We start from the raw sequence: 57,671 nt of genomic DNA, 5'->3' as shown, positions 1-57,671 counted from the left end.
GTGTCACAACTGGGGGTACATACGGTTGTTCTGAGCAGTATTGTCTTTACATTCATGGCATTTTTAAGCATTTATATTAAAAATAAGGTCGATAATAGCGATGAAGAAATTACCGAAGGACAGGTATGATTTAAGGACCAGCTTACTGACAAAGTTCTAGTTTTTTATTTGTCACTTTGTTTTAATCAAGCTTCGTTCACCAAACGAAGCTTGCTGCTATGTGAGAACACCACTTCCCCTAAACTTTTCCGCCAGAAAAGAGCTTTTCTTGACGAACTTGTCCCCAATAATCATGGATCCATAAGGTTTATACTGCTGTAAGAGCCTAATTAACCCTACATATTCATACCAGTAAAGCTCTGTCACAATTCTTCAGAAATAGGGAGGAGTGATGACTCAAACTCATAAGTAACAATTCTAGACTGACATCGAGAGCATAAAATCTATGGTCACCCTCGTTTTTGCAATACTCATTTTGATGAATTTTTGGCTTGCGTAAATCTATCCGGCGTCAATATAGGTAAAAATGCCCGCGCCCCAATGAGTTCCGCACCTGATGCGCCTAAAAAAGTGTTCGGCTTCAACGAGCCATTTTTATGCTTAGGTTCGTTATCAGGCCGTTCATATCACCAATAATCAGTCTTCGCAAAACCAGATGGGTAAACTGTTTAAGCGTTTAACTTAACGATGCGGTGTTGTTCATGATGATGGCCCCTTCAATAAAAAATCTCACACTGTCAACTTACTCCTATTGAGTGAGGGTGACCATAGATTTTATGCTCTCCTATAGGTAAATGAAATGGCAGGTGTTTTAAGATGGCAATACGCTCTACTGGATTGAAAACGGGAATGGAAGAACCTTCCCGCTTTCAACCTGCGGTTTATGACTGTTTTATCTCGCCGATAGGCAGAATAGTGCGGCCATACTGTTCATTCAGTACTTCCGCCATTGCCAGATAAAATGCGGTGGCGCCACAAATTATTCCTTCATAACCGGCAATCGTCAGAAGCGTTGTATTTCCGGTAAAGTTGCCAATGGCTAACAACGCGAATAACAGTGTCAGGCCACCAAAGATAAACTGGAGTACGCGGTTAGTTTTGAAGGTGCCAAAGAACATAAATAGCGTAAAAATGCCCCACAAACCAAGGTATACCGCCAAATACTGACTGCTGGTGGCTTCTGCCAGTCCCATTTTGGGCAGAAACAATAACCCGACCAGACTGAGCCAAAATAGCCCATAAGAGGTGAAAGCCGTTGCGGCAAAAGTATTGCCTTTCTTATATTCAAAAAGCCCCGCCAGTATTTGGGCCAGACCGCCATAAAAAATGCCCATGCTCAGGATAACTGATGCCTGTGGAAAGAAACCTGCGTTGTGCAGGTTAAGCAGAATGGTTGTCATGCCGAAACCCATCAAACCTAAAGGGCCAGGATTTGCCAACTGATTAGTGCTCATAAGTCCTCTGAAAAAAATCGTGTAGAAAGTAATAAATAGCGAAGGGGGCGAATCATAATGATCTGTCAGCAAGGAAACAATAACATGTGAAATAATAAAAAGGTTTTTTTTTCACTTCCCCCCTTGATGATGGTTTTAACGGCCCCATCTTATAATCAACCGCAGTTGCTAATCGCTGTCCTATACAGCTGATGTATATAAGCAAAGGTGAGGAATCGCATAGAGGCAATAAAAATAGGTGCCGTTGAAAAGCAGATAACCATCCTCATATTGATTAGCAACTTGACTGATTACGAATTTCTTGTGGAGGCGTTTAGATGGGTAAAATTATTGGTATCGACTTGGGAACTACCAACTCTTGTGTAGCTATTATGGATGGCACGACAGCTCGTGTACTGGAAAACAGCGAAGGTGATCGTACAACTCCTTCCATTATTGCATATACCCAGGATGGTGAAACTCTGGTTGGTCAACCGGCTAAACGTCAGGCTGTTACTAACCCGCAAAATACGCTGTTTGCTATTAAGCGTCTGATTGGTCGTCGTTTCCAGGACGAAGAAGCACAACGTGATGTGGCTATCATGCCATACAAAATCATTGCGGCAGATAACGGTGACGCATGGCTGGAAGTGAAAGACCAGAAAATGGCTCCTCCTCAGGTTTCTGCTGAAGTTCTGAAGAAAATGAAGAAAACAGCTGAAGACTACCTGGGTGAGCCGGTAACTGAAGCAGTCATCACTGTACCTGCCTATTTCAACGATGCTCAACGTCAGGCAACAAAAGACGCAGGCCGTATCGCAGGTTTGGAAGTAAAACGTATTATCAACGAACCAACTGCGGCTGCACTGGCTTACGGCCTGGACAGAGAAGTGGGTAACCGTACTATCGCGGTTTATGACCTTGGTGGTGGTACTTTCGATATTTCTATTATCGAAATTGATGAAGTTGATGGCGAAAAAACCTATGAAGTTCTTGCAACCAACGGTGATACTCACTTGGGTGGCGAAGACTTCGACAGCCGTATGATCAACTATCTGGTTGACGAATTTAAGAAAGATCAGGGTATTGATCTGCGTAATGATCCGCTGGCAATGCAACGTCTGAAAGAAGCGGCGGAAAAAGCAAAAATTGAGCTTTCTTCTGCGCAGCAGACCGATGTTAACCTGCCGTACATCACTGCGGATGCAACGGGTCCTAAGCACATGAACATCAAAGTGACCCGTGCGAAACTGGAATCACTGGTAGAAGACTTGGTTAAACGTTCTATGGAGCCTGTACGGGTTGCATTGCAAGATGCTGGTCTGTCTGTTTCTGATGTGCAAGATGTGATTCTGGTGGGTGGTCAGACCCGTATGCCAATGGTGCAGAAAGTGGTTGCTGACTTCTTCGGTAAAGAACCACGTAAAGACGTGAACCCTGACGAAGCGGTAGCGATGGGTGCTGCGGTACAGGGCGGTGTTCTGGCTGGTGATGTGAAAGACGTATTGCTTCTGGACGTAACGCCTCTGTCTCTGGGTATCGAAACGATGGGCGGCGTGATGACTTCCCTCATTACGAAAAACACCACTATTCCAACTAAACACAGCCAGGTGTTCTCTACGGCAGAAGATAACCAGTCTGCGGTAACTATCCATGTGTTGCAGGGTGAGCGTAAACGTTCCGGTGATAACAAATCTCTGGGTCAGTTCAATCTGGATGGTATTCAGCCGGCACCTCGTGGTATGCCTCAGATCGAAGTCACTTTTGACATTGATGCCGATGGTATTCTGCACGTATCGGCTAAAGATAAAAACAGCGGCCGCGAACAGCAAATCACCATCAAGGCTTCTTCTGGTCTGAACGAGGAAGAGATCCAACAGATGGTTCGTGATGCAGAAGCTAATGCTGAATCTGATCGTAAGTTTGAAGAGTTGGTACAGACGCGTAACCAGGCAGATCAACTTGTTCACGGTACTCGTAAACAAGTAGAGGAAGCGGGCGACAAACTGCCGGCAGAAGATAAAACAGCGATTGAAAGCGCGGTAACTGCATTGGAAACTGCGGCTAAAGGCGAAGACAAAGCGGATATCGAAGCGAAAATTCAGGCTTTGGTTCAGGCTTCCGCTAAATTGCTGGAAATTGCTCAACAGCAGGCTCAGGCTGGCGCAACAGACGCGGGTGACAGCGCGAAAAAAGATGACAACGTTGTAGACGCTGAATTCGAAGAAGTTAAAGACAAAAAATAATTGCCCTTAGCGGGCGCGGTGACAGTGATGACAACTGTTGCTGATTAACCGGCACGGGCGTTGAGGGAACTCTGCGCCCGTGCGCGCATGTTAAGGGTAAAATAAGAGATGGCAAAGAGAGATTGTTACGAAGTTTTGGGGGTTTCCAAAACAGCGGACGAAAAAGAGATTAAAAAAGCCTATAAGCGGCTGGCAATGAAATATCATCCTGATCGTAATCAAGGTGATAAAGATGCAGAAGGCAAATTCAAAGAAGTTAAAGAAGCCTATGAAATTCTGACTGATGACCAGAAACGGGCTGCTTATGACCAATATGGCCATGCTGCTTTTGAGCAAGGTGGTATGGGCGGTGGCGGCGGTGCTGATTTCAGTGATATCTTTGGTGACGTTTTCGGTGATATCTTCGGTGGTGGTCGTCGTCAGCAGCGTCCAAGCCGTGGCGCTGATTTACGTTACAGTATGGAACTGACACTGGAAGAAGCGGTTCGTGGTGTGACCAAAGAGATCCGCATCCCGACACTGGAAACCTGTGATACCTGTCATGGCAGCGGTGCTAAAGCAGGTACCAGCCCTGTCACCTGTTCAACCTGTCAAGGGGCTGGTCAGGTTCATATGCGTCAAGGTTTCTTCACCGTTCAGCAACCTTGTCCACATTGTCATGGTCGCGGTCAGATCATTAAAGATTCTTGTAACAAGTGTCATGGACATGGTCGTGTCGAAAAATATAAAACACTGTCTGTTAAGATCCCGGCTGGTGTGGACACCGGTGACCGCATTCGCCTGAGTGGTGAAGGTGAAGCAGGTGGTAAGGGCGCGCCGGCAGGTGATTTGTATGTTCAGGTACAGGTGAAAAAGCACCATATTTTCGAGCGTGAAGAAAATAATCTCTATTGTGAAGTGCCGGTTAACTTTGCAATGGCGGCATTGGGTGGCGAAATCGAAGTCCCAACCCTTGATGGCCGTGTGAAACTGAAAATACCTGCTGAAACCCAGACAGGTAAAATGTTCCGCATGAAAGGCAAAGGTGTTAAATCTGTCCGTGGCGGCGCTCAGGGTGATTTACTGTGCCGGGTGGTAGTAGAAACTCCGGTTAAATTGGACGAAAGACAGAAAGAATTACTGCGTGAATTGGGAGAGTCTTTAGGTGGTACTGGTGGCGAAACCAACAGCCCACGTTCTAAAAGTTTCTTCGATGGCGTAAAGAAATTTTTTGATGATTTGACCAAGTAACCGCGCCTATCTTCATAATCGAGCTGTATTTATAAACAAAGCTCAGATTACTGATAAAGTCCTCGTTTTCACGCGAGGACTTTTTGTTTTGGCTGAGAATTATAAGCTAAAGGTAATTTGTGTGAGTAAATTATAAGCATCGTCCTCTTTCGGTGTTACTGAGGGATGATGAGTATAAGATAAGCTGTTGGTCCAATAGATCCCGTTGTAAACACGGTACGAATATGACGCGGAAGCGGTTGTACTATAACTTTCAGCAAATTGACCATTGCGGGCGAAGTAATCTTTTGCGTCATCACTAAACTTATTATATGACAAACCAAAAGTAAGCATATCGGTCGGACGTGAATCGAATGGACCAATGCTGAACAACGATAACGAAATATCAGTATTAAACAGGTTACGATCCTTTGGCGCATAGTTAGCTTTACCATCAATATACCAGCCACGGAAAGGCATTGACGCATCCGGTTTGGTTATCTGGCGGGTAACCGCGATATAATGAGAGTAGGTATGATCTTCATATTCTGAGTTGTTATAGTTAAAATAAGGTGTTTTATTAAACACCGAGCCGCCTCGAATCCAGATCATGTTTTCCATTTCATTGGCATTAACACGATAGCCTAATTCATTGATGACTAACGTACCCGCATTGGGAAGTTTCCAGCGCAAACCATAAGTATTGTATTTTGAGTCCGCTCTTAAACCTTCGGAGCTTTGACTTCTGGCAACGCCAATATGGTCATACCAACGTTTATTTTCCGATAAAAACCGAATATCTATCGATGGGCTCGGTTTTGTACTAGGCAGACCCGCCTGAGACAACATCACACTGGTTGGCCCCAGGGCAGATGACGCTGTACTGCTACCGAAAAACAATCCATAGAAATGAGAGAGCAGTGTTGTGTAGCCGTAATTCAATATCACCCGATCATTAAATAAAGGTTGGTTAATAGAAAAAGCGGAGATAAAAGGATGCCCATCTTGACCATTATTTTTAAAGTTATTGTAGGCATAGTTTAGACCTACACGTAATTGTGCCTTATCAGTGAAACCAATCCGCGATAAATCATAGGTCAGTTCTGTAATAAACATATTACCGGTGGTTAAGCGTTGGCCTACATAGTTAGGATTAGACGTATTTTTCCAGTTTCTTGAAACATCATAGGTTAGATTTGTTAACATTAGGATATTTGCATAAAAACCATGATCTGCCATCTCTTTTCTGAGACCACCCCATTCAGGAAATACGGTATCGCAGGCGGATGAAACCGAAGGTGTTTCCGGACCTCTTGGTAAAAGGGCATCATATGAACTACAGTCACTTTTTGTCGCTGCAACTGTATTGCTATGAAGAAGAATAAGCGACAGCGTTAATAAAAGAAATTTATTGGCTATTTTCATTTTTTACCTCCGGGGCTTTGAGAATATTGCCGTGACTGCTTATAACATCTTTATACCAGCTAAAACTTTTTTTACGCCGCCGCTCCAGTGTGCCATTGCCTTGGTCGTCACGATCGACATAAATAAACCCGTATCGTTTTGACATTTCTGCTGTAGAGGCGCTGACCAAATCTATTGGCCCCCATGAGGTATATCCTAATAACTGAACACCATCTTCAATGGCTTCCCGTACCTGGAATAAATGATCGTTGAGATATTGAATACGATAATCATCAATAATAGTGCCATCGTCTTGAATAATATCTCTGGCACCCAAACCGTTTTCTACAATAAATAGTGGCTTCTGGTAACGGTCATATAGCATATTAAGCAGATAGCGAAGGCCCTGAGGATCTATTTGCCATCCCCATTCTGAGCTGGATAAATAAGGATTTTTCACCGGATTAATCAGATTTCCTGCATTTTTGGTTATTTCCGGATCTGTCGTTGCACAACAGCTCATGTAATAACTGAAAGAAAGGAAATCGACGGTTTCTTTGAGTATTTGTGTATCTTCATCTGTTATATCAAGCGTAATATTCTGCTCTTTAAACAGGCGTGTCATATAGGATGGATAATACCCACGAGCCTGTACATCAAAAAAGAACAACCATTCTCTATTCTTTTTCAATGATTCTAATATATCATCAGGATGACAAGTTAACGGGTAGTGAGATATTGCCGCTACCATATTACCAATTTTTGCATCGGGAATAATTTCATGGCAGGCTTTAACCGCTTTGGCACTGGCAACGAGTTGATGGTGTAGCGCCTGATAAATATCCTGAATCTTGCTGTTTTCCGATAAGCCTGCGCCAGTAAGGCAAGAAAATAAGGACATGTTAATTTCATTGAATGTCAGCCAATATTTTACTTTATGTTTGTAACGCTCGAAGACAGTTCTGGCATAACGGTCAAAAAATTCAATTATCTTACGATTTCCCCAACCGCCGTATTTTTTTACTAAACCATAAGGCATTTCAAAATGAGAAAGCGTAATTAATGGCTGAATATGATATTTTCTCATTTCGTCAAAAAGGCGATCGTAAAAGGCCAGGCCATTTTCGTTCGGTGTTTCCTCATCTCCTTCGGGAAATATACGTGTCCAGGCGATAGAAGTTCTCAGGCATTTAAATCCCATTTCAGCAAACAGCGCAATATCGTCAGGATAACGATGGTAAAAATCAATACCAATATCCTTGATATGGAAATCACCCAAATTGCGTTCTATACTGGGGCAAATAACGCCGTGGGGTTGCATATCTGAGGTTGATAACCCTTTTCCACCTGTTTGATAAGCGCCTTCGGCCTGATTTGCAGCTAATGCGCCTCCCCAAAGGAAGTCTACTGGGAATTGTTTTTTCATGGTTTTCCTCTCTTTTATTACCTGTTAAATTTGGAAGATATCGTCTTAATACGACACGTTTTATCTGCGTTTAAATTAATTTGTTGTGCGGGATATGCTTTAGCTTCTGACGGTACACCGAATAAATAAGTTGCAACACAGGAGAAAATGAATGAACCCAGTGAACCTAAAATTACACTCCAGAAAGCATTGTCTATTCCAGCTGGGGAAATAAATGAGGTAAACGCAAAGACACCCATACCGCCGAAGTTATGTGCTGTCCCAGAATAGAAGCCGACAACAGCACCACCAAGCGCACCACCAATACAACCAATAATAAATGGACGTTTCAGTGGCAGTGTCACACCATAAATAGACGGCTCAGTAATGCCAAACAGACTGGATATCAGTGCAGTTCCTGATAACGTTTTCATATTTTTATCGCGTGTACGTAAAAATACGCCCAGTGTTGCACCTGCCTGACCAAATATTGCCGGCTGGAGCAGTGGGGAGAGCATATCTTTTCCCTGTGTCATCATATTATTGATTATTATTGGGATGAGTCCCCAGTGCAGACCGAAAATGACACAAACTTGCCATATTGCTCCCATCAGGATCCCTGCAATGACTGGGTTTAATTGATAGAAAAAGAGATATCCTGCCGCCAGACCATTACTGAGTTCTGTTGCTACAGGGCCAATGACCAGAAAAGTCAAAGGAACGGTAATCAACAGGCACAGGAAAGGCGTAATAAATACTTTGAAAGAGGAATGAAACCAATTATTGAGTTTCTTCTCCAGAAAGCAGCTAAACCATGCTGATAAAATGATAGGGACAACTGTCGAGCTGTAATTAATGAAAGTAATGGGAATACCCAAGAAATTTAAGTGAATGTCTGGCGTTGCTTGCGAAAGTTTAAATGCTTCGGTCATGGTTGGATAAGTCAATACCGCCCCAATAACCATAGTAATAAAAGGGTTTCCGCCAAACCGCTTACCGGCGGTATACCCTAATAAAATAGGCATAAAATAAAGCATTGCATCGCCGGTAGCGAATAAAATTTTATAGGTACCACTGTCTATACTCATCCAATTAAACACGTTGGATAAAGCGATTATTCCTTTAATCAATCCGGCTGCAACCAGCACACCTAATAGTGGTGTAAAAATACTGGAAATAATATCAATTGCTCCATCGAAAATACGTTTTAAACCTTTTGCATGCTCTTTTTTTACCCCTTGCTGTGAGGTTACACTTTGTTTATTCTCGTTTTTTTCCTCATTATCCTGTAAGTATTTATTATTAATATCATCGTAGACATCGCTTACATGGCTACCAATAACCACTTGATATTGCCCACCACTCTCTACTACGGTGATAATTCCTGCCGTTTGCTTGAGTAATTCGCTATTAGCTAAACTTCTATCTTTAAGTTTAAATCGTAAACGTGTAGCACAATGGACAAGGCTGGATATATTCTCTTTCCCTCCGATTGTGCTAACTATCTGATCAGCCAGACTTTCGTACCTCATTAGACTTCCCCTTCTTTGAATTAAGTTGAAAACAGCGAAAAGCCGAATTTAAGTCAAAAAAAAACCTAACCCACCATCTAATAGCCCTGGAATAGGGGCATTGCAGATAATGGATTAGGTTTTGCCCGACATCAGTCGCAACTAAGTCGGTAACAAGCCTAGATCAATATTTAGAAATTAGTTATTCCTTATGATACTTGCAAGTCATTAAGCGTAATTTTGGCAAAAATGTGATACTTATCATAAATGTTTCAGGTAAACTGCGCCTGTTGTTGTGTTATTGACTTTATAAAAATTATACCTTAGCCTGAAAGATGGAATATCTATATGAATTAGTGAACAAGAGTGTCAATGACTAGGACTAACTAGATCAGGCACAACCAGGTTACAGATATATTTTACCTATTCTATAGGTTAGGGCTGATAATAGTTTATCCTTAAGGTATACCTTTTGTTAACGATAATAAAACTCATAAATAATAATGTCGTTCTTGCTATTGATGAGAATAATAATGAAATGATTCTCATGGATAAGGGCATAGGATTTAATCGGAAGAAAGGGGACAGGCTGCATATTCAAGATGTTGCAAAGGTTTTTACTGTCGAAAAACACTGTAAAATAAATCAGATCCTTTCTACTATCCCTGTTTCAGTTATAGAGCTAACTGAGAAAATTATCACATTAGGTAAAGATTTTCTTGCCAAGCCTCTTAACGATTCATTACTCATTACTTTGTCAGAACATTTAAACTTCGCATTTGAGCGTGTGCGCAAAGGGTATCAGATTGGTAATGTCTTGCAGTGGGAGATTCCCCATCTTTATCCGTTAGAATATGAAATCGGTAAACAGGCGATTTTTCATATTAATAACCAGATTGAAACGCCATTGCCGCCGATAGAAGCCTCATTAATTGCCTTGCATTTCGTTAATGCTCAATATGAAGGGCAAACGATGGGTGATACATTAAAATTAACGAATCTAATTAATAAAACCGTTAAGCTCATTCACTACTATTTTCATGTTAACCTTGATTCAACGTCAGTAAATTATTCTCGTTTTATTACTCATCTGCGCTATTTCTTAATCAGACAAAATAAAAATGAGCACTCGTCTGCTATTGAAATGGATTTTTCATTGCAAGAATTGATAGAGGAAAAGTATTTCAAAAGTTACAACTGTGCAGTGAAATTAATAAAGTATCTACGAGAAAAATATCAGTGGAAAGTTCCCGATGATGAACTGATTTATTTGGTGATTCATATAGAAAGGGTGGTCAATGATAGTTATAAGGCCAGAGATTTATAGCAAGTGTATCGTTAAACAAGTTTGTAGACAGGTATTAATTTAAATAATATAAGATAAATAGATTTATGTGGTTTTGATTTTTTTGACAATAGATTAGATGTGGGTGGTATAAATGTATTATAAAGAATTCGCGAAAGATATTATTATATTTCTTGGGGGAGCGGAAAATATAAATAAAAGTTGGCATTGTGTTACCCGATTACGTTTTAATGTTATAGATGATAGTAAAATAGATATTGCCTCGATAAAGAAAATGCAGGGAGTTATGGGGGCGCGTTTCCATAGTGGACAGTTGCAAATAATTATTGGTAATAGAGTTATTGAAATATTTAGTGAAATAATTAAGCAACTAAAAGAAAGTGAAGGCGGCTATGAAGACCAGAATAAAAGCCGGATAAGTCATGTTTTTGATATAATTTCAGGTATATTTGTTCCCATATTGCCGGTAATAGTCGGCGCTGGATTACTGAAAGGCGGGTTGATTTTTTTCTATATGATGAGCTGGGTTTCAGCGGAGAGTAATGAGTATAAATTATTATATATTCTTTCTGATGCACCTCTGTATTTTTTGCCTGTTCTTCTTGCCTTTTCGGCGGCCAGAAAATTTAAAACTAACGAATTTATTGCAGCAACATTAGCATGTATTTTAATTTATCCAACATTATCTGAGCTTATAAGCGCCTCTGGCGGTGGATATCTCGATGTGTTTGGTATCTCTGTTCCAGCTATTCATTATAGCTATACTGTCATTCCAATTATCTTAGGTGTTTGGTTGCTTAGTTATATCCATAGATGGGTAGACAAATTTATTCCAACGGTATTAAAAATAATATTTACGCCATTGTTAGTCTTATTAATTTCCGTGCCAACTTTATTAATTATTGTCGCGCCGTTAGGAAATGAAATTGGCCTGTATCTTGAGGAGGCGCTTTTAGAATTATTTTCTGTAGTTGGACCATTTGCCGGATTATTACTGGGAGGGCTGATACCTATTTTGGTCATTACTGGAATGCATTATGCTTTTTTACCGAGTGTTTTTGCTAACTTTAAATCTCTCGGATATGATTTTATGTTGTTACCAATCAGCTTCGTCAGTAATATTGCACAAGCCGGCGCTACATTGGCGGTTGCAATTAAAATTAAAGATAAGCAAATGAAATCATTAGCTTATTCAGCCTCATTTTCTGCTTTTTTGGGGATCACTGAGCCTGCAATGTATGGTATTACTCTTAAATTTAGAAAATCTTTTTATGCTTCGTTAATTGGTGGAGCAATTGGTGGGGCTATTGTGGGTATTTTTTCTATAAAAATATTTGCTTTTAGTATTCCAGGATTGGTATCACTCCCTTTTTATATGCAAAAAGATAGCAATAATTTTCTTTTTATTTTGTTTGGGATTTGCAGTAGTTTCTTGGTTGCGTTTATACTCACGTTATTAATGAAATTAGAATCTAATCCTGATTCTATGGTATTAAAAAAACCATATTCTTCTAAAACTAAAAAACTCACATTACTTTCTCCTATGACGGGTGAAATTAAACCTCTTTCAAGCGTACCTGACGACACTTTTTCTGAAAAAATTATTGGTGATGGTGTTGCTATTATTCCTACCGAAGGTGTGGTGAAAGCGCCTTTTAATGGTAAAGTTTCAATGATTACTCCAACTGGACATGCTATTGGTTTGATTTCCGAACAAGGGGTTGAATTATTAATTCATATTGGTATTGAAACTGTAGATTTACAAGGAAAGGGATTTAATTTGCAAGTTATAGAAGGCCAGACTGTAGTTGTCGGTGAAATATTAGTTAATTTTGATATCTCTTTTCTTCAAGAAAATCAGATTAAATTAATATCGCCAATTATTATCACTAATAACGAAGAGTATTTTGAAATAATTCCTGCTGAGAAAAAATCGGTTATAGCAGTTAAAGATTACTTGCTAATTATTAATGATTTTTAGTTTTTGGTGATTTGTATATATTAATAATTTTCTTAATATGTTTTACATAATATGAGTTCATGTCGAATACAAATAATTTGCGATGAAAAATCAAACAATTTATATTAACAACTAGCCTTAAAGTGGCTAGTTTTTATTATGTAATATATAAGGTAGTGGAATGGTCGCAGCTTGGCATCCCTAAATTGACTAAAATGCGGAAAATTGGGGCTAATGTAAGGTAATCGAGCCGTCATTCAACGACCCTCCTCTGGTTGATAATCTACTTTTATTGAGATGTAGATCATCAATAGATCGGTTATAGCGAATTATTCTGGCTATAAAATCGATTTTTTTCGAAATTACAGTTGGAGTACTATTTATAACCCGATCAATTTCAGAGGTTAATCATCGTGACTGCAATTATTCGTCAATTCCTGAAATTAGAAGCGGCTGGCGGGCTTCTTCTTATCATTGCGGCCATTATTGCGCTGATAATGGCGAATTCGCCATTACAGGGTATTTATCAGCAATTTCTTAACATTCCGATAGCAGTACAATTTTCTGCACTGGAGATAAATAAGCCTTTATTATTGTGGATTAATGACGGCTTGATGGCTGTCTTCTTTTTGATTGTTGGCTTGGAAGTTAAGCGTGAGCTGCTGGAAGGTTCTTTAGCTGGACGTGATAAAGCGGTATTTCCAGTGATAGCGGCTATTGGTGGTATGGTCGCACCGGCATTGATCTATTTGCTATTTAATGGCAATGATGAATTTACCCGTCAGGGATGGGCTATTCCTGCGGCAACAGATATCGCATTTGCCTTGGGTGTGATGGCGCTATTGGCTAAACGGGTACCAACAGAACTTAAGGTTTTTCTGCTGGCATTAGCGATTATTGATGATCTGGGCGTTATTGTGATCATCGCTCTGTTTTATACCAAAACAGTTTCCCTTGTTGCGCTTGGATTATCGGCAGCAATGATTGCTGCGTTGACTTGGATGAATTGGCGTAGTGTCGAAAAAACATCGGCTTATGTGGCTATTGGCGCAATTCTTTGGGTCTGTATTCTGAAATCGGGCGTTCATGCAACGTTGGCCGGCGTCATCGTTGGTTTCCTTATTCCTTTGCGTTGCCGGAGTGGTCACTCTCCCTCTGAATCACTTGAACATGGATTACATCCTTGGGTGGCGTATCTTATTTTGCCGTTATTTGCATTTGCCAATGCAGGTGTGATCCTGAGTGGAGTTACATTGAATGGTTTGACTGATATGTTAACGTTGGGCATTGCGGCGGCTCTGTTTCTTGGTAAGCCATTGGGAGTTTTCCTGTTCAGCTATATTTCCATCAAGATAGGATTTGCTAAATTGCCACAACAGATTAGTCTTAAACAGATATTTGCTGTTTCGGTTCTTTGTGGGATTGGCTTTACCATGTCCATCTTTATTTCAGGATTGGCTTTTGAAGGGGCAGGTGAATTTTTCAGTACCTATTCCCGCCTGGGAATTCTGATTGGTTCAACAACTGCCGCGTTAATTGGTTATGGCTTGTTACGAATGGTCTTACCAAAGAAAAAGTGATGGCAGAGCCGTGATAAATTAATTAATTTAGCCTGATAGTTTCAGAAAGAATTTCCGAACTGACTCTCATTTTTGTACTCGCAGTACAACAAAAAATTGTATCGCGGATATTTTATGTAGCGAAAAAACAGGAAATCGCCGTATAACGGTAAATTAGGAATGTATGGCTGGCGTTGGCTATCAGACGAAAGCGATACACAAGGAAAAACATATGCGGGTGTCACATCTGAATTTTAATCATCTCTATTATTTCTGGCATGTTTGCAAGGAAGGGTCTGTGGTTGGGGCGGCAGAAGCGCTTTATCTGACGCCGCAGACGATTACAGGGCAAATAAAAGCACTGGAGGAACGTTTAGGCGGAAAGCTGTTCAAACGCAAAGGACGGGGTCTGGTGCCATCAGAACTGGGACAGCTTATCTTCCGCTATGCGGATAGGATGTTTATGCTGAGTCAGGAGATGCTGGATATTGTTAACTACAGCCGTGAATCCAACCTGTTGTTTGATGTTGGTGTTGCTGATGCATTATCCAAACGTCTGGTTAGCCAGGTATTGGAAACCGCGGTGGTGGAACATGAGCAGATCCATCTGCGCTGTTTTGAATCGACCCATGAATTGCTGCTTGAGCAACTGAGTCAGCATAAACTCGATATGATACTGTCTGATTGTCCGGTGGATTCTTCCCAGCAGGAAGGGTTGTTCTCGGTAAAACTGGGTGAATGCAATGTCAGTTTCTTCTGCCGACAACCCGTTCCGGAAAAGCCTTTCCCAGAATGTTTAGAAGAACGTCGCCTGTTGGTTCCAGGACGTCGCTCTATGTTAGGGCGTAAACTGTTAACTTGGATCCGTAATAAAAATCTTCAGGTTGAAGTTCTGGGTGAATTTGATGATGCCGCATTAATGAAAGCGTTTGGTATGTATCATAATGCGATTTTCGTTGCACCGTCTTTGTATACCAATGATATTTTTGCTGACAATAATATTGCTGAAATTGGTCGGCTGGATGCAGTGCAGGAAGAGTATTATGTGATTTTTGCTGAACGAATGATTCAGCATCCGGCGGTTCAGCGCGTGTGTAATAAAGATTTTTCCGCGTTGTTTAATGTGCCATCCAAGAAGCGGACTTAAAAAATAATTGATAATAATTGCAAACAACAAAAAAACCGGCGGAAGCCGGTTTTTCAGTAATCTAAACGCAAATCATTACATTGCGTTGATTTGAGCTGCCAGATTAGATTTATGACGTGCTGCTTTATTTTTGTGGATCAGACCTTTACAGGCGTGACGATCGACAATAGGTTGCATGTCATTAAATGCTTTCTGTGCAGATTCTTTATCGCCAGCGGCGATAGCAGCATAGACCTTCTTGATGAAGGTACGCACCATAGAACGACGGCTAGCGTTGTGCTGACGACGTTTTTCAGACTGAATGGCGCGTTTCTTAGCTGATTTGATATTAGCCAAGGTCCAACTCCCAAATATATTCTATCGAGGACAATTCAAAGGCCGAGGAATATGCCTGTTCAGCCTTCTTTTGTCAATGGATTTGTGCAAATAAGCGCCGTTGTACCGCGGCACTTGTTACGTTGTGATGGCGCAGGATTTTATCAGCTTAGTTAGCTGGAATACAGTCTTTCACAATAAAAATCTCATTGAATAGTCCTGATGAGAAATAAAATAAATATTTTTCGGGATTCCTGCCCGTTTTTGTTGTATGAATCAGGGTTATTAATTTTAGCCATCTTATGATGGTGGGTTAACCTTGCGCTTTGTACAAGGTATAATTTGGCAATTTCCAGGGTATTGAGCCAGCTATGGAGCTAATTCGCGGTATACGTAATATCCGGGCGCGTCACCATGGTTGCGTGCTGACGATTGGTAATTTTGATGGCGTCCACAGAGGCCATCAGGCACTACTGAAGCACTTAAAACGCGAAGGGCGGCGTCTGGGTTTACCGGTAACGGTTATGATTTTTGAACCACAACCCTTGGAAGTTTTTACCAGGGATAATGCTCCAGCCCGTCTGACGAGATTGAGGGATAAAGTTAAATATCTCGCCCAGTATGGAGTGGATTATTTATTATGTGTGAAATTTGACAGGAATTTTGCGGCAAATACGCCAGAAGCCTTTGTTTCGCGGTTGCTCGTGGAAAAATTGGGTGTTAAGTTTCTGGCGGTAGGAGATGACTTTCGTTTTGGCAAATCCCGCTGTGGTGACTTTGCCTTTCTACAGCAAGCCGGTGAAACATACGGTTTTGACGTGACCAACAGCGAAAGTTTTTGTGACAGTGGTTTGCGGATCAGCAGCACCGTTATCCGTCAGGCACTGCAAGATGATGATTTGGTATTAGCTGAAACATTATTGGGACATCCATATAGTATTTTTGGCCGGGTCGTTCATGGTAGACGACTGGGGAGTACTATTGGCTTTCCAACAGCTAACTTGCCATTAAAACGTTTAGTCGCTCCTGTACAAGGCGTTTATGTCGTTGAAGTCTATGGCCTGAAAGATAAGCCTTTACCGGGTGTTGCCAATATTGGCACACGTCCAACCGTCTCTGGCCAGGGCCAACAACTTGAAGTACATCTGATTGATACCCAAATGGATCTGTATGGGCGTCATATTGATGTGGTGTTACGCAAAAAACTGCGTAATGAGCAGCGGTTTGCTTCCCTTGATGCACTCAAGCAGCAAATTGCTAACGATTTGGTCGCTGCGAAGGAATTTTTTAAACAGCAGCCAGTGTCATGTATCTAGCGGAAAATTGGAATTGAGAATCGAATGAGTGACTATAAAAATACCCTGAACTTACCAGAAACAGGGTTTCCAATGCGCGGAGACTTAGCAAAGCGCGAACCAGACATGCTAAAACGTTGGTACAACGATGAGTTGTATCAGGTAATTCGTAAAGCAAAAGCCGGTAAAAAAACATTTATTCTGCATGACGGCCCTCCTTATGCGAACGGCAGCATTCATATTGGTCACTCAGTCAATAAGATTCTCAAAGATATTATTATTAAATCCAAAGGGATGGCGGGATATGATTCGCCATATGTACCCGGTTGGGATTGCCATGGTTTACCCATTGAGCTTAAGGTTGAGCAGATTATTGGTAAGCCGGGAGAAAAATTTTCCGCTGCTGAATTCCGTGCCGAGTGCCGCAAATATGCCAAAGAGCAGATAGAAGGTCAGAAGGAAGACTTTATCCGTCTGGGCGTATTAGGTGACTGGGATCGCCCATACCTGACGATGGACTTTAAGACTGAAGCCAACGTTATTCGTGCACTGAGCCGTATTATTGCCAATGGACATTTGTTGAAAGGCGCTAAACCTGTTCACTGGTGTACTGATTGTGGTTCATCATTGGCTGAAGCGGAAGTTGAGTATTACGACAAAACATCTCCATCTATTGACGTGCGTTTTGATGCTGTTGATACGGCAGCTGTTTACGAGAAATTTGGCGTGCAGGCATCAAATAAACCCGTTTCTCTGGTGATCTGGACAACCACGCCGTGGACGTTGCCGGCTAACCGCGCGATCGCTTTGCATGCTGAATTTGACTATCAATTAGTACAGATTGATGGTGAATGTCTGATCCTGGCTGCTGATTTGGTCGAAAGTGTAATGCAGCGCGCGGGTGTGACGTCGTGGGCCGTGCTGGGGCATTGTGCGGGTTCCTCGTTGGAACTGTTGCGCTTCAAACATCCATTTATGGGTTTCGATTCACCGGTTGTACTGGGCGAACACGTTACATTGGATGCGGGTACCGGTGCTGTCCATACTGCGCCAGGTCATGGCCCGGATGATTTTGTTATTGGTCAGAAATATGGTTTGGAAGTGGCAAACCCGGTTGGTCCGAATGGCTGCTATTTGCCGGGTACTTATCCTTCTCTGGATGGCGTGTTTGTCTTTAAGGCGAACGATATTATTCTGAAGATACTGAGTGAAAACAATGCACTGTTGCACCTGGAAAAATTACAGCACAGCTATCCTTGTTGCTGGCGTCACAAGGCGCCAATCATTTTCCGCGCCACGCCGCAGTGGTTTGTTAGTATGGAGCAAAATGGTCTGCGCAAGCAATCTCTGAAAGAGATCAAAGGTGTTCAGTGGATCCCTGGCTGGGGGCAGGCCCGTATTGAGGCAATGGTTGAGAACCGTCCTGACTGGTGTATTTCACGTCAACGTACCTGGGGCACCCCTATGTCCCTGTTTGTCCATAAAGATACGGAAGAGCTTCATCCACGCACTGTCGAACTGATGGAAGAAGTTGCCAAACGTGTTGAAGTTGATGGTATTCAGGCGTGGTGGGATCTGGATCCAGCTGAATTGCTGGGCGATGATGCGGCTAACTATGTCAAAATCTTTGATACTCTGGATGTATGGTTCGATTCCGGCTCAACCCATTCATCGGTTGTTGATGCCCGTCCTGAATTCCAAGGCAACGCAGCGGATATGTATCTGGAAGGTTCAGATCAGCATCGTGGCTGGTTTATGTCTTCCCTGATGATCTCAACCGCAATGAAAGGCAAAGCGCCTTACCGTCAGGTACTGACACACGGTTTCACGGTGGATGGTCAGGGCCGTAAGATGTCTAAGTCTATCGGCAACACCATCAGTCCGCAGGATGTGATCAATAAATTAGGGGCGGATATTCTGCGTCTGTGGGTTGCTTCTACTGATTACACCGGCGAAATTGCGGTATCGGATGAGATCCTGAAACGTTCTGCTGATGCATATCGTCGTATCCGTAACACAGCGCGTTTCCTGCTGGCAAACCTGAATGGTTTTGATCCTGAACAACATAGGGTTAAGCCAGAAGAGATGGCGGTGTTGGATCGCTGGGCCGTGGGTCGTGCTCAGGCTGCTCAGGCTGACATTACAAAATGTTACGATGAGTATGATTTCCACTCTGTTGTTCAGCGTTTAATGCAGTTCTGTTCTGTGGAAATGGGTTCGTTCTATCTCGATATCATTAAAGACCGTCAATATACCGCGAAGGGCGATAGTCTGGCTCGCCGCAGTTGTCAGACTGCGCTGTATCATATTGCAGAAGCATTGGTTCGCTGGATGGCGCCTATTCTCTCCTTCACCGCGGATGAAGTCTGGAATGAATTGCCTGGTAAACGTGCTCAGTATGTATTTACCGAAGAGTGGTATGATGGTTTGTTTGGACTGGCCGCAGGCGAACAAATGAATGATGCTTTCTGGGCTGATTTACTGGCTGTTCGTGGTGAAGTCAACAAAGTGCTGGAGCAGGCACGTGCAGATAAACATATTCGCAGCTCTTTGGAAGCCGCCGTTATTCTGTATGCAAATAATGAATTGGCTGATAAATTGAACAGCCTGGGCGATGAATTGCGTTTTGTTCTGCTGACATCTCAGGTTTCTGTTGCGGCTTATGAACAGGCGGGTGACGATGCGCAGCAAAGCGAAATCGACAGCCTGAAAATTGCTTTCCGTAAAGCGGATGGTGAAAAATGTCCTCGTTGCTGGCATTACGCTAAAGATGTGGGATTGGTGGCGGAGCACGCAGAACTTTGTGGCCGCTGTGTAACTAATGTTGCCGGTAACGGCGAAGAGCGTAAGTTTGCCTGATGAATAGACCCATTTGCTCCACTGGCCTTCGCTGGCTTTGGTTAGTTGCCATGGTATTGATTCTGGATCTGGGTAGTAAACAGTTAGTGCTGAAACACTTTTATCTGTATGAATCCGTTCCATTAATACCTTATTTCAACCTGACTTATGCCCAGAATCTGGGGGCGGCTTTCAGTTTCCTTGCGGATAAAGACGGCTGGCAGCGTTGGTTATTTGCATTAATTGCCATTACTATTTCAGTTGTATTGGTGGTGATGATGTACCGTTCCAGTGCAAAGAAGAAACTGAGTAATATCGCTTATGCCCTGATTATTGGTGGAGCATTGGGTAATCTGTTTGACCGGTTGGTTCATGGTTTTGTCATCGATTTTATTGATTTTTATGTCGGTGACTGGCACTTTCCAACCTTTAATATCGCCGATATGGCGATATGCATCGGGGCTGCATTGGTTATCATTGATAGCTTTTTAAGCCCGGATGAAAAGACAATTAAAGCAGGCTAAAAGCCTATTTTAGTAGGCGTTATTGTTCAGGCGGTTCTTGTGAATGAATAGTGAACTTGGGCAGTGTCCAGGTTCGCTTTTTACGACAAAAAGCCGCAAATAAAATAGGTTCTGAGTAATATGTCAAAGCAGGTACATGCAGATAGTGCGGTTTTACTGCATTTCACGTTAAAACTGCAAGATGGTTCTACAGCTGATTCCACCCACCATCAGGGCAAACCTGCATTATTCCGTTTAGGTGATGGAACCCTTTCTTCACCTTTGGAGCAGCAGCTTACCGGCCTGAAAGAGAGAGAGAAACACACATTTACTCTGGCTGGTGAGGCTGTATTTGGTAAACCGAATCCTGATCTGATTCAATATTTTACGCCGCGTGATTTTGCCGAAACGGGTATTCCTGAAATTGGAACTATAATGTTATTTACGGCAATGAATGGCAGTGAAATGCCAGGCATTGTAAAAGAAGTAGCAGAGGAGTCCGTCATTGTTGATTTCAATCACCCGTTAGCCGATCAGAACATCACATTTGAGATTGAAGTGTTGGAAATTGATCCACAGTTGGAGGAAAACCATGCAGATATTGCTGGCTAACCCTCGTGGTTTTTGTGCCGGTGTTGACCGGGCCATCAGTATTGTAGAACGTGCTCTGGAATTATATGGCGCACCGATCTATGTTCGCCATGAAGTTGTACATAATCGCTATGTTGTGGATAACCTGCGCAAGCGTGGGGCTATCTTTATTGAAGACATCGCAGAAGTACCCGATGATGCGATTCTGATTTTTTCTGCCCACGGCGTTTCACAAGCGATCCGCGCGGAGGCCCGTTCCCGCAATCTGACGATGCTGTTCGATGCGACTTGTCCCTTGGTGACCAAAGTTCATATGGAAGTGGCCAGAGCCAGTCGCAAAGGCAAAGAAGCTATTTTGATCGGTCACGCTGGGCATCCGGAAGTTGAAGGGACAATGGGTCAGTACAATAATGCTGATGGTGGAATGTATCTGGTTGAATCTCCTGAAGATGTGTGGAATCTGAAAGTCAAAGATGAAGATAACTTGTGTTTTATGACTCAAACTACGTTATCCGTTGATGACACTTCAGAAGTAATTGATGCACTTAATGAGCGATTCCCCAACATTGTCGGTCCCCGTAAAGATGATATCTGCTATGCGACGACTAACCGCCAGGAAGCGGTACGGGATCTGGCATCTGATGCTGATGTTGTACTGGTTGTTGGTTCGAAAAATTCATCTAACTCTAACCGCCTAGCGGAGTTAGCTCAACGTGTTGGTAAACCTGCTTACCTGATAGATTCTGCTGATGATATTAAAAAAGAATGGATAACTGGCGTTTCTCTGGTTGGCGTGACTGCGGGAGCTTCAGCGCCAGATATCTTAGTTCAGCAAGTCATTGAACGGCTGAAAAATCTTGGTGCTGATTCTGTCGAGGAATTACATGGCAGGGAAGAGAATATTGTTTTCGAAGTGCCGAAAGAATTACGTGTTGAAGTTAAACAAATTAGTTAAAAAGTACTGCGCTTGATTAAGAGTGGGATTGCTCATAATCTATTGATTTAAAATATTTATTTAACTGAACGCCTGTGTTAAATCAGGAAAGGGATTAATTCACAGTGAGGGCTTATGGCTGATACAGAAATTCGTGTTGCTATTGTTGGTGCTGGTGGGCGTATGGGGCGTCAGTTAATACAGGCTATCCATCAATTGAGTGGCGTCGCTCTTGGCGCAGCTTTAGAACGCTCAGGCTCTTCTCTGATTGGCGCAGATGCCGGAGAATTGGCAGGTATTGGTAATACAGGCGTTACTGTTTGTGATGACCTGAAAAATGTTGTTGATAATTTTGATGTTCTTATCGATTTTACCCGCCCGGAAGGAACGCTTGCCCATCTTAAAATTTGCCGTCAGAACGGTAAAGCGATGGTTATCGGCACCACAGGTTTTGATGATGAAGGTAAGCAGGTGATTAAAGATGCTTCCGTGGATATCCCGATAGTATTTGCTGCAAATTTCAGTGTTGGTGTGAATCTGGTGCTTAAATTACTGGAAAAAGCGGCGAAAGTGATGGGTGAATATACTGATATCGAGATTATCGAGGCACATCACCGCCATAAAGTGGATGCACCATCAGGAACAGCATTAGCGATGGGAGAATCTATTGCCCATGCTTTAGGGCGGGATCTTAAAGAGTGTGCTGTCTATGCCCGTGAAGGTTATACCGGTGAACGTGATCCGAAAAGTATTGGTTTTGCCACCATCCGTGCCGGGGATATCGTAGGTGAACATACCGCTATGTTTGCAGATATTGGCGAGAGAGTTGAGATAACCCATAAGGCTTCCAGCCGAATGACATTTGCAAATGGGGCGGTGAAGGCAGCATTATGGTTAAGTGGTAAAAATAGTGGTCTTTTTGATATGAAAGATGTATTGGAGCTCGACTTTCTTTAAAAAATATTTTTATAACTATCTGATATCGCATAATTAATTTATGTATTATGCGATTTTTAGTTGCTTTGTTTTATTTTGTTAAATTGTCATTGATTTTTATTATTTTTGTCTTATTTTTTACCTTTATTGTCTTATTTTTTCTCCTTTTTATGACTCTTTTCAGTTTTTCGTCTGAAAATTAAATCTTCTAGGCTGGCAACCGTTTTCTAAGTTAACTTTATTTCTATTTTTGGTCTTCTTTTGTTGGTTTTTTCGGTGAAGTGTGCAAAAAAATAATAAAAGTAACATTTTTTGTAGACAACTATCCCTCTCATCATTAGAATGCGCGCAATTTGCCAAAATTTTGCCTAAAAAGCAGCTTTGGCATTGATTTTGACCAACAAATCTGAATTAATATGCACTAATTGTGATTTATTATTCTCTGGAGGGTGTTTTGATTAAGTCAGCTATATTGGTTCTGGAAGACGGAACCCAATTCCACGGTCGCGCCATAGGTGCTGAAGGGGCGGCAGTTGGGGAAGTGGTTTTCAATACCTCAATGACCGGATATCAAGAAATTCTTACAGACCCTTCCTATTCCCGCCAAATTGTCACTCTTACTTATCCCCATATTGGTAATATCGGTGTTAACTCAGTCGATAAAGAATCACTAAAAATTCAGGCTCAGGGGCTGGTAATTCGTGATCTGCCGCTATTGACCAGTAACTTCCGCAGCGAAGAAACGCTTTCTGATTACCTTAAACGCCATAATATTGTTGCAATAGCGGATATCGATACCCGTAAACTGACCCGCTTGTTAAGGGAAAAAGGTTCACAGAATGGTTGTATTATAGCAGGTAAACAGATTAACGCTCAGGTTGCACTGGAAAAAGCACAAGCGTTCCCAGGGCTGGAAGGGATGGATTTGGCAAAAGAGGTGACAACGGAGCAAGTTTATCCGTGGTTACAGGGGAGCTGGACTCTGGAGGATGGGTTACCGGAAGAGAAACAAGAACAAGAGCTGCCTTATCATGTCGTTGCTTATGACTTTGGTGCGAAACGCAATATTTTGCGGATGCTGGTAGATCGTGGCTGTCGCCTAACAGTAGTTCCTGCTCAGACACCGGCTGAGGATGTATTGAAGCTGAATCCAGATGGTATTTTCTTGTCCAATGGCCCGGGCGACCCGGCACCTTGTGGCTATGCGATTGAAACAATTAAAACTCTCCTTGAGACAAATATTCCGATCTTTGGTATTTGCCTTGGGCACCAACTACTGGCATTGGCGAGCGGCGCCGAAACAATGAAAATGAAATTCGGCCATCACGGCGGCAACCATCCGGTAAAAGATCTTGATCGTAATATTGTGATGATTACCGCACAGAACCATGGTTTTGCTGTAGATGAAAAATCACTGCCGGTAAATCTGCGTGTGACCCATAAATCCCTATTTGACGGCACGTTGCAAGGAATTCATCGTACAGATAAACCTGCATTCAGCTTCCAAGGGCACCCGGAAGCCAGCCCTGGCCCACATGAAACTGCATCATTGTTCGATCACTTTATCGAGCTGATTAAACAGTATTGTCAGCAAAATAATCGTCATAACACCAAGTAATCAGGAGAAAATAAAATGGCAAAACGTACTGATATTAAAAGTATCCTGATCTTGGGTGCTGGCCCAATTGTTATCGGCCAGGCTTGTGAGTTCGACTACTCAGGTGCACAGGCTTGTAAAGCGTTACGAGAAGAAGGTTATCGTGTTGTGCTGGTGAACTCAAACCCTGCCACTATTATGACTGATCCAGAAATGGCGGATGCCACTTATATTGAGCCGATCCACTGGGAAGTGGTACGTAAAATCATTGAAAAAGAGCGTCCTGATGCGGTTTTACCAACCATGGGCGGACAAACTGCGCTGAACTGTGCGTTGGAACTGGAACGTCAAGGGGTTTTGAAAGAATTTGGCGTGACTATGATTGGCGCTACCGCAGATGCAATTGATAAAGCGGAAGATCGTCGCCGTTTCGATATGGCAATGAAAAAGATAGGCTTAGAAACCCCGCGTTCTGGTATTGCCCATTCAATGGAAGAAGCGCTGGCCGTCGCAGATAAAGTTGGTTTTCCTTGTATTATCCGTCCTTCCTTTACTATGGGAGGAAGTGGTGGCGGTATCGCTTATAACCGCGAAGAATTTGAAGAAATTTGTGAGCGTGGTTTAGATCTTTCGCCAACCAACGAGCTATTGATTGATGAATCTTTGATTGGTTGGAAAGAGTATGAAATGGAGGTGGTGCGTGATAAAAATGATAATTGCATCATCGTCTGCTCGATTGAAAACTTCGATGCTATGGGAATTCACACTGGCGATTCCATCACCGTCGCACCGGCACAAACGCTGACCGATAAAGAATACCAAATCATGCGTAACGCTTCGATGGCGGTATTGCGTGAAATCGGTGTGGAAACCGGAGGCTCTAACGTACAGTTTGCGGTGAACCCGAAAAATGGCCGTTTGGTTATCATCGAAATGAACCCACGCGTTTCCCGCTCTTCTGCGTTGGCTTCGAAAGCAACAGGTTTCCCGATTGCCAAAATTGCCGCCAAATTGGCGGTAGGTTATACCCTTGATGAACTGATGAATGATATCACTGGTGGTCGCACGCCGGCTTCCTTTGAACCTTCTATTGATTACGTAGTGACTAAAATTCCTCGTTTCAATTTCGAGAAATTTGCCGGCGCCAATGATCGCCTGACGACTCAGATGAAATCGGTTGGTGAGGTGATGGCGATTGGCCGTACTCAGCAGGAATCCATGCAAAAAGCGTTGCGTGGTTTGGAAGTGGGAGCAACTGGCTTTGATCCGAAAGTCAGTCTGGATGATCCACAGGCATTGACCAAAATACGCAGTGAATTGAAAGATGCAGGTGCGGAGCGTATCTGGTATATCGCCGATGCTTTCCGTGCCGGTATGTCGGTTGACGGTGTTTTCAATCTGACTGATATTGACCGCTGGTTCTTGGTGCAAATTGAAGAATTAGTGCGACTGGAAGAACAAGTGGCTGAACAGGGAATTAACAGCCTGACTGTCGATTTCCTGCGTTATTTGAAACGCAAAGGCTTTGCTGACGCACGTTTGGCGCAGCTGGTCGGTGTGGCGGAAAAAGAGATCCGCAAACTGCGTCACAAATATAATTTGTATCCGGTTTACAAACGGGTTGATACCTGTGCGGCGGAATTTGCGACTGATACTGCATACATGTATTCCACTTATGAAGATGAGTGTGAAGCCAATCCGAATAGTGACAAGCCAAAGATCATGGTATTGGGCGGTGGTCCTAACCGTATTGGACAAGGGATCGAGTTTGACTACTGTTGTGTTCATGCATCATTGGCACTGCGTGAAGATGGTTATGAAACCATTATGGTGAACTGTAACCCAGAAACGGTTTCAACAGATTACGATACTTCGGATCGCCTCTATTTCGAACCGGTCACTTTGGAAGATGTACTTGAAATTGTGCGTGTTGAGCAGCCAAAAGGGGTGATTGTTCAGTATGGCGGGCAGACTCCGTTGAAATTGGCCCGTGAGCTGGAAACCGCAGGTGTGCCAATTATTGGTACCAGCCCGGATGCGATTGATCGTGCTGAAGATCGTGAGCGTTTCAAACAGGCGGTCAATCGTCTCGGTCTGAAACAACCAGAAAATGCTACTGTAGCGACAATTGAACGAGCGGTTGAGAAAGGGAATGCGCTGGGTTATCCGCTGGTGGTTCGACCATCTTATGTTCTGGGTGGCCGTGCGATGGAGATTGTATATGACGAGGCTGACTTACGCCGTTATTTCCAGACGGCGGTCAGTGTATCTAATGATGCCCCGGTACTGCTTGATCGTTTCCTTGATGATGCAATAGAAGTGGATGTTGATGCTATCTGTGACGGTGAACGCGTGCTGATTGGCGGCATTATGGAACATATTGAGCAGGCAGGCGTTCACTCCGGTGATTCAGCTTGTTCACTGCCGGCTTACACATTGAGTCAGGAAATTCAGGATGTCATGCGTCAGCAGGTAGAAAAACTGGCGTTTGAGTTGTGTGTCCGTGGCTTGATGAATGTCCAGTTTGCAGTCAAGAATGACGAAGTCTACCTGATTGAAGTCAACCCTCGCGCAGCCCGTACTGTGCCATTTGTTTCTAAAGCTACCGGTTTGCCATTGGCGAAAGTTGCAGCTCGTGTGATGGTGGGCCAGTCTCTGGCTGAACAAGGCGCAACTCAGGAGATCATCCCGCCATACTACTCAGTGAAAGAGGTTGTACTGCCTTTCAACAAATTCCCGGGTGTGGATCCGATTCTTGGGCCTGAAATGCGTTCAACCGGGGAAGTCATGGGGGTTGGCCGTACTTTTGCAGAAGCTTTCTCAAAAGCACTATTGGGATGTAACTCCAAAATGCAACAGAGTGGCAGAGCTCTTTTGTCGGTGCGTGATGGTGATAAAGGCCGGGTCGTAGATTTGGCTGCTAAGTTGCTGAAGCAGGGCTTTGAACTGGATGCGACTCACGGTACGGCAGTTGTGCTGGGTGAAGCAGGTATCAATCCTCGCTTGGTGAACAAAGTTCACGAAGGGCGTCCGCATATTCAGGATAGAATCAAAAATGGTGAGTATAGCTATATTGTGAACACCACTGCGGGCCGTCAAGCGATTGAGGACTCCAAGCTTATTCGCCGTAGTGCACTGCAATATAAAGTGCATTATGACACCACATTGAATGGCGGTTTTGCTACAACAATGGCGCTGAGCGCAGATCCGACCGAGCAGGTGATCTCTGTACAGGAAATGCATGCGCAGATTAATAGCTAGTCCGTATTCTGATTAATTGAAGTAATAAAAAGGAGCGCTTGATTAAGCGCTCCTTTTTATATTAGGGCTTTAGCCAGTTTAAGATAAGCAGCTCCGGCGTATTTCATCAGATTAAACAACCACGGAGTGAAATCGGGACCGGGGAGAGAGCTACCCAAAGTTGAGATTGTGATGACGAGCAGCGATGTTTCCAGCATAATGTACCCTATAGTTAATATTATATTTGTTATTATTTTGATCAATAAATGTCTTAAACGACAAATCAAGTATAAATGAATTTTTTGTACTTAAGAAAGTGTTGATCCTATCGACTGGGTACATCCCTTTCCGTATAGTGTCACCAATTTTTATACTATTTGCCTATAAGGTGACTCAATGAATATCAGCTTGATCGCTGCTTTAGCTATGGATCGGGTTATCGGCATGGAGAATGCAATGCCATGGCATTTGCCGGGAGATTTGGCCTGGTTTAAACGTAATACATTGAATAAACCAGTCATTATGGGACGAGTAACTTATGAATCCATAGGTCGCCCATTGCCGGGTCGGCTCAATATTGTATTGAGTAATCAACCGGGTAATGATGAGCATGTCACTTGGGTTAGTTCAGTTGATGAAGCACTGGCTGTGGCGGGTGATGCAGAAGAGATTATGGTGATGGGGGGCGGCAAAATTTATGACCAGTTCATCTCGCTGGCTAGCCGTATGTACCTGACTCATATTGACGCAGAAGTGATAGGTGATACTCATTTCCCTGATTATGAACCAGATGAGTGGGATTCTGAATTTACTGAATACCATGATGCAGATGGATTAAATTCTCACAGCTACTGTTTTGAGATTCTACAACGCCGTATCTAATTGATAAAACACGCCGATGAAGCTTTCTTCACGGCGTGTCTGGCTTTAGTGCTGTTTTACGGCTGACAGGGATGGTTGTGTAAAATATTGCTTATCTTCCCAACGTAGCATTGTTAGCTCACCTCCCCAGCAACAACCTGTATCCAATGCATAAAATCTTTCTGATGTTCCCTGACCTTCCAGTGATGCCCAGTGACCGAAAACAATAGAGTATTCTGCTGAGATCTGCTGTGGCAGCTCAAACCAAGGTTTTAACGGCGCTGGAGCACTTTCGGGTTTATCTTTGCAAAGCATATCCAACTGACCATTTGGAAAACAGTAACGCATACGTGTTAATGCATTGGTACTGAAACGTAAGCGTGCCAGTCCAGAAAGTTCCGGTGACCAGTTATTCGGCATATCCCCATACATTGAATTGAGAAACAGGGGATAACTGCTACTATTGAGCATGACTTCAACTTCGCCAGCGCATATTTTAGCTGTTTCCAGATCCCATTGGGGCGTAATACCCGCATGTGTCATGACCAGTTTCAGATCGTCGTCACACTGTAATAACGGTTGTTTGCGTAGCCAATTAATTAATTCGTCTGCATCTGGAGCGGACAGTAATTCATTAATTTTATCTTTAGGTTTATTACGGCTGATCCCGGCATAAACGCCTAACAAATGAAGATCATGATTGCCTAATACTATTTTTGCGGCTGAGCCTAATTGTTTAACATACCGCAAAACTTCAAGAGAATCCGGGCCACGGGCAACTAAATCTCCGGTCAGCCATAATGTATCTTTTTGGGGATCAAAATTGGCTTTAGTTAATAAAGTTCGTAATTCATGATAGCAGCCATGAACATCACCGATCAGATAGGTAGACATAATTAATTAATCAGCGTTGAGATAGCCAGACGGAAAACCGGAATAGCAACGCGGAATGGATCACCATTGTGATCGACCATTTCATAATGGCCTTCCATCGTGCCTAAAGGCGTTTCCAATATAGCGCCACTGGTGTAACGGTATTCTGTACCTGGCAGGATTATTGGCTGCTCACCAACAACGCCTTCCCCCTGAACTTCAGTCTGGTGACCGTCGCTGTTGGTAATTAGCCAATAACGGCTGATTAGCTGAACCGGTTCGCGCCCAAGATTACGGATAGTGATTGTATAAGCAAAAACGAAACGCTGTTGCTCGGGATACGATTGGCTCTCTACATAAACACTTTGTACCTGAATAGAAACTCTGGGCGCATTAATCATGGTTGACTCCTGTTATGATTGCATTTCAGGTTGTGCCGATAACCAGTTTGCCATTTTGCAGTATTGCTCAACAGAGATATTCTCTGCGCGTGTACCTGGATCGATACCCAGTTCTGTGAGCTGTTCTACAGTGAAAAGATCACCGAGGCTGTTACGGATAGTTTTACGCCGTTGGTTGAAAGCCTGAGTAGTGATCCGGCTTAGCATACGAATATTTTTGACCGGGTGAGGTATGTTTTTGTGCGGTATCAGGCGTACAATTGCTGAATCGACTTTAGGTGCGGGAGTAAACGCGGTTGGCGGTACTTCCAGCACTGGGATAACCTGACAATAGTATTGGGCCATGACACTCAAACGTCCGAAAGCTTTGCTGCCGGGGCCTGCTGCCAGGCGGTTTACTACCTCTTTTTGCAACATAAAATGCATATCAGCAATAGCATTAGTATAGCTGAAGAGGTGAAACATTAACGGCGTGGAAATATTGTAAGGTAAATTACCAAAAACCCGCAGCGGCAACTCTCTTTGTTGAGACAATTCGTTAAAATTAACGGTCATTGCATCTTGCTGGATAATGGTCAGCTTATCTTTTAATCGCGGATGAACTTGCAGACGTGCTGCTAAATCGCGGTCGAGTTCAACCACGGTCATTTTATCCATGAGCTCGCCAACCGGTTCTGTCAATGCGCCAAGGCCAGGGCCAATTTCCAGCACTGCCTGGCCTGGTTGTGGATTGATAGCGGTAACAATACTATCAATGACAAACTGATCGGTTAAAAAGTTTTGCCCGAAGCGTTTACGGGCAAAGTGCCCTTGGTGGACTTTATTATTCATTACTGTTTTGTATCATTTTAATTGCTAAATTCAATGCGGTGATAAAGCTTCCCACATCAGCTTGACCTGTACCAGCCAGCTCCAATGCTGTGCCATGATCGACAGAAGTACGGATAAACGGCAGGCCCAACGTAATATTCACTGCTCTGCCAAAACCCTGGTATTTTAACACGGGTAATCCTTGATCGTGATACATTGAGAGAACAGCGTCTGCATGTTGAAGATATTTAGGCTGAAACAGGGTGTCTGCCGGTAAAGGCCCCTCTAATACAAAACCTTCTGTCCTTAGACTTTCTAACACGGGAATAATGATATCAATTTCTTCCCGCCCCATATGGCCGCCTTCTCCTGCATGAGGATTCAGGCCACAAACATAAATACAGGGTTTTGCCAGGCCAAACTTTGTTTTTAAGTCATGGTTAAGAATTGTGATAACTTCCCGCAGGCTATCGGAAGTGATGGATTTTGGCACATCAACAATGGGCAGATGAGTTGTTGCCAGAGCAACCCGAAGTTCCTCTGTTGCAAGCATCATGACAACCCGTTGACACCCACTGCGATCAGCAAAGAATTCGGTATGGCCGATAAAAGGCACGCCGGCGTCATTGATATTCCCTTTATGAACCGGTCCTGTGACTAACGCTGAAAATTCCCCGCTCAGGCAACCATCGCAGGCTCTTGCCAGAGTTTCAGTCACATATTTGCCGTTTTCCTGCTTCAACTCACCGGCGATTGCCGGTACATGAAGAGAAACTGGCAGTATAGTCAATGTTCCGGCTGCTTGAGGTTTGGGTGTTTTATCCGGAGAATATTCCAATAATTGCAGAGGTAAATTGAGTTGTCTGGCCCTGTCCAGAAGCAAATTGGGGTCTGCGCAGGCGACCAGCGGTATCGGCCAGCTTTGTTGAGCAAGAGCGACAGTCAAATCAGGCCCAACCCCGGCCGGTTCGCCGGGGGTAATAACAATAGGTTTATTGTTGCGCATCGCTGCCATCTAAAATTTTCACATAAGCTGAGGCGCGTTGTTCCTGCATCCAGCTTTGTGCTTCTTCGGTGAATTTACGGTTGAATAACATACGGTAAGCACGATCTTTCTGAGTAACATCTGTTTTATCGACTTTACGGGTGTCCAGCAATTGAATCAGATGCCAGCCAAAAGAGGAATGAACCGGTTGGCTTACCTCACCTTTATTCAGTCGCATTAACGCATCACGGAAGGCGGGATCATAGATATCAGGTGTTGTCCAGCCGAGATCGCCACCACGCAGGGCTGAACCGGGATCTTCTGAAAACTCTTTCGCGGCGTCAGCGAAATCCGTTTTTCCGCTGCGAATATCACCGGCGATTTGCTGCAACTTGGCGCGAGCCTGATCATCGGTCATGACGGGCGAAGTTTTCAGTAGAATATGACGGGCATGAACTTCAGTGACTGCGATTGTTGCGTTACCGCCACGAATATCATTGACTTTGAGAATATGGAAACCAACACCAGAACGGATTGGGCCAACGACCGCGCCTTTTGGAGCTGATTGCAGCTGCTCGGCAAACAGGGTTGGCAGTTCCTGAAGCTTACTCCACCCCATATTACCGCCTTTCAGGGCTTGTGGATCAGCGGAATAGGCGATAGCCAGTTTACCGAAGTCAACGCCATGCTTAAGTTCAGACATGATTTTCTGTACTACAGCCGTAGCTTTTTCCATTTGTGCCTGATCAGGGTTTTCTGGTAATGGGATCAAAATGTGGCTGATATTCAGTTCAGTATCATAGGCATTCTGGTTGCCAATTTGTTTCGCTAAGGTGTCAATTTCCTGAGGCAGAATGGTGACACGGCGGCGAACTTCATTGTTGCGCACTTCTGCGATTATCATCTCTTTACGGATCTGATTACGATAAGTATCGAAATTCATTCCGTCAGCAGCGATACGGAGTTTCATCTGATCCACGGTTATGCGATTCTGGGCTGCAATATTTGCAATTGTGGAATCCAGAGCCTGATCAGGAATGGTAATCCCCATCTGCTTTGCCATTTGTAGCTGGATATTATCCATAATCAGACGCTCAAGGATCTGACGATGCAGCATTTTCTCGTCCGGTATTTGCTGGCCTGCGCGTTGCGCATCCAGTTTAACGGAGTGTAAGAGGCTACTGATGTCACTTTCCAGTACTACCCCGTTATTAACAACCGCAGCGATTTTATCCATTTGCTGAGGTGTAGCGAAGGCAGTACTCACTGAAAACATCAATCCGAGAATGAGAGTTCTCCAATTCTTCATACTTTTCCCATCATATGTAGGTTCCGCAATAGCGGATTTATATTGTTTAATATCAAAGCGTTATTAGCATCAGAATGCACGCTGGTATGGCATAATGCCAGATTCCAACATTTTCTGGCTACCCAGACTATGATTGTTACTTAAGCCTCGGAGTTCAAAGTTAAATGACCATTTGTTGTCATATTCACTATTGTTGTCTTTCCAGCCAACAATTTTACGCTCATAACCGACGTTAACCGCCCAGCAGCAAGTATTGTATTGCAAGCCCATTAACTGGCTCGCAGGTTGCTGCTCTTTAGTATCATAGTAGTAAGCGCCAACCAAAGCCCAGCGATCACTCAACGGCCAGCTTGCAACCAGACCAAGTTGAGAAATACCTTGCTGGAAAGCTGGGGCATTTTTAGCTGTGGCCTGGATATAATCTCTGTCAACAAAACGATAGTTCAACTGCACAAGCCGGTCTGCATCACGGCGATATTCCAGTACTGTATTCCCCATCGTTACGCTGCCCAGACGGGTATCGTACTGCAAACCGCCTTTCAAGCCCCAGGAATCATTAATTTTCCAGTAAGTATCACCAGCCCAGGTCATCATACCTGTTCTGTCTTTACTGTTAATGATATTTTCCTCACCGGTGCGTGGACGTTCAAAGTAATAGATTTGACCTAACGACAGGTTAAAACGTTCAACCAAACCCTCATCATAAATACGGGTAGTAAGGCCGGTAGTCACTTGATTAGCGGATGAAATACGGTCCAGACCACCATAAAAGCGCTCACGGAACAGGCCGGTATAGTCAGTTTGCAGTAAAGATGAATCGAAGTTATTGATATTATCCTGGTTTTTGTATGGCACATACAGATACTGGACCTGTGGTTCCAACGTTTGAGTGTAATCGCTGTTCAGGTACGTTGAACGTTCAAACACCATTTTGGCTTCACTTTTGAACTGCGGCAGAACCCGGTTAACCGATTCTTTATATTCAGTATTTTCAAGAGCTTTGGGAATATCCTGCTGATAGTGAGTCGCCATCAGCTTAACTTCATTATTTATACTGGCCCAGCCATTGGAAAGTGGCAGGTTAATGGAGGGTTCCAAATGCCAGCGGGTTGCTTCCGGATTATCTTTACCTACACTGGTAAATTTTACCGCCTGACCATAGACTTTAAGATCAAGCGGCCCCAGATCGTTTTTGTAATAGTTCAGATCTAACTGCGGTTCAGCTCTGTAGGCTTTTCTATTGGTATCTTTAGAAAAAATCTGGAATTGTTTAGTGGATAAAGTGGCATTCCAGTTTTGTTGAGCATATCCCAGACTGAATTTCTGTGTAGCATAGCCGTCTGTAGTGGAGCCATATTGAGAACTGAAATCAGAAAAGTATTCAGGATCACTGACTTTGGTATAGTCGATATTAAAGCGCCATACCTGATTCATCACACCACTATGTCCCCAGTAAAATAACCAGCGATTATCACTCTCTCTGGCGGTACGTGTTCCTGCATTTTTATCTTTGACATACAGATCGTCATTATTCAGCCAGTCGAACGCAAGTGTACCTAAGCCGGCTTTCGTTAAATAACGGAATTCATTATCCAGTTTTAAACCACGTCTACTGATATAATGCGGCGTAATCGTGGCATCATAATTTGGTGCGATATTCCAGTAATAGGGAAGAGTAAATTCAACGCCGTTCTTTTTGGAATAGCTGGCGTTAGGAATAAGGAAACCGGAGCGACGCTTAGTGCCAATCGGTAATTGAAGATACGGACTATAAAATACCGGAACATTCGCCACTCTGAAACGGGCATTCCATATTTCAGCCACTTCTTCTTCACGATCGAGAATGACTTCGGAGCCAATAACGCTCCAGCTATCATTACCAGGCAGGCAGGAAGTAAAAGAACCATTATCCAGAATGGCATAACGGTTTTCACCACGCAGTTTCATTTTATCTGCGATGCCGCGTCCCTGACGTCCGACCATCTGATAATCGCTTTGATCCATATCTGTATCTTTATTATTTAAATTAGACCAAGCGCGTGGACCTTTCAGAATAATTTGGGGGTCGTCATAATGAACATTGCCCGTTGCAGTAGCAGTCCTTAGCGGAACTTCATCTTCTGTTTGATCAAGTTGTACCTTATCGGCGGTCAGCGTTTTATTACCCTGTTTAATATGGACATTACCGCTGAATTGAGCAGAGCGCGGATAATCTGCGCGTGAGTCATCTGCCAGGATATTGACAGGAAGTTGATTTAGATCGCCATTAATTATGGGCTGATCGTAAACAGGTATACCCAGCATACATTGTGCTGCGAGATCAGCATGTACATGCTGACTATAAAGTGCGGCCCATACCATTGTGGCCAGCAAAGTTGGATAACATTTCTTCATAGATATTTATGCGGTTCCGTCATCAGTGGCGTTATGCCGGCAAACCTCAAGAGACTAGCGCACTCAATGAATATGCGCCAGTGTAAAGTCATACCTTTATTTATCTTGCCGTTAGGCACGGAGCTGAATGAATAGTATGATAATGCAAAACTACACTCAGAGCATTGATGAATTGAGGAGTATATGCATTATTGGGGAAAATTGCTTGGGCTGATCTTTGGTGTCATGTCTGGAGCAGGCTTCTGGGGTATTGTCATTGGCCTGTTTATTGGTCATCTGTTTGATAGGGCCAATGTACGGAGAAACCAAGGTTTTTTTGCGAATAATCAGTCCCGCCAGATGCTGTTTTTCAGCAGTACCTTTCAGGTGATGGGGCATATTACTAAATCAAAAGGACGGGTGACCGAAACAGACATCCAACTTGCCAGCCAGTTAATGGACCGAATGCAACTTCACGGGCAAGCCAGGACTGCGGCCCAGCACGCTTTTCGTGAGGGGAAAGAGCTGAATTTTCCTTTGCGTGAGACACTCAGACAATTGCGTCGTGCTTGCTTTGGCCGGTCTGACTTAATTCGGATGTTTTTGGAGATTCAGTTACAGGCTGCATTTTCTGATGGTCAGTTGCATCCGAATGAGAGGAACGTGCTATTTATCATTGCTGATGAACTTAAGATCTCCCGTAGCCAGTTTGAACAATTCCTTGCCATGATGGAAGGTGGCCGCAATTTCGGTGGTGGTGGAGAGTGGCGGCAACAGCAGTATGGCCACTACCAGAGAACCGCTCAGGGGCCAACACTCGCGGACGCTTGTAAGGTGCTGGGGGTGCGTGAAAGTGATGACGTGACAACAATTAAACGCGCCTATCGTAAACTGATGAGCGAGCACCATCCTGATAAGCTGGTGGCAAAAGGTTTACCACCGGAAATGATGGATATTGCTAAACAAAAAGCTCAGTCAATTCAGGCTGCTTATGATCTGATTAAAAAAGAGAAAGGTTTTAAATGAACCCTATTTTCTTTTTAAAAACATCCAATTAACATATAGGGGAATAAATTCCCCTATTGTTATTGAGTTTATTTTTTATTCCTCTAAAATATTATAAAAATTTATATTTTCTACTTTCAATTAAAGAGGAATGCAAAAAATGGCAAATATCCGTATTCTCGTAGGTTATTTTGGCTTGGCCTTGTGCCTGATATTGGCTTCATTGAATTCGGTTACCGTATTTGTCTATTAATTAAAAATCGGCTTTACACTGAAAATGCATTGGGGTCCCATAGGCCGGATGGGTGATATAGAGCTCCTGTGCATGTAATTGCAGGCGAGGCGCCATTGCTCTTGCCTGCTGATGAGCGTAAAACCGATCTCCCAGAATAGGGTGCTCAAGCGCCAGCATGTGTACCCTGAGCTGATGTGAACGACCTGTTATCGGTGAAAGTTTTACCCGGGTCGCTTCATCTTCGTAAGCAAGTACTTCGTATTCAGTTTGAGCTGATTTTCCGGTTTCAAAACAAACTTTCTGCTTTGGTCTGTTCGGCCAGTCACAAATCAATGGTAGATCGACAATGCCGGTTTCCGGTTCCAGACGTCCCCAAATTCGTGCAATATAGGTTTTTTTCGGTTCCCGTTCACGGAACTGGCGTTTCAATTCACGTTCCGCATCTTTGATCAAAGCAACCACCATTACTCCGCTGGTTGCCATATCCAGCCGGTGAACAGATTCTGCTGTCGGAAACTGCTGCTGTATCCGCGTCATAATGCTGTCTTTATGTTCTTCTGCCCGGCCAGGAACAGAGAGTAGCCCACTGGGTTTATTGACCACAATGATGTGTTGATCCTGATAGAGCACATGTAGCCAGGGGTCGGTGGGAGGGTTATAAGCTTCCATTGAGGCTCCGGTAGCAGAATATCAAGGGAGGCACAGGAATGGGGGCTTGGTGAGGAACACCCCATCCCGGTCCAACCTCCGGGTATTTCTAATATTTACTGATGTGTAACAACAACAAGGCGGATAGCATCCAGACGCCAGCTTGCCTGATTCAGGTTAAGCAGTAACTGTTGGCGATTAGATTCAATCGCTTCCAACTCATCATCGCGAATATTCGGATTGACTGCCTTCAGTGCTTCCAGGCGGGAAAGTTCAGCCGTGAGTTTTTCATCAGCTTCCTGTTTCGCTTGTTCAATCAATGATTGAGCCTGTGTTTCTATCAAACCTTCTGCCTGTTGTAAAATAGCATGAACTTCCTTTTGTACCGCATTAACCAGTTTACTCGCAGTATGACGATTGACTGCGTTGAGCTGGCGGTTAAAGCTTTCAAATTCCACCTGACCAGCCAGATTGTTGCCTTTCAAATCCATCAATATCCGCAATGGTGTTGGCGGCAGGAAACGGGTCAATTGCAGATGTTTTGGCGCTTGTGCTTCAACCACATAAATCAGCTCTACCAGCAGGGTTCCAACGGGTAATGCTTTATTTTTCAAAAGAGAGACCGCACAGCTGCCGGTATCACCGGAAAGGATCAGGTCCAACCCATTACGGATAATCGGATGTTCCCAACTGATAAACTGGGCATCCTCACGGGACAGCGCTTGTTCACGATCGAATGTGATAGTACAGCCATCTTGTGGCAGCCCTGGGAAATCCGGAACCAGCATATGATCGGAGGGTGTCAGCACTATCATGTTATCGCTGCGATCTTCCTGATTAATACCAACGATATCAAACAAGTTGAGAGAGAAATTCACCAGTTCAGTATCATTATCATACTTTGCAATTTTTTCTGCTAACTGTAAGCCATGTTCTCCGCCATTGGAGTTCATTTCCAGCAGCCGGTCGCGGCCTTGCTCCAGTTGTGATTTAAGCTGTTCATGTTGTTGGCGGCATTGCTCAATAAACTCACCAAATTTATCCTGTTCATTCGGTTTGGCAAGGTAGTTCAGCAGAGTTTCATAATAGTTATCGTAGATAGTACGGCCTGTTGGGCAGGTGTGTTCGAATGCATCCAGACCTTCGTGGTACCACCGGATCAGTACGGCTTGTGCGGTATTTTCCAGATAGGGCACACTGATTTGGATATCACGGCTTTGGCCGATACGATCCAGACGCCCGATACGTTGTTCCAGTAAATCCGGGTTGAATGGCAAATCGAACATGACTAACTGGTTGGCGAACTGGAAGTTACGGCCTTCTGAGCCAATCTCGGAGCACAACAACACCTGTGCTCCCTCTTCTTCAGAAGCAAAGTAGGCTGCGGCGCGGTCACGTTCAACCAATGATAATCCTTCATGGAAAACGGCGCCGCGAATGCCTTCGCGTTCACGCAGTACCTGTTCCAGGTGCAGAGCTGTGGTTGCTTTAGCACAAATGACCAGCACTTTTTCATCGCGGTTTGCGGTCAGAAAACCAAGTAACCATTCTACGCGGGGATCAAAATTCCACCATGTGGCGTTTTCGCCTTCAAACTCCTGATAAATCTGCTCTGGGTAAAGCATATCCCTTGCGCGTGATTCCAGCGATTTTTTAGCGCCCATAATATCGGAGACTTTAATGGCTGTCTGATATTGGGTTGGCAGAGGTAACTTAATCTGATGCAGTTCCCGATGAGGAAAGCCTTTCACGCCATTACGGGTATTACGGAACAGAATACGGCTGGTGCCGTGGCGATCCATCAGCATGGAAATCAGTTCACTGCGTGCGGCTTCACTTTCATCACTATGACTGTTGGCTGCTTTCAGCAGAGGCTCAATATCCTGCTCACTAATCAGCTCACCCATCAGATTTAATTGATTATTGTTAAGTTGTTCGCCAGATAACAGCAGAGTTACGGCATCGGCAACCGGGCGGTAGTTTTGTTGTTCGTCAATAAAAGCCTGATAATCATGAAAACGGCTTGGATCAAGCAGGCGCAGGCGGGCAAAATGACTTTCCTGTCCTAACTGCTCCGGTGTTGCGGTCAGCAGCAATACACCCGGGATCTGTTCGGCCAATTCTTCAATAACCTGGTACTCTCGACTTGGCGCATCTTCACTCCAGGCCAGGTGGTGAGCTTCATCCACCACCATCAGATCCCAATTGGCTTCAAGCATATGCTCAAAACGTTGTTTATTACGGCGGACAAAATCCAGTGAACAAAGTATCAATTGTTCTGTTTCAAATGGATTATCGCTGTCATGTCGAGCTTCGGTATAGCGGCTGTCATCAAACAGAGCAAAACGCAGATTGAAACGGCGCAGCATCTCTACCAGCCATTGGTGCTGAAGACTGTCTGGTACAATAACCAGAACACGCTCCGCGCGACCTGCCAACAGTTGCTGGTGGATGATCATCCCGGCTTCAATGGTTTTACCCAAGCCGACTTCATCAGCCAACAATACCCTTGGCGCATGGCGCTTGCCTACTTCATTAGCGATATGAAGCTGATGGGGGATCAAGCTTGCGCGGATACCCCGCAGACCACTTTCAGCCAGTTTAAATTGTTCACTTTGATATTTACGGGCGCGAAAGCGCAAAGCAAAGCGATCCATGCGGTCAATCTGACCGGCAAACAAGCGATCCTGCGGCTTGTTGAAGGTGAGTTTGCTGTCGAGGAACACTTCGCGCAGACTGACATTTTCTTCCAGAGTATCAAGACGTGCACCTGTATAAATAATCAGGCCATTCTCTTGCTGGACTTCATCCACTTTGAGTTGCCAACCTTCATGGCTGGTGACAACATCCCCCGCGTTAAACATAACGCGGGTAATAGGAGAATCATTGCGTGCGTAAAGGCGGTTTTCACCGCTGGCAGGAAAAAGCAAGGTGACCATTCGTGCGTCCAATGCAACAACGGTTCCTAATCCAAGTTCGCTTTCTGTATCGCTGATCCAGCGTTGACCGAGGGTAAATGGCATAAATTTTGACTCAGTTTCTGTTAGATAAATGTTATTTATAGGTGAAGGACGACAGCTTTTATTTGATCTAACGAAGATAATGGGCAGATAGCAAGATGCTTCATAAATCCCCTAATCATTCGTTAAAGGGGCGATATGTTAATGGAAGCAAAGCCGGTCGTCACCTGCAAAAAATAGTAACCAGCCAAATAGTAATCAGCCAAAAGGCATTACTATTTGCCCGGTGAGCAAAGTTATAAAATCATCCTGTAAAAATGGCAAAATAGCATCAGCGATAGGCTGAAGTTGCTTGTTGATATAATGATCATAGTCCGGTGGTGAATGCAGATTTTCCAGTGGTTCCGGCCCGGATTGTGTCATGACATAGCTTATCCAACCGCCATTTTGGTACTGCAAGGGCCGGTTATGTTGCAGATTGTATTCATCTGCCAGCCTTGCTGCCTTCACATGGGGTGGTATATTGCGCTGATAGTCAGACAACTTACGGCCCAACCTTTTACGGTAGGTGAGTTTATCATCAAATTTTCCTTTTAGGGTACTGGTAACATAACCACGGATAAACTCCTGATAAGGCTGCTCATGAAAAATCAGTGAATACAGTTGCTTCTGGAAATTTTGCGCCAGAGGCGTCCAGTCAGTGCGTACCGTTTCCAGACCTTTATAGACCATGCGGTCACCACTCAGACCGGCATAACGCTTTTTACTGCCTTGTTCAGCTCCACGGATGGTTGGCATTAGAAAGCGGCGATAGTGAGTTTCAAATTCCAACTCAAGGGTGCTTTTAAGCCCAAAGTGTTCTTGCAGGTGCTTTTGCCACCATTGGTTAACGAATTGCGCAAGTTCTTTACCGATGCTAAGAGCCAGTTCTTCTTCATGTGCCTGTTTCAGCCATATAAAGATGGAATCTGTATCACCATAGATAACTTGATAGTTTTGAGATTCAATCAGCTTTCTGGTTTGGAGCATAATTTCGTGGCCGCGCATAGTAATGGAAGACGTCAGGCGCGAGTCGAAGAAACGACAGCCCTCTGCCCCAAGAACACCGTAGAAAGCGTTCATAATGATCTTCAATGCTTGTGACAATGGGGCGTTATGTTGTTTTTTTGCTGCGTCACGTTCATGCCAGATTTGCGTCACGATATCAGGCAGACAGTGCTGAGTACGGGAAAAAAAGGCATTGCGAAAACCGGGAATCGCATGCTTGCTGTCCGGCTGTGCCAGACCTTCCACCATACCGACAGGGTCGATAAGAAAAGTGCGGATAATCGAGGGATACAAACTTTTATAATCCAGTACCAGCACTGAATCGTACAAACCGGGGCGAGAATCCATCACAAAACCGCCAGGGCTATTATCTTCGGGCCTCCCGCCTGGATTAGGGGCAACATAACCGATGCGGTGCATTTTTGGCATATAAAGATGGGTGAAAGCGGTGACTGAACCGCCACTGCGATCTACGGCGAGACCAGTAACTGTTGCCCTTTCCAACAGGAACTCCATCAAGTGGGTTTTATCGAAAATCCGGTTTACCAGAATACAGTCTTGCAGATTATATTGTGCCAGCGCGGGCTTATCTTGCTGGAATCGACGGTCAATCTCATCCATACGCTGATAGGGTGTATCAATGGCTTTGCCTTCGCCCAATAGTTCTTGCGAGACATATTCCAGACTAAAAGAAGGAAAATTCCAGGTAGCGGTTTTTAGTGCTTCAATACCATCAATAATCAATCGACCGGCGGTGGAAGCGAAAAAGTGCCCCGGTTTAAAACCGTGCTCCCGCCACTCCAGTAACCCACCGGCCCGTCCAAATTTCAGTGGAACACCGTAGCGTTCAGCATGTTTTTGTAAAATCCGCAGATCGAACTGAATCAGGTTCCAGCCAATAATGGCATCAGGGTCATATTTTTCCAGCCACTCGTTAAGTCTCTCCAGCATTTGCGGACGACTTGCTACATATTCCAAATCGAAATTTACCGGGTGCTCATGACCGTTAGCAGGGCCAAGCATAAATACTTTTTGCTGATCACATCCTGCTAATCCAATGGAATAAAGTTCTCCATGCTGACTGGTTTCAATATCCAAGGATACCCATGTCAATGTTGGGCGATAAACTGGATTGGGTTTCATCTGATAGCCGCCATTTGGTGCCTGATTGAACCAGATGGGAGCCGTGATAAAACGTTCCATCATAAACCTATCTGGTGGACGGATATCTACTTCATAAACCTGAATTTTCTGTTGCTGTAGCACTTTCTCAATCCGTTGTAATTGGCGATATTGCTGGCAATAAAGCGCGGCAACAGGCTGGCGATTGAAATCTTTTAATGAAAGTGGGCGGAGATAGTAGTTGCGCTCTTGCGCCAGAATTTTTTCCACCTGCGGCATATTGGCTTGCGGGATAAAAGCAACAGCTTGTTGGTGAAGAATTTTTATATGACGTGGCCCCTGATCTGTCACCAGCCAGTATTCCACCTCAATACCCGAGGGAGTATCCCGCCAGTGGCGTGTCAGTATAAAACCTTGTTCAGCATGATTCTGTTGCATATAGAGGCTGGCGTTTATATTTGTTGAAAATAACCACAATTATAGCATTGGATAATGGTTATTTATACAGTTACCTAAATGATCTCTTTATGACAAAGAGCGGAAAATAAAATAAATCTAATAGGATAGGCAGGTGTTATTGAATATATCTATGAGAGTATAGTAAGAGAAAACGTATTACATTTTTTTAGCAATACGTTTTTAATATTATCTAGCTTTATTCTTATATGTATTTCTATAATTCCATACTACCAAGAATTAAAGTTACAGTAATGATGGATAATAACGTAGTCCATGTGATAATAGAGGCCATTGCCTCATGGTCACCCCCCATTTGCCTGGCTAATATATAAGCATTGCCGGCACAGGGCACGGCGGAATATAGAATAGCAATATTCGCAGGCACGCCTGATGAACCTAAATATTTAATTATCAAGATAGTGATAAGTGGCATGACAACCAGCTTGAGTATTGTTGCATAGGAGATCGAAAGTAGCTTTTTTATATGCATACTGATGATCAATCCAGCGCCTACAGACATTAAGCTTAATGGTGTAGCCGCATTGGATAGATAGATAAAAAGTTGCTTAATTGAGCCAGTAATATGAATGTCAAAGAAGTTCAGCAACACACCAATGATTGCGCCAATGATAAGTGGATTTTTAGCTAACGCAAGAATAGCGCTACTGAGACTTTTTTTACTTCCACTACCATAATGATTCATTACCAGTACGCTCATAATATTAGTGATAATTATCATATAGGCTACAAAAAACCCGGATAGTGCAACACCTTCACTGCCGAATAGTGATTGTGAAAGAGCGATAAAAACATATGAATTATATCTCACTCCACCTTGAAAAATAGAGGTAAATAGAGCAGGTGTAGTATTAAAGAAAAATCTACCAGAGAAAATAATAATGGCGATTATTATTGTGGAGCTTATAGTTGATACTATTGGGTAGAAATTGTCAGCTCCAGAAAAATTAGCTTCACTAATATCTAAAATTAATAAAGCAGGAAAAAATAGATAGTAAACAAATTTATCTGAGAAGTTCCAAAAATTAGACACATCCTTTATATATCTTTTAGATAAGAAACCAAGAATAATTAGTAGAAATATAGGAAGAATTGAAAAGAAAACATTTAACATATGAAGATCCTTCTAAATAGAGAAAATTCTATTTTCGATTTGGTTTAAATATCTATGATTCCAAAGGTTTGGTGAAATAAATACACGTTGCAACCAACGTAATGGCGTTCCTATATTATCGAATGTTGGTGTGAATTTATTTCTTGAATGCAAAGTGAATCTGTTGTCTATATATACTAAATCTCCTGAATTAATATGTATTCCTACTGAATTTTCTTTAATTAAACTGTAGAATTTTTCCAGAGCAATTTCAGCTTTAGTCGTACTTGCTGTTATCATACCGGGATAAAATACTGCGCTGATGTCAGGTAATATATGATTTTCTGATATCAGTGGGATAAGATGGGTCTCTTCTTTCTCAATCAATGCAGATTGTCTCCAGCGGTAAGGTAATTTAATTCTGTATAAGGGGGCGGCTAATGTTTCTATATCTTCTTTCTTTAATTGAGCAATGGATAAACGTGAATCGGATATCCGTGTCAGAGGTCCATTAGGATCATTCCTGATTCCTGTTAGCAGTAAACCTAGTGGTGAAACATTATATTGTTCTAAATGTTTTAAAGCTGCATTTTCAATATGAAAGTCAAGTTCAACATCAAACCCTAAACCCGTATATTCATTTTTCGATTCGTGAGTTGGGATAAGGTTATTAATTAGTTCTTTACCTTCAAAAAACATCGAATAGGGTTCACCGATGAGTGACGCTATACCTGTTAAAAGATTTTCACTAATATTTCCTGATTTTGCTGATGGGGTATATTGGTTTGGTGATGGAGAAAAGAATATTTCACAATCTATTGGAACATTCTTTAAGATTATGTATGGTCTGGGATTTATAGATGCCCTCTGTTTATTTAGAGCTGATATTATCCTTATAGGTAGAAAAGACATCATTGCAGATCTTACTGCGTGAATATATGAATCACTCCCGGTAGAATCGTAATCAATTTTATTTAATGCTAAAAATAGGTTATGTTTTTCTTGTGTGGTTAATTGAAATAAATTCTGATAATCCATTTATCATTCTCTTTGAAAAATAATAATGTTAATAACCGAAAAAACAAGAATATGTTACATTTATTATTCGGTTTTAAAACTAAAATTAACAGAGAGTGTGATGTTAATCACCTTAAATAACTGATTGCATTTGATGGTCTTTTTGAACTATTAGGCTGCGATGGAAATTCTATTTATCATAGAGAGTGCTTTCGGTAACTTGATCGTCTAAAAATCAATTCAAATAGAGTGATATATAGGGGGACGAGTGTGTCGCAATTACGAGTAAACGTTAACGATTTTGTTAAATAGAATTACGGGATTCCTTTTGTAGAAATATTATCACAATTTAATATCAAATAACGTAATCTCTATCGTTAAGTTTTAAATAACCACTTAATTTATTCTGGCATGATTTAAAGTTATATTCCTATTATATACACGCTTAACTTGAAGATGCAGGATTCAGAACCTGGAAGTTGTCATTAATACGGTACGACAGGTTCCCGGCAAGTTCCGGTAATATTTCCGTAAAAAAGCGATGTATTGCCTGCCTGAACAAGGCCGTCGAGGCGAAATAATGGTTATTCCTGACCTGTTCATTCATCACCTTCCACAGCCTTTCACCAGCCCACTCCGGTGGTAACCGGCTCCGTCAAGGATAATATGAACCTTCTGACTGACCGGATAGGTTTCACGCAGGGCAATGAAGAACTCGGCGATGTGATAACTGTCGATACGGTCATATTCGCGTACCCCTGTTTTACTGATATCGGCCAGATTCAGGGCACCCATCAGGTTCAGACGGGTACGACTTCCCGTGGTTTTCACTGCGGTTTTCTGGCCTTTGCGCATCCAGCCATAAGCAAGTTTCGTCCCCTGCGTGGGATGGATGCCATCAATGAACAGGATGGGCTCATGGTCTCCGGCTTCCTGCTTCAGTTTCCCGTAGGCTTCCATAAAGGCCCGTTGCTGTTCTGCATTGAACTTGTGTGGCACACCGGTCGGTTAATGAGATGGTCACCCCCACCCTGTGAGAGGTACGCTAGCAGGGTATTTTATTTTAGAGGGAACCATCATGCAAAACGTTACGCTTATTGGTATCGATCTCGGTAAACATTCCTTCCATGTCCACTGTCAGGACAGGCAGGGTAACGCCCTGCTGCGTAAGAAGTTTTCCCGCACTCAGCTTATTAATTTTCTCGGTTCCTGCAAGGCTGCAACCGTAGTGATGGAGTCCTGCGGTGGGGCGCACTTTATGGCTCGCCGGATCGCTGATTTAGGCCATGAGGCAAAGCTGATTTCTCCGCAGTTCGTCCGTCCTTTTGTTAAGAGTAACAAGAACGATTTTGTCGATGCTGAAGCTATCTGCGAGGCAGCTTCCCGGCCCTCCATGCGCTTTGTGCCCCCCCGCACAGAAGACCAACAGGCGATGGCCGCCCTCCATCGCGTCAGAGACTCACTGATACGGCAACGCGTTAAAACCACCAATCAGATGCACGCTTTTTTGCTGGAGTTCGGCGTCAGTCTGCCGCGCGGTATTGCCGTGATACGACGTCTGGCCGCTGTGCGGGAAGAAAATGACTTTCCGCCTTATCTGGCAAGGGTTCTGAGCAGACTCCACAGTCATTATGTTTACCTCAGCGGAGAACTTGAGGAAGTCGATAAGGAACTGAAAACGCATCTGGCGGAAGATGAAACCGCGCAACGCCTGCTGACCATTCCTGGCGTTGGGCCGGTAACGGCGAGTCTGTTAGCCATGCGGCTGGGGGACGGTAAAAACTATGCCAGCAGCCGTGACTTTGCGGCTTCAACAGGGCGGGTTCCCCGCCAGTACAGCACGGGTGGAAAAACGACACTGATGGGCATCAGCAAGCGGGGTGATAAAAATCTGAGGCGGCTGCTGGTACAGTGTGCCAGGGTCTTTATGCAGCGGCTGGAGCATAATCCAGGGCGTCTGGCAGAGTGGGTGAACAGGCAGCTTGCCCGCCATCACTCGAACGTTGTGGCGTGCGCGCTGGCGAATAAACTGGCACGAATAGCCTGGGCCGTTACGGCACATCAGACGGTGTTCATTAAATAAAAGAGCCAACGAAAAACGGCGTTAGCTCAGTAAGTTAAGCAGTTACCATCTGGTTTTGCGACGACAGATAATTGATGACATGAACGGCATATCGGCCTGCTGATGAACCTGATATAAAAAATGGCTCTCTGAAGCCGACCGGTTTTTAAGGTTCGGCAGGCACGGAACTCATCGTGGCGCGGGCATGACTGCTCACCAGACGCCGAATAGATTTACGCAAGCCCACCATACATCAAAATTTGTGTTGCAAAAACGGGGGTGACCATAGATTTTATAGCTGAAGCCATTGTGGTGCAGCCATTTATTCATGCCGGGAATGCTAAAGGTAATATTCCAGAGCTGAGCAACATAGGCCACGATTTCATGGGTGTGATGGAAAAGATGTTGAGATAAGTGATTGATTAAAAAATCAGTTTGTTCTCGGAAAAGCAAACTATCAGACCCTCCATTATCAGATTTAAGTTTACCTTGATTAACCTGAGCTTCGCTTAAGGGAAGGGAACTAAAGTGCCTGAGGCACGATCAAAGTTTTTGCTAAAGACCTCAGCTTCGTTTAAAAATAGCGATCTCATTATCCCGTAGATTCAAGCTCGGTTTTTTAGGCTGGAATGTATAAGCAATAAGGCCGGCAGCAACCTCCAATAAAAAGCCGAGCTGACTGCGATGCCTTGAATGGGTTCTGTCGTATTAAGCAGTGTCCGGGTATCATGCCGTTTTTTTGTGAGAGCATAAAAAAGTCTGGGGCACTTGAGTTATTTAGCGGTAAAGTGGGCAACTCAACCGGACTATTACCCATTATCGGCCCATGAATACTTATACGTTAAAGTGGCTTCTTTAGCTGCTTTGCTACATAAATGCCCCGCACTTTTTTACGCTCTCCTATAAGAGATATCCGTGATGACATCTTCCAGCGTGTAGGTAAAGAATATTTTCCTGGATTTAAAATACCCAAGCATAAGAATAAAGTTCACCCTGGAGTTAACAGACCAACCTTGCGGTATTATCTGATGCTCCGTATCGGATAAGGTGAAATAGTATTCTCGTTCCTCCAAAGTAAATCGAGGCAGGCCAAAATAGTCCTGAATTTCAGGTTGAGTCAGTATAGTCAGGCGCTTTTTATTGGTATTCATTTTTTAATTCTTAATATGGCAGGGTGACATTGAGTATGTCACTTTATCTTTTCCTTACCACCTTTAATAGACATAGATTTATATACAGTTTATATTACATCTTTCCATCCGTATTTAGGCTAAAACAAGGCTGTCATTTAAACCTTCGTTTAACTGACACACCAAAAGCGAGAAAAAAGGTTTATGGCGCAAAAAATTGATGTTCGGGGTATAAAAGTCTCTGTCTTTTCCGACAAACAAGATGACTATATATCGCTATCTGACATCGCTAAGTACAAAGATGGCGACCGCGGTGATTACATTCTGCAAAACTGGATGAGAAACCGCAGTACCATTGAGTTTATCGGTTTGTGGGAACAGCTCCATAATCCCGATTTTAATTCCATCGAATTCGATGGATTTAAACATGAAGCGGGCGCAAACAGTTTCTCTCTCACGCCAAAACGTTGGATCACAACCACCAATGCAATCGGGATCATCTCGAAAGCGGGCAGATATGGCGGAACTTATGCACATCGGGATATTGCTTTTGAGTTTGCTTCCTGGATCAGCGCGGAGTTTAAGCTCTATCTATTAAAAGAATTCCAACGGCTCAAACAAGCAGAAAATGAACAGAAAAATCTGGAATGGAATGTTTCGCGCACTCTGGCCAAGGTCAACTATCATATTCATACAGAGTCAATAAAAACGAACATTATTCCCGCCCTGGAGCTTAACCCAAAAGCAAGAAACTTTGCTTACGCTAATGAGGCCGATATATTGAATCTGGCTTTGTTTGGCAAGACAGCCAGCGACTGGCGTAAAGAGAACCCGGAACTAAAAGGCAATATACGGGACTATGCCACACTGGAACAGCTTGTCGTGTTATCTAATTTAGAAAGCTTTAATGCTGAACTTATCGAGCAAGGCCTCTCTGCAAACGACAGGTTTCAAAAGCTGAATCGCGTTGCGGTCAGTCAAATGAAGATCCTGATAGAAAACAAATCCATTGAAAAACTTAAACAATTAAAATAGGTCGTTCATGCGAATTGGGTATACCCGTGTCTCCAAATCTGATGGAAGTCAGGTGCAGGATCTTCAACTGGATGCTTTACTTGCTGCCGGTGTTAATAAAGAAAACATTTATCAGGATGAAATATCAGGGAAGTCAGACAAACGTCCTGGATTGGATGCCTGTTTGAAAGCCCTCAGGCCTGGCGATGTATTAATGGTATGGAAGCTTGACAGGCTTGGCCGAAGCTTAAAACACCTGGTGAATACTATCCATGATCTTGCGGATCGAAAAATCGGATTTAAGGTATTGACCGGGCAAGGTGCAGAAATTGATACGACGACAGCCAGTGGCAAATTGGTCTTTGGGATTTTTGCCGCGCTGGCCGAATTTGAACGGGAGTTGATCAGTGAACGAACAAAAGCAGGACTGGCAGCAGCCAGAGCAAGAGGACGTGAAGGCGGGCGTTCTTTTAAACTCACAAAATCTCAGGTTCGCCTGGCACAGGCTTCCATGAAGAGTAGAGATTGTAGCGTATCTGAATTATGTGAAGAGCTTGGGATTAGCAGACAGGCTCTCTATAAGTATGTAGGGCCAGATGGGGCACTCAGGGAACACGGCAAAAGAGTCTTAAAATCTGAGCGCTAACTGAGTACTTTTTTTCCTCATCAACTTTGAACCCTATCGGGGGATGGGCAAAAATAGCCATATTCGTTTTCAAAGCGGAACAGCTGCACCGCTTCACCAGAAAACGTATTGTGCGTCAGGATGTGGCCGCTGCCGGCATCGTGGCCAAGTCCGAAATGACAGGCTGACAGGGGGAAGGAGTGCATGGCTTGTTCCTGGTAGCTTCCGTCAGCGGAAAGATACAGTGTGTTGCGATCGGTTTTTACGGTGAGTTTCATACTTCCTCGCTTAGAGTTCCAGGTGATCGGGACGGGTTCATCGTCTGTCAGTCGCAGACTGTTGTTCGGGTTATCGCGCGGAGCTGCAGGCGGCGTATCCAGCTCGTCTTCCGCTTCAGCGTCAGATTCAAATGCAAATGGCGGTATAACGTCTTCCTGCCGGTGAGCGACCGGAATAGCGGGGTCGCGGCGGTCAACATGGCGGTAATGGAGCAGATCCAGCTCAAGACCCAGCACGGCCGCCCGCACGGTCGGCGGGAATTTCGCCGCCTTTTCTTCATCGAGCGTCAGTCGGTAACTTTCGCACTGACTCCAGGCAATAACGCCACCGCCCTCAATGAAGAACTTGCCGCGGCCGGCGCTTGAAAGTGCATACCATAACGTGCGGTCCACGCCTTTCAGCCACCGGAAATTCGCGGATGGCAGCTGCAGGTCATCATCGAACAGCGCGTAGAGTAGCGAACGGGAGCTGCGGCGCCCCTTAGCAAACTCTCTGAACGCTTCGCACTGGCTGGCGACGGTCCAGAGCCCGGCGGCCAGCGAATAATCAGGGAAGCCGTCTTTAGTCCGCAGGCAGGAACGGTTGAGATCGTCGAGAATGGATTTGGCCGTTGGCCGGTCGCCCATAAACCGCAGATGTACAAACGAGGCTGCGAGCGCTTTTTCCCAGGGCGCCAGGGAAAGTGCCGCCCCTTCCGGAGCCAGGTTTACCTGTGACAGGAAGACTTTATGTGCGGCTTTTTTACGGAGGCGGCGTTTAGCGGTATCAATCAGGTTATGTTCCTGGGCAAACTCAACGGGTGACTGCGCGCTGCGTGCTTCTTCCGGTTCTTCATTCAGCAGCAGCTGATCGAGGTGGCCAAACCGGGCGAGGATATGGGCGATCCCCGGATAGTTTTTTACCATCACCCAGGGCAGGTTCCGGATGGTCAGTTTACGGGTCAGACGGTAGTAAGGATTGCGCGAGATAACCCAGACGAACAGCCCGATGATTAAAATGAACAGGGGAAAGAGCACGCTGGCCGTGTCGTTCATCACGCTGATAAAGTCCCACAGCGAAACTTGGTGATTATACCGCGCCGCCGACAGCAGCATGTCCCGGCGCTCGGCCGCATTTCCCGGTGTGATAGCGTCCGACACCCTGCCAGAAATCCCCCCCTTCGAGAATGATGTTGTATTTGAGGATGTAGGCACTGGCCATTGCAGAGGCGCAAAAGTCATGCTGAAGCTGCTCCGCTCTCACTCCAAAATCGGACGCCAGCTTATTCGCCCAGATGGTGTTTATCTGGAATGAGCCGTAATCGTAAGTGCCGTTTTTGTTTTTATTTTTCATTCCCGGTTTTCCGCCTTCAGTTAGCCACAAGGCGAGGAATCCACGGAGAGGAATGTGATAAATATGTGCTGCTTCAACCATACAGGTTGGCAGCGGGATTGAGGGCGGGGCATCAACCATAACAATCTCCTAATGATTTCTATTTCGAGTAAAAAATATACCATCAAAAGGAGATTTTTTTAAATCATTTTGGTGCGGATAATTGAGGGGCTGTCAGTGGGATTTTATTTGCCTTCGACAGATACAATGTTGCCCTCATTCGCATTTTCCCATGTCGGGATTTCGCCACTCAGCGTGCAGCGGAGTGTTTCTGTTCCGACGGTAAGTCGGGCGCCACTGCTGTAGTAATGGCTTTCATACAAGCAGGAGGTTTTCTTTTGTTCCGGGGTCAGTGTAAGTCCGGCATTCTGATCCTTTGCCAGCAGTTGTACAAGATGTTGGTTTGTCTGTACCTGCTCACCCAGAATGCTGCTCAGCAAAGAATCTGTTTTCGGCGCGGATACGCTCTGAGCAAAGGCACTGCAACTGATTACGGATGCGGTCAGAATAAGAGCAATATTCGTGTTTAATTTCATTTCACTTTCTCCATTAAAAAAAGCGGTAATCATTTTCTGGATAATTTAAATTAGGTCTGAAAACTGGCCTGTGTGTCAAGCCGGTTATGTTTAAAAATTAACAGGGGATAAAATGATTCAGTCGCGTAATAAATATCTGCAGTTTATGCTGGCTGCCTGGGCCATTACCTGGGGGCCATGTTTGTCATGGGGCAGGCCGTTCTGCTCAATGGGCTGGGGAAAAATACTATGTTCTTCAGTCATGGTGCTGTTCTGGTGCCCTCAATGATCAGAGAGCCGGGTGCTGATATAGTCTGAAAAATAAGTTTTCTCGCCCGCATGCACGTCCAGTGTGATTTAGACGTACCAGTGGATCCGCTGAGACACCCCTCTCAGCCCCTCACGGCACCCCAGTGCGAACGAGAGTTCTCGGAAGCGGGTCTCCTCTTTACCGGACCGGTTAGTCGCACTTTTGAATAAGATCAGCCGCAGCATTTTGGGAAAAGAGAGTAGGACGTCGCCCAGCGCTTTGTCTTATGGCGTCTGCAGGAGCAGGTTGAAGGAGGCCGGACGCCCACCGAAACACCCATTCCGTACAGAAAATTGCCAATGACCACGTTTTCATAAAGATTCACCGACTGCTTTTCCTCTTCATTTTCCTCACTGGTCCTGATTACACTCTGTGAGTCTGCATGCACGGGCCACGGATAATGAGTGTTAGCCACAGGCCAAGCGCATTTTTCCCCGACAGCACTTCAGCAGCAGCAGACAGCGTCCAGGTACAGGATACCCTGCGCAGCCAGACGGTATCCTTCGTCTTCTCCTGATATAACTATATCAGCGTTGCAATCATTATCTGCTGAAGTTGCGAGCACTTTCTGTATCTGGCTCGCCATTGCTTCATTTCTTCCGCCTTAACAATGCCACGCGTAAAGTCGAAGGCCGCAGGCTCTACCCCCCACGGATGTTCAGGTTGAGTGATAAAAAAAGGTGTCAGGCTGAAGCGGGTGATTAATTCGTCAACGCAGCAGCTCCCCCCCTTTTCACCCCCGGAAATACGAAGTTCGGCCGGAAAATCAAGCGACGAACGGTCAGCCTGATGCAAGCGACGGACTGCAGCAATGAACCAGGAGACACGGAAACCCGGATGAAGGAGCTCAAATGCGGCACGACTCTCGCCGCTTCTCATTGCCACCAACATGTCCTGCACATCAATGTCTCTGCATTTTTCAAAGTTCATATTCGGACTCCTGCATCAGTTACTCTTCAAGAGTGAAATCTTGTGCGTGCTGATAAGCAAGCTCCCGTTCAAGCAGCGCTTTCTTACGCCAGTACCCCCACCGGTATCCTGAGAGCGTGCCGTCTTTTTTTACAACGCGATGACAGGGGATCAGAATGGCTATGGTATTGGCCGCGCAGGCCTTTGCCACCTTCTGTGCCTCTCCTGGCTCGCCAATCTTTTCCGCCAGTTCGCCATAGCTCACACGTTTACCCGCCGGGATAGTCTGAAGCAGGGTCCAGACACGATGTTCAAAGGGGCTTCCGGAAAGAACAACCGGTATGTCTGCGGCTGTCGAGGGCGTATCTATGACGTTCCCGAGCTGACCGGAAAGGTATTGTAAGCGGTCGTCGTCACGAATGAGATCGGCTCCTGGATAGCGGTCCTTTAAACGCACTTCTCCGGTTGATAACGAAACGCCCGGTTCGAACATCACGAGCCCGTTTTCCGAAACGGCAAAGAAAAAATCCCCCAGAGAGCTGGTGCCCGTGGAATAAAATATTGTCATCATCATGCTTCCTGTTGAGGTTCGTTACGTCATTGTGACGCAACTGCAGCATGCAGCACTCTGCTTCTTGCTATGTAATTTCCCTTGCTGAAAAAGCAAGAAGCGGGGTGAATATTTACAGCCTTTCTCTACACTCCCTGCCTTATTCAGGGGGGAGTTCATGACGATAAAAACTGTAAGGCAATACCCTGACGAGATGCTTCGAAAGCGGGCTCGCCGGGTTGAAGTATTTGATGAGCGCCTGAGCCAGCTGGCCATTGATCTCCGCGACACCCTTTATCATCATGACGGCATTGGCCTTGCTGCACCGCAGCTGGGTGTGTCGTTGCGCGTGCTCATTGCCCTGCAGGGTGATGGGCATGATGGTTGCATTACGCTGGTGAATCCCCGTATTGTCAGCCTCAGCAGTATGAAATCGACCGAACGGGAGGGTTGCCTGTCACTGGGGGGCGTCTGGTGTCCGGTGACCCGCCCCACGTGGATTGCATGGCGGGCACAGGACATCACAGGAAAGGATATCGAAGGGGAAGCCGATGGCTGGCTGGCAAGAACCTTAATGCACGAAATCGATCATCTGGACGGAGTACTTATCAGCGATTATCTTTCCCGGAAGAAGCAACAGCAATTGCGCCGGCGCGGGCGCTGATGACTCATCCCGGACTCATTTTCACCCGCGGTGCGTTATTTCAACTAAGTAATAAATGAGTCGTTTTGCTTTACTGAACAGATATCATGCATAACCAAAAAGCAGGATGTAAACGCCACCACTTTTCTGCATCCTCTCTGTCTGACAGCATTCCGCTGGTCAGTCATGATTTCATGAAACAGGGCCGGCTAGGCAATATCACTTTTGGCCCGGTCAGCGGCAGTTCTGCGGATTCTGAACGCCTTATAATCCTCAAGCTGAGGAATGCGCCACAGATACCAGGCAGCAATAGTGCGGTAGGGTGCGCAGTTCTCACTGAGGGTTTTAAGTTCACGTTTACTCAGCGTGGCGATCGGCGAATGCAGATAATGCAGGCCTTCCACAATTCCGAAATCATCCAGGGGCATGATATCGATGCGCTCAAGCGTATAGATTAGCAACATTTCCACCGTCCAGCGCCCGATCCCTTTCAGCGACGTCAGACGGACAATCAGTTCATCGTCGCTCATCTTCACGGCCTGTTCGCGGGAAGGAACCAGTCCGGTTATCGTTCCGTTCGCAATGGCCTTCAGCGTGTCAGCCTTCCGTGCTGAAAAACCGCAGGCCCGGAGCACGTCCGGATTAGCCTCCGCGAGTTGCTGTGGCAGAGGAAAAGCGTCCACACCGGCCTCGTAAGCCGTCCGTAGTCGGTGAAGAATCGCATCGCCGGCTTTTGCCGTGAGTTGCTGATATGCAACGGCACGAATGAGGGCTTCATACGGCTCTCGTTCAGGTTTAGCTTCATGCCGGCAGGGGCCAATATCGGCGATCAACCGGGCCCAGCCTGGCTGGTCAGCAAGCCAGCGGGAGGCGTGGTCATACATTGCTTGACGCGTATCAAAAATCATGGGGTTCTCTTGCCGGCCTGGATGTCGGGACGCGAGGCTAACGCGACCGGGAGTAACATTTCCTCCGGTAATTTGCTTTTCATTTCCATAAATCCGGATCATCCCGCGTAATAAAAGAAACCCTAAATCAAATAGCAACATGCAGAGTGTTTATATTTTGCGCGATTCTCATAATCAGCGCCATCGTCAGCGACTGAAATTCGAGCTATTTGGACATCCGAATTAGAAAGCAAGGCGCGGAGTGTTTGCTTTTATTTCTTTCTGCACAATGACGCTCAGCTAAACAGGAGATAATTTCGATGAATACTTATTCAGAAAACATTCAGTACGCAATGGGGTTGTGCACTCTGGGAAATATTCTGGTCGCTTCCAGTGAAAAAGGCATCTGCGCCATCTTTCTGGGAGATGACGGCGAGGCGTTAATGAATGAATTGCGTACGGCCTATCCCCGTGCACGACTCACCGATCAGCAGCATACCATGCAGTCCCTTATGGAGAAGGTTGTGACCTTTATCGACACCCCGGAAACCGGCGTGACGTTTGATCTCGATATCCGCGGAACGGATTTTCAGCAGCGCGTCTGGCAGGCACTGATCGCGATCCCGACAGGTGAAATCCGGACCTATCAGCAGATAGCAACGGCACTCGGCGACGCGGAGGCCGTGCGGGCAGTGGCGGGTGCCTGCGCCGCAAACGTACTGGCGGTCGCCGTACCGTGCCACCGGGTGGTAAGAAAAGACGGTTCACTGTCTGGCTACCGGTGGGGCATTGAGCGCAAACGTCAGTTGCTGGATCAGGAGGCCAGGGCATGAATGCAGACCAACGCCTGTCCGACGCTGGTGAAATTCAGGCGCGATGCGATGCCATCGACTGGACGCTAATCAGTCGCGAGCTGAGCGCGCAGGGAAGCGCTGTATTTCTTGGGCTTCTGACGCCGGATGAGTGTGACGCCATGGCGGCACTTTACCGGCAGCGGCAGCTGTTTCGCAAACGAGTGGTCATGGGGCGACATGGTTTTGGGCGTGGAGAATATCAGTATTTTCACTATCCGCTGCCGACGCTGACGCAGACACTGCGCACGTTGCTGTATCCAGGACTCGCCGGCATTGCCAATAACTGGCATGAAAAACTGGGCATTACCATTCGTTATCCCTCAGAGCATGCGGATTTTCTGACGCGTTGCCGCGACGCCGGGCAGCAAAAGGCTACGCCATTGCTGCTGGCCTACGGTGAAGGCGATCATTGCTGTCTGCATCAGGATTTGTACGGCGAGCATGTCTTTCCTCTTCAGGTGGTGATTCTGCTGTCCGAGCCCGGGCGGGATTTTGAAGGTGGTGAATTTCTGCTGACAGAGCAGCGCAGTCAGATGGCTTCCCGTGCGGAAGTCGTTCCCCTGCGTCAGGGTGACGCCATCGCGTTCGCTGTCAATCAGCGTCCGGTCAGAGGGGCCCGCGGATATGCCCGCGCGGCGATGCGTCACGGCGTCAGCCGCCTGCATCGCGGCGAACGCTATACTGCCGGCATTATTTTCCATGATGCACAATCGTGAGGATGGCATGAATACATTGATAACGTCCGGGTTTTCGCGGATCCCGCTCGCCGATGAGGCCTTTTTACTGAAAGGCTTTCTGCTCGGGGAAGACCGGGAGATCCTGGCGGAAGTATCTGATCTTAGCCGTGAAGCGCCCTTCCGGCATATGGTCACTCCGGGGGGGTACAGTATGTCGGTATCAATGACCAATTGTGGGCCGCGGGGCTGGGTCACGGACAGGCAGGGGTACCGGTATGACACATGCGATCCGCTCAGCGGGCGGCCCTGGCCGGCAATGTCACCCCGCTTTCTCCGCCTGGCAGAAGCGGCGGCCGGGGCGTCGGGGTTTGCCGGGTTCAAACCGGATGCCTGTCTGATTAACCGCTACGTACCGGGTGCTAAATTGTCATTGCATCAGGACAAGGATGAACTGGATTTTAGCCAACCCATCGTTTCCTTTTCGCTGGGGCTGCCGGCGACCTTTGAGTTTGGTGGCCTGACACGTAAAGCACCCGTAACACCCTGGCAGCTTGAACACGGCGACGTGGTGGTCTGGGGCGGATCGTCCCGGCTGCGTTATCACAGTGTCCGTCCTCTGAAAAAAGGAACGCATCCTTTACTGGGTGACTACCGAATCAATATGACTTTCCGATGCGCGGGCTGAAGTGCTGACAGAGACAATTATCAGGAAGTAATGCTATGAGCGAAAACAATATCATCCGGCTGCCGCCGACGGCCATCACGCAGCCCCTGTCAGACTGTCGGGACAGGCCTGTAATATCTGAGCAGGAAAAACAAACAGTTATTGACGCGATGAGTATCTACACCGACACCGGCGAGGCAATGTGGGTCAGTCATGGGCGATGCCCGCAGCTGCATTTTACCGACGGACGAATTTTTATTTTCGGGCCGCACGGCGTGACAGGAGAGCATAAAAAACTGTGGGGCATTTATGTGGCAAAGCAGCTAAAGAAGCCACTTTAACGTATAAGTATTCATGGGCCGATAATGGGTAATAGTCCTGTTGAGTTGTCCATTTTACCGCTAAATAACTCAAGTGCCCCACACTAATGAGATGGTCGCCCTCACCCTGTTAGCGATATATTGACAGCGTGTGATTTATTTTTTTAAGAGGCCATCATCATGAACACTATCGCACTGATTGGTATCGATCTCGGC

48 protein-coding genes and 5 pseudogenes (1 of these 53 running past the window's edge) are annotated in these 57,671 nt (G+C 44.9%); 26 read left to right on the top strand and 27 right to left on the bottom strand.

Annotated elements, in window-relative coordinates; all coding sequences use genetic code 11:
• Positions 1–129: the end of an MFS transporter gene (locus tag ABR397_RS12090; protein WP_350305955.1), read on the top strand. Its footprint begins 1,050 nt before the window's first position; the window shows 129 of its 1,179 coding nt (coding positions 1,051–1,179); its start codon lies off the left edge, out of view; the stop codon is at positions 127–129.
• Positions 130–881: 752 nt separating this feature from the next.
• On the opposite strand, the gene satP is transcribed toward ABR397_RS12090, so the two are convergent.
• Positions 882–1,454 carry an acetate uptake transporter gene (gene satP, locus ABR397_RS12085; RefSeq protein ID WP_350305954.1) on the bottom strand — a complete coding sequence of 191 codons (573 nt, stop codon included), beginning with the start codon at positions 1,452–1,454 and terminating at the stop codon, positions 882–884.
• Between the two features lie 317 nt (positions 1,455–1,771).
• Here satP and dnaK point away from each other — a divergent pair, with 317 nt between their 5' ends.
• Together dnaK and dnaJ are read left to right on the top strand one after the other, a co-directional pair.
• Positions 1,772–3,679 carry a molecular chaperone DnaK gene (dnaK, locus tag ABR397_RS12080; protein ID WP_350305953.1) on the top strand — a complete coding sequence of 636 codons (1,908 nt, stop codon included), beginning with the start codon at positions 1,772–1,774 and terminating at the stop codon, positions 3,677–3,679.
• Between the two features lie 108 nt (positions 3,680–3,787).
• On the top strand, positions 3,788–4,909 hold the full coding sequence (dnaJ, locus tag ABR397_RS12075) for a molecular chaperone DnaJ (RefSeq protein ID WP_350305952.1): 1,122 nt from the start codon (positions 3,788–3,790) through the stop codon (positions 4,907–4,909).
• A 99-nt stretch (positions 4,910–5,008) separates the two neighbouring features.
• Here the strand turns inward: dnaJ and ABR397_RS12070 are convergent, their stop codons facing one another.
• Genes ABR397_RS12070 through ABR397_RS12060 form a run of 3 tightly spaced genes read right to left on the bottom strand, consistent with a single transcriptional unit; the run spans position 5,009 to position 9,229 of the window.
• Positions 5,009–6,313, bottom strand: a complete 1,305-nt coding sequence (locus ABR397_RS12070) for a carbohydrate porin (protein ID WP_350305951.1) — start codon at positions 6,311–6,313, stop codon at positions 5,009–5,011.
• Positions 6,297–7,718: a 6-phospho-beta-glucosidase gene (ascB, locus tag ABR397_RS12065; RefSeq protein ID WP_350305950.1), complete on the bottom strand. Its 1,422-nt coding sequence runs from the start codon at positions 7,716–7,718 to the stop codon at positions 6,297–6,299. Before ascB ends, ABR397_RS12070 begins: the two co-directional genes overlap by 17 nt.
• A gap of 17 nt (positions 7,719–7,735) precedes the next feature.
• The gene (locus ABR397_RS12060; protein ID WP_350305949.1) at positions 7,736–9,229 is read right to left on the bottom strand and encodes a PTS transporter subunit EIIC; all 1,494 of its coding nucleotides are present in this window, start codon (positions 9,227–9,229) and stop codon (positions 7,736–7,738) included.
• Between the two features lie 451 nt (positions 9,230–9,680).
• Between ABR397_RS12060 and ABR397_RS12055 the strand changes: the two genes are divergently transcribed.
• The 4 genes from ABR397_RS12055 (at position 9,681) to nhaR (ending at position 15,180) form a co-directional block, all read left to right on the top strand.
• Positions 9,681–10,535 carry a PRD domain-containing protein gene (locus ABR397_RS12055; protein ID WP_350305948.1) on the top strand — a complete coding sequence of 285 codons (855 nt, stop codon included), beginning with the start codon at positions 9,681–9,683 and terminating at the stop codon, positions 10,533–10,535.
• Positions 10,536–10,647: 112 nt separating this feature from the next.
• Entirely contained in the window at positions 10,648–12,495 is a 1,848-nt protein-coding gene (locus ABR397_RS12050; RefSeq protein ID WP_350305947.1) for a beta-glucoside-specific PTS transporter subunit IIABC, read from the top strand.
• Positions 12,496–12,887: 392 nt separating this feature from the next.
• Positions 12,888–14,054: a Na+/H+ antiporter NhaA gene (gene nhaA / locus ABR397_RS12045; protein ID WP_350305946.1), complete on the top strand. Its 1,167-nt coding sequence runs from the start codon at positions 12,888–12,890 to the stop codon at positions 14,052–14,054.
• Positions 14,055–14,265: 211 nt separating this feature from the next.
• Positions 14,266–15,180, top strand: coding sequence for a transcriptional activator NhaR (gene nhaR / locus ABR397_RS12040; RefSeq protein WP_350305973.1), 915 nt, complete (start codon positions 14,266–14,268; stop codon positions 15,178–15,180).
• A 75-nt stretch (positions 15,181–15,255) separates the two neighbouring features.
• On the opposite strand, the gene rpsT is transcribed toward nhaR, so the two are convergent.
• Complete coding sequence (gene rpsT / locus ABR397_RS12035; RefSeq protein ID WP_046974141.1) at positions 15,256–15,516, bottom strand: 30S ribosomal protein S20; 261 nt, start codon at positions 15,514–15,516, stop codon at positions 15,256–15,258.
• Between the two features lie 350 nt (positions 15,517–15,866).
• Between rpsT and ribF the strand changes: the two genes are divergently transcribed.
• The 8 genes from ribF (at position 15,867) to carB (ending at position 27,450) form a co-directional block, all read left to right on the top strand.
• Positions 15,867–16,811, top strand: a complete 945-nt coding sequence (gene ribF / locus ABR397_RS12030) for a bifunctional riboflavin kinase/FAD synthetase (protein ID WP_350305945.1) — start codon at positions 15,867–15,869, stop codon at positions 16,809–16,811.
• Positions 16,812–16,835: 24 nt separating this feature from the next.
• Complete coding sequence (gene ileS / locus ABR397_RS12025) at positions 16,836–19,649, top strand: isoleucine--tRNA ligase (RefSeq protein WP_350305944.1); 2,814 nt, start codon at positions 16,836–16,838, stop codon at positions 19,647–19,649.
• Positions 19,649–20,152 carry a signal peptidase II gene (gene lspA / locus ABR397_RS12020; protein ID WP_350305943.1) on the top strand — a complete coding sequence of 168 codons (504 nt, stop codon included), beginning with the start codon at positions 19,649–19,651 and terminating at the stop codon, positions 20,150–20,152. The genes ileS and lspA overlap by 1 nt, the downstream gene beginning before the upstream one ends.
• A 120-nt stretch (positions 20,153–20,272) precedes the next feature.
• Positions 20,273–20,743, top strand: a complete 471-nt coding sequence (gene fkpB / locus ABR397_RS12015; protein ID WP_021326153.1) for an FKBP-type peptidyl-prolyl cis-trans isomerase — start codon at positions 20,273–20,275, stop codon at positions 20,741–20,743.
• Entirely contained in the window at positions 20,724–21,677 is a 954-nt protein-coding gene (ispH, locus tag ABR397_RS12010; RefSeq protein ID WP_021326152.1) for a 4-hydroxy-3-methylbut-2-enyl diphosphate reductase, read from the top strand. Before fkpB ends, ispH begins: the two co-directional genes overlap by 20 nt.
• A 114-nt stretch (positions 21,678–21,791) precedes the next feature.
• A complete protein-coding gene (gene dapB, locus ABR397_RS12005) occupies positions 21,792–22,613 on the top strand; it encodes a 4-hydroxy-tetrahydrodipicolinate reductase (protein WP_350305942.1) in 822 nt (273 codons plus the stop codon).
• A 433-nt stretch (positions 22,614–23,046) separates the two neighbouring features.
• A complete protein-coding gene (gene carA, locus ABR397_RS12000) occupies positions 23,047–24,210 on the top strand; it encodes a glutamine-hydrolyzing carbamoyl-phosphate synthase small subunit (protein ID WP_350305941.1) in 1,164 nt (387 codons plus the stop codon).
• A gap of 15 nt (positions 24,211–24,225) precedes the next feature.
• Positions 24,226–27,450 (top strand): carbamoyl-phosphate synthase large subunit, encoded by a 3,225-nt coding sequence (gene carB, locus ABR397_RS11995; protein WP_350305940.1) that lies wholly within the window; start codon positions 24,226–24,228, stop codon positions 27,448–27,450.
• An 80-nt stretch (positions 27,451–27,530) separates the two neighbouring features.
• Here the strand turns inward: carB and ABR397_RS11990 are convergent.
• Positions 27,531–27,647 (bottom strand): annotated as a pseudogene (locus ABR397_RS11990) (LysE family translocator); the annotation flags it as partial.
• Positions 27,648–27,825: 178 nt separating this feature from the next.
• Between ABR397_RS11990 and folA the strand changes: the two are divergent.
• Positions 27,826–28,311 (top strand): type 3 dihydrofolate reductase, encoded by a 486-nt coding sequence (gene folA, locus ABR397_RS11985; RefSeq protein WP_350305939.1) that lies wholly within the window; start codon positions 27,826–27,828, stop codon positions 28,309–28,311.
• 45 nt (positions 28,312–28,356) lie between these two features.
• On the opposite strand, the gene apaH is transcribed toward folA, so the two are convergent.
• From apaH to lptD, 6 genes are all read right to left on the bottom strand, one after another.
• Complete coding sequence (apaH, locus tag ABR397_RS11980; protein WP_350305938.1) at positions 28,357–29,184, bottom strand: bis(5'-nucleosyl)-tetraphosphatase (symmetrical) ApaH; 828 nt, start codon at positions 29,182–29,184, stop codon at positions 28,357–28,359.
• 2 nt (positions 29,185–29,186) lie between these two features.
• On the bottom strand, positions 29,187–29,564 hold the full coding sequence (gene apaG / locus ABR397_RS11975; RefSeq protein WP_350305937.1) for a Co2+/Mg2+ efflux protein ApaG: 378 nt from the start codon (positions 29,562–29,564) through the stop codon (positions 29,187–29,189).
• 12 nt (positions 29,565–29,576) lie between these two features.
• Positions 29,577–30,395, bottom strand: a complete 819-nt coding sequence (gene rsmA, locus ABR397_RS11970; RefSeq protein WP_350305936.1) for a 16S rRNA (adenine(1518)-N(6)/adenine(1519)-N(6))-dimethyltransferase RsmA — start codon at positions 30,393–30,395, stop codon at positions 29,577–29,579.
• The gene (pdxA, locus tag ABR397_RS11965) at positions 30,388–31,380 is read right to left on the bottom strand and encodes a 4-hydroxythreonine-4-phosphate dehydrogenase PdxA (RefSeq protein ID WP_350305935.1); all 993 of its coding nucleotides are present in this window, start codon (positions 31,378–31,380) and stop codon (positions 30,388–30,390) included. Before pdxA ends, rsmA begins: the two co-directional genes overlap by 8 nt.
• Positions 31,367–32,668: a peptidylprolyl isomerase SurA gene (surA, locus tag ABR397_RS11960; protein ID WP_350305934.1), complete on the bottom strand. Its 1,302-nt coding sequence runs from the start codon at positions 32,666–32,668 to the stop codon at positions 31,367–31,369. The genes pdxA and surA overlap by 14 nt, the downstream gene beginning before the upstream one ends.
• Positions 32,669–32,737: 69 nt before the next feature.
• Entirely contained in the window at positions 32,738–35,062 is a 2,325-nt protein-coding gene (gene lptD / locus ABR397_RS11955; RefSeq protein ID WP_350305933.1) for an LPS assembly protein LptD, read from the bottom strand.
• Between the two features lie 183 nt (positions 35,063–35,245).
• Here lptD and djlA point away from each other — a divergent pair, with 183 nt between their 5' ends.
• Positions 35,246–36,067: a co-chaperone DjlA gene (gene djlA, locus ABR397_RS11950; protein ID WP_350305932.1), complete on the top strand. Its 822-nt coding sequence runs from the start codon at positions 35,246–35,248 to the stop codon at positions 36,065–36,067.
• A gap of 232 nt (positions 36,068–36,299) precedes the next feature.
• On the opposite strand, the gene rluA is transcribed toward djlA, so the two are convergent.
• From rluA to ABR397_RS11920, 6 genes and pseudogenes are all read right to left on the bottom strand, one after another.
• Positions 36,300–36,950, bottom strand: coding sequence for a bifunctional tRNA pseudouridine(32) synthase/23S rRNA pseudouridine(746) synthase RluA (rluA, locus tag ABR397_RS11945; protein WP_350305931.1), 651 nt, complete (start codon positions 36,948–36,950; stop codon positions 36,300–36,302).
• A 95-nt stretch (positions 36,951–37,045) separates the two neighbouring features.
• Positions 37,046–39,952, bottom strand: coding sequence for an RNA polymerase-associated protein RapA (gene rapA, locus ABR397_RS11940; RefSeq protein ID WP_350305930.1), 2,907 nt, complete (start codon positions 39,950–39,952; stop codon positions 37,046–37,048).
• 195 nt (positions 39,953–40,147) lie between these two features.
• A complete protein-coding gene (locus ABR397_RS11935) occupies positions 40,148–42,496 on the bottom strand; it encodes a DNA polymerase II (RefSeq protein WP_350305929.1) in 2,349 nt (782 codons plus the stop codon).
• A gap of 235 nt (positions 42,497–42,731) precedes the next feature.
• Complete coding sequence (locus ABR397_RS11930; RefSeq protein WP_350305928.1) at positions 42,732–43,649, bottom strand: AEC family transporter; 918 nt, start codon at positions 43,647–43,649, stop codon at positions 42,732–42,734.
• Positions 43,650–43,661: 12 nt separating this feature from the next.
• Positions 43,662–44,666 carry a TauD/TfdA family dioxygenase gene (locus ABR397_RS11925; protein ID WP_350305927.1) on the bottom strand — a complete coding sequence of 335 codons (1,005 nt, stop codon included), beginning with the start codon at positions 44,664–44,666 and terminating at the stop codon, positions 43,662–43,664.
• Between the two features lie 424 nt (positions 44,667–45,090).
• Positions 45,091–45,653, bottom strand: a pseudogene (locus ABR397_RS11920) (transposase); the annotation flags it as partial.
• Between the two features lie 70 nt (positions 45,654–45,723).
• On the opposite strand from ABR397_RS11920, the gene ABR397_RS11915 reads away from it, so the two are divergent.
• Positions 45,724–46,728 carry an IS110 family RNA-guided transposase gene (locus ABR397_RS11915; RefSeq protein ID WP_350305972.1) on the top strand — a complete coding sequence of 335 codons (1,005 nt, stop codon included), beginning with the start codon at positions 45,724–45,726 and terminating at the stop codon, positions 46,726–46,728.
• A 270-nt stretch (positions 46,729–46,998) separates the two neighbouring features.
• Here the strand turns inward: ABR397_RS11915 and ABR397_RS11910 are convergent.
• The 3 genes and pseudogenes from ABR397_RS11910 to ABR397_RS11900 form a co-directional block, all read right to left on the bottom strand.
• Positions 46,999–47,205, bottom strand: a pseudogene (locus tag ABR397_RS11910) (helix-turn-helix domain-containing protein); the annotation flags it as partial.
• 66 nt (positions 47,206–47,271) lie between these two features.
• Positions 47,272–47,403: pseudogene (locus ABR397_RS11905) on the bottom strand (IS982 family transposase); the annotation flags it as partial.
• 194 nt (positions 47,404–47,597) lie between these two features.
• Positions 47,598–47,858: a DUF4158 domain-containing protein gene (locus tag ABR397_RS11900; RefSeq protein ID WP_350305926.1), complete on the bottom strand. Its 261-nt coding sequence runs from the start codon at positions 47,856–47,858 to the stop codon at positions 47,598–47,600.
• Positions 47,859–48,041: 183 nt separating this feature from the next.
• On the opposite strand from ABR397_RS11900, the gene ABR397_RS11895 reads away from it, so the two are divergent.
• Both ABR397_RS11895 and ABR397_RS11890 read left to right on the top strand, forming a co-directional pair.
• Positions 48,042–48,872 carry a KilA-N domain-containing protein gene (locus ABR397_RS11895; protein WP_023043658.1) on the top strand — a complete coding sequence of 277 codons (831 nt, stop codon included), beginning with the start codon at positions 48,042–48,044 and terminating at the stop codon, positions 48,870–48,872.
• Between the two features lie 7 nt (positions 48,873–48,879).
• The gene (locus tag ABR397_RS11890) at positions 48,880–49,497 is read left to right on the top strand and encodes a recombinase family protein (protein ID WP_323839596.1); all 618 of its coding nucleotides are present in this window, start codon (positions 48,880–48,882) and stop codon (positions 49,495–49,497) included.
• Between the two features lie 20 nt (positions 49,498–49,517).
• Here ABR397_RS11890 and ABR397_RS11885 read toward each other — a convergent pair whose 3' ends face one another.
• The 3 genes from ABR397_RS11885 to ABR397_RS11875 all read right to left on the bottom strand — a co-directional run bounded on the left by ABR397_RS11885 (position 49,518) and on the right by ABR397_RS11875 (position 51,662).
• Positions 49,518–50,849 (bottom strand): secretion/conjugation apparatus DotM-related subunit, encoded by a 1,332-nt coding sequence (locus ABR397_RS11885; protein WP_350305925.1) that lies wholly within the window; start codon positions 50,847–50,849, stop codon positions 49,518–49,520.
• Positions 50,824–51,207 carry a lytic transglycosylase domain-containing protein gene (locus ABR397_RS11880; protein WP_350305924.1) on the bottom strand — a complete coding sequence of 128 codons (384 nt, stop codon included), beginning with the start codon at positions 51,205–51,207 and terminating at the stop codon, positions 50,824–50,826. Before ABR397_RS11880 ends, ABR397_RS11885 begins: the two co-directional genes overlap by 26 nt.
• A 104-nt stretch (positions 51,208–51,311) precedes the next feature.
• Positions 51,312–51,662 carry a DUF1496 domain-containing protein gene (locus ABR397_RS11875; protein ID WP_350305923.1) on the bottom strand — a complete coding sequence of 117 codons (351 nt, stop codon included), beginning with the start codon at positions 51,660–51,662 and terminating at the stop codon, positions 51,312–51,314.
• A gap of 112 nt (positions 51,663–51,774) precedes the next feature.
• On the opposite strand from ABR397_RS11875, the pseudogene ABR397_RS11870 reads away from it, so the two are divergent.
• A pseudogene (locus ABR397_RS11870) lies at positions 51,775–51,920 on the top strand (CPBP family intramembrane glutamic endopeptidase); the annotation flags it as partial.
• Positions 51,921–52,473: 553 nt separating this feature from the next.
• Here ABR397_RS11870 and ABR397_RS11865 read toward each other — a convergent pair.
• Entirely contained in the window at positions 52,474–52,881 is a 408-nt protein-coding gene (locus tag ABR397_RS11865) for a hypothetical protein (RefSeq protein WP_350305922.1), read from the bottom strand.
• Between the two features lie 19 nt (positions 52,882–52,900).
• The gene (locus ABR397_RS11860) at positions 52,901–53,431 is read right to left on the bottom strand and encodes a methylated-DNA--[protein]-cysteine S-methyltransferase (RefSeq protein ID WP_350305921.1); all 531 of its coding nucleotides are present in this window, start codon (positions 53,429–53,431) and stop codon (positions 52,901–52,903) included.
• A gap of 157 nt (positions 53,432–53,588) precedes the next feature.
• Between ABR397_RS11860 and def the strand changes: the two genes are divergently transcribed.
• Entirely contained in the window at positions 53,589–54,074 is a 486-nt protein-coding gene (def, locus tag ABR397_RS11855) for a peptide deformylase (RefSeq protein WP_350305920.1), read from the top strand.
• A gap of 188 nt (positions 54,075–54,262) precedes the next feature.
• On the opposite strand, the gene ABR397_RS11850 is transcribed toward def, so the two are convergent.
• The gene (locus ABR397_RS11850) at positions 54,263–54,961 is read right to left on the bottom strand and encodes a DNA-3-methyladenine glycosylase family protein (RefSeq protein ID WP_350305919.1); all 699 of its coding nucleotides are present in this window, start codon (positions 54,959–54,961) and stop codon (positions 54,263–54,265) included.
• Positions 54,962–55,260: 299 nt separating this feature from the next.
• Here ABR397_RS11850 and ABR397_RS11845 point away from each other — a divergent pair, with 299 nt between their 5' ends.
• The 4 genes from ABR397_RS11845 to ABR397_RS11830 are packed head-to-tail and all read left to right on the top strand — an operon-like array spanning position 55,261 to position 57,476.
• Complete coding sequence (locus ABR397_RS11845) at positions 55,261–55,773, top strand: methylated-DNA--[protein]-cysteine S-methyltransferase (protein WP_350305918.1); 513 nt, start codon at positions 55,261–55,263, stop codon at positions 55,771–55,773.
• Complete coding sequence (locus tag ABR397_RS11840; protein WP_350305917.1) at positions 55,770–56,510, top strand: 2OG-Fe(II) oxygenase; 741 nt, start codon at positions 55,770–55,772, stop codon at positions 56,508–56,510. The genes ABR397_RS11845 and ABR397_RS11840 overlap by 4 nt, the downstream gene beginning before the upstream one ends.
• Positions 56,494–57,156 (top strand): DNA oxidative demethylase AlkB, encoded by a 663-nt coding sequence (gene alkB / locus ABR397_RS11835; protein ID WP_350305916.1) that lies wholly within the window; start codon positions 56,494–56,496, stop codon positions 57,154–57,156. Before ABR397_RS11840 ends, alkB begins: the two co-directional genes overlap by 17 nt.
• Positions 57,157–57,191: 35 nt before the next feature.
• Entirely contained in the window at positions 57,192–57,476 is a 285-nt protein-coding gene (locus ABR397_RS11830) for a hypothetical protein (RefSeq protein WP_350305915.1), read from the top strand.
• The last annotated feature ends 195 nt before the right edge of the window (positions 57,477–57,671 follow it).

The sequence above is a fragment of the Photorhabdus viridis genome (assembly GCF_040256935.1).
Classification (GTDB): domain Bacteria; phylum Pseudomonadota; class Gammaproteobacteria; order Enterobacterales; family Enterobacteriaceae; genus Photorhabdus; species Photorhabdus viridis.
Note: the sequence above shows the minus strand (reverse complement) of the source record. Positions and strands in the feature narration are given on the sequence as shown.

What these genes read in the sequence shown, in the direction of transcription:
- satP (WP_350305954.1), bottom strand. Translation starts at nt 1,454, where the DNA reads ATGAGCACTAATCAGTTGGCAAATCCTGGCCCTTTAGGTTTGATGGGT.
- dnaK (WP_350305953.1), top strand. Translation starts at nt 1,772, where the DNA reads ATGGGTAAAATTATTGGTATCGACTTGGGAACTACCAACTCTTGTGTA.
- dnaJ (WP_350305952.1), top strand. Translation starts at nt 3,788, where the DNA reads ATGGCAAAGAGAGATTGTTACGAAGTTTTGGGGGTTTCCAAAACAGCG.
- ABR397_RS12070 (WP_350305951.1), bottom strand. Translation starts at nt 6,313, where the DNA reads ATGAAAATAGCCAATAAATTTCTTTTATTAACGCTGTCGCTTATTCTT.
- ascB (WP_350305950.1), bottom strand. Translation starts at nt 7,718, where the DNA reads ATGAAAAAACAATTCCCAGTAGACTTCCTTTGGGGAGGCGCATTAGCT.
- ABR397_RS12060 (WP_350305949.1), bottom strand. Translation starts at nt 9,229, where the DNA reads ATGAGGTACGAAAGTCTGGCTGATCAGATAGTTAGCACAATCGGAGGG.
- ABR397_RS12050 (WP_350305947.1), top strand. Translation starts at nt 10,648, where the DNA reads ATGTATTATAAAGAATTCGCGAAAGATATTATTATATTTCTTGGGGGA.
- nhaR (WP_350305973.1), top strand. Translation starts at nt 14,266, where the DNA reads ATGCGGGTGTCACATCTGAATTTTAATCATCTCTATTATTTCTGGCAT.
- ribF (WP_350305945.1), top strand. Translation starts at nt 15,867, where the DNA reads ATGGAGCTAATTCGCGGTATACGTAATATCCGGGCGCGTCACCATGGT.
- ileS (WP_350305944.1), top strand. Translation starts at nt 16,836, where the DNA reads ATGAGTGACTATAAAAATACCCTGAACTTACCAGAAACAGGGTTTCCA.
- lspA (WP_350305943.1), top strand. Translation starts at nt 19,649, where the DNA reads ATGAATAGACCCATTTGCTCCACTGGCCTTCGCTGGCTTTGGTTAGTT.
- fkpB (WP_021326153.1), top strand. Translation starts at nt 20,273, where the DNA reads ATGTCAAAGCAGGTACATGCAGATAGTGCGGTTTTACTGCATTTCACG.
- ispH (WP_021326152.1), top strand. Translation starts at nt 20,724, where the DNA reads ATGCAGATATTGCTGGCTAACCCTCGTGGTTTTTGTGCCGGTGTTGAC.
- dapB (WP_350305942.1), top strand. Translation starts at nt 21,792, where the DNA reads ATGGCTGATACAGAAATTCGTGTTGCTATTGTTGGTGCTGGTGGGCGT.
- carB (WP_350305940.1), top strand. Translation starts at nt 24,226, where the DNA reads ATGGCAAAACGTACTGATATTAAAAGTATCCTGATCTTGGGTGCTGGC.
- folA (WP_350305939.1), top strand. Translation starts at nt 27,826, where the DNA reads ATGAATATCAGCTTGATCGCTGCTTTAGCTATGGATCGGGTTATCGGC.
- apaH (WP_350305938.1), bottom strand. Translation starts at nt 29,184, where the DNA reads ATGTCTACCTATCTGATCGGTGATGTTCATGGCTGCTATCATGAATTA.
- apaG (WP_350305937.1), bottom strand. Translation starts at nt 29,564, where the DNA reads ATGATTAATGCGCCCAGAGTTTCTATTCAGGTACAAAGTGTTTATGTA.
- rsmA (WP_350305936.1), bottom strand. Translation starts at nt 30,395, where the DNA reads ATGAATAATAAAGTCCACCAAGGGCACTTTGCCCGTAAACGCTTCGGG.
- pdxA (WP_350305935.1), bottom strand. Translation starts at nt 31,380, where the DNA reads ATGCGCAACAATAAACCTATTGTTATTACCCCCGGCGAACCGGCCGGG.
- surA (WP_350305934.1), bottom strand. Translation starts at nt 32,668, where the DNA reads ATGAAGAATTGGAGAACTCTCATTCTCGGATTGATGTTTTCAGTGAGT.
- lptD (WP_350305933.1), bottom strand. Translation starts at nt 35,062, where the DNA reads ATGAAGAAATGTTATCCAACTTTGCTGGCCACAATGGTATGGGCCGCA.
- djlA (WP_350305932.1), top strand. Translation starts at nt 35,246, where the DNA reads ATGCATTATTGGGGAAAATTGCTTGGGCTGATCTTTGGTGTCATGTCT.
- rluA (WP_350305931.1), bottom strand. Translation starts at nt 36,950, where the DNA reads ATGGAAGCTTATAACCCTCCCACCGACCCCTGGCTACATGTGCTCTAT.
- rapA (WP_350305930.1), bottom strand. Translation starts at nt 39,952, where the DNA reads ATGCCATTTACCCTCGGTCAACGCTGGATCAGCGATACAGAAAGCGAA.
- ABR397_RS11935 (WP_350305929.1), bottom strand. Translation starts at nt 42,496, where the DNA reads ATGCAACAGAATCATGCTGAACAAGGTTTTATACTGACACGCCACTGG.
- ABR397_RS11930 (WP_350305928.1), bottom strand. Translation starts at nt 43,649, where the DNA reads ATGTTAAATGTTTTCTTTTCAATTCTTCCTATATTTCTACTAATTATT.
- ABR397_RS11925 (WP_350305927.1), bottom strand. Translation starts at nt 44,666, where the DNA reads ATGGATTATCAGAATTTATTTCAATTAACCACACAAGAAAAACATAAC.
- ABR397_RS11915 (WP_350305972.1), top strand. Translation starts at nt 45,724, where the DNA reads ATGCAAAACGTTACGCTTATTGGTATCGATCTCGGTAAACATTCCTTC.
- ABR397_RS11900 (WP_350305926.1), bottom strand. Translation starts at nt 47,858, where the DNA reads ATGAATACCAATAAAAAGCGCCTGACTATACTGACTCAACCTGAAATT.
- ABR397_RS11895 (WP_023043658.1), top strand. Translation starts at nt 48,042, where the DNA reads ATGGCGCAAAAAATTGATGTTCGGGGTATAAAAGTCTCTGTCTTTTCC.
- ABR397_RS11890 (WP_323839596.1), top strand. Translation starts at nt 48,880, where the DNA reads ATGCGAATTGGGTATACCCGTGTCTCCAAATCTGATGGAAGTCAGGTG.
- ABR397_RS11885 (WP_350305925.1), bottom strand. Translation starts at nt 50,849, where the DNA reads ATGCTGCTGTCGGCGGCGCGGTATAATCACCAAGTTTCGCTGTGGGAC.
- ABR397_RS11880 (WP_350305924.1), bottom strand. Translation starts at nt 51,207, where the DNA reads ATGGTTGATGCCCCGCCCTCAATCCCGCTGCCAACCTGTATGGTTGAA.
- ABR397_RS11875 (WP_350305923.1), bottom strand. Translation starts at nt 51,662, where the DNA reads ATGAAATTAAACACGAATATTGCTCTTATTCTGACCGCATCCGTAATC.
- ABR397_RS11865 (WP_350305922.1), bottom strand. Translation starts at nt 52,881, where the DNA reads ATGAACTTTGAAAAATGCAGAGACATTGATGTGCAGGACATGTTGGTG.
- ABR397_RS11860 (WP_350305921.1), bottom strand. Translation starts at nt 53,431, where the DNA reads ATGATGACAATATTTTATTCCACGGGCACCAGCTCTCTGGGGGATTTT.
- def (WP_350305920.1), top strand. Translation starts at nt 53,589, where the DNA reads ATGACGATAAAAACTGTAAGGCAATACCCTGACGAGATGCTTCGAAAG.
- ABR397_RS11850 (WP_350305919.1), bottom strand. Translation starts at nt 54,961, where the DNA reads ATGATTTTTGATACGCGTCAAGCAATGTATGACCACGCCTCCCGCTGG.
- ABR397_RS11845 (WP_350305918.1), top strand. Translation starts at nt 55,261, where the DNA reads ATGAATACTTATTCAGAAAACATTCAGTACGCAATGGGGTTGTGCACT.
- ABR397_RS11840 (WP_350305917.1), top strand. Translation starts at nt 55,770, where the DNA reads ATGAATGCAGACCAACGCCTGTCCGACGCTGGTGAAATTCAGGCGCGA.
- alkB (WP_350305916.1), top strand. Translation starts at nt 56,494, where the DNA reads ATGATGCACAATCGTGAGGATGGCATGAATACATTGATAACGTCCGGG.
- ABR397_RS11830 (WP_350305915.1), top strand. Translation starts at nt 57,192, where the DNA reads ATGAGCGAAAACAATATCATCCGGCTGCCGCCGACGGCCATCACGCAG.